The following is a 55,544-nucleotide window of genomic DNA, read 5'->3' as shown; positions in this document are numbered from 1 at the left end:
CGACCTCCGGTTCTACGAGCTGCGAGAGAGCATCCAGGGCATCAGCGAGAAGATGCTCGCCCAGACCCTGCGCGCGTTGGTCCAGGACGGCCTGGTCTGGCGGGAGGTCGAGCCGACGACCCCGCCTCAGGTCACCTACGGGCTGACCGAGTTCGGTCGGGACGTCGGCGAGCCGCTGGAGGATCTGTTCGACCGGATTACACGGCGGCTGTCGCCGCGCGACGCGGGATAGCGTGGTTGCAGCCGACTGGAGAAGCGCACCAACGTGACCGAGCACCCCACGACCCGAGGTGCGGACTGTTCCTGCTGACGCGTGGCGACCGGAGCGATCCTCAGCCGACTCGGCAGTCCGGTCGGACCGGCAGCCCTTCCACGGTCCTGGGTGCGTTCTCCGAGGGCGCGTCGGCGGGCGAACTCCTGTGGCCCCTTGACCCGTGTCGGAGGAGACCGGGTGACGCCACCCGTTCGGTCCGATGGCAAGGCGAGCCGGCTTGGGTAGGTATGGCCTGTTCGTGCCACCACGACCGAGGAAAGTTGGGCACACCATGGAGAAGGACCAGCTGGCTCACCTGGAGCAGCGCATTCACCACCTCATTACGGTGACCAAGTCCGTGACCAACGACGGTCACGAGGAGCTGCTCAAGATCATCCACCGGCCGGGCTGGACGACGCCGGCCGAGATGGCTCTCGTGACCAACGCCGTTGATCACCTGATCAAGCAGACAGAAGCCCTGAACGAGGCCCGCATGGGGCTCATCGAGGGGGCTCGCTCCATCGGCTGAAGGCCGATCCGCGAGTCGCTCACCATGGGTGCCGGCCGGACCTGCCGCTGCTGGTCGGGGCGTGGGCTCCTCGGCCCGGCCCCCGCAGCCGGCCGCGCGTCTTCTCGATGCCGCCGCCCGGGGTGTGCAGCCGGCACCGCTGCTTCGCGGTGGCGATGCGGAACTGGAACAGGGAGGCGAGCACCGGCCAGGTGGTCTCCACCTCCCGGTGCTCGCCGTCCGGCTCCGCGCCCGGCCTCGCCCTGTTCCTGTCCGTCGTCATGGCTGCGGGCCGCGGTGAGCGGGCGACGGCGGCGCCGCCCTCGCCCCCGCCCGCTCACCGTCCCACCCCCGGCAGCGCGTCGACCGGGTCGCCCACCAGCAGCTCCGTGTCCTGGAATCCCCGGACGGCTGAGCGTGTCGGCTTCCAGCGCGAGGGCCTGCTCCGCAGTTGGCAGCGGGTGGGCGAGGAGCGTCGGGACATGATCACGTATTCGATGCTGGGGATCGACCTGTTGTGATCGGCCGCCGGCTGACTTCGGCGGCGTAGTTGGTCCAGTCGCCGGCGGAGAAGCGCTGCCAGGTGACGGCGACGTCGGTGTGGATGCCCAGGGTGCGGGCGAGGATCGTGGCGGGGATCTCGGTGGCGAGCCGGAAGAGCGCGGTGCTGCGGGCCTGGTCGGAGCGGATCCCGAGCCGGTTCAGTCGCTGGGTGAGTTGGCAGGTGTTGACCGGGCGTCCGGGCTGGCCGCCGGGGAAGAGCCGAGGGGATGGCGTCAGGGCGCCGATTGTCGTGTGTCCCTTGCGGTTCGCGGCGACGGTGTGGGGGCCATTGCGGCGACGGGTTCGGGCAGCTGAATGGGGCGCACGGCCGAGGTGGAGTCGTACTTCCGCGGTATCGATGACGATGTCCTGGACGGTCAGCCGGCTGATCCTGGCCGGTCCTTGGGGGTAGAGGAGGAGAAGCCGGCCGGCGAGGCGGTCCTCGGGCTTGAGGCCGTCGTCGTGCAGGAGTTGGCGTGCGAAGTCCCAGCGTGCTGGTCGTCCGGATCGCCCGGGACACCACGCCGCACCTGGTCACGGTACTGACCTGGCGGCGCCGGTTCGCCGAAGGCGCCCTGCCGGCCCTGGACGACCGCAATCGCAGCGGGCATCCTGCCTGCCTCACCCCCGTGCAGGTCGCCGAGGCCAAAGCACCGGTCTGCCGGTTACCCGCCGAGACCGGCGCACCGTTGGCGCCGCTGGCTGCGCGAGGACGCAATCAAGCCCTGGAAATACCTTCTTCCTTCCATCGTGCAGCTGTGTCCGTGCTCGCCGCGGGTGGCGCCTGGTGGTGGCGCCGCAAGCGCACCGGCGCCCGCTGACGGTCCGCAGCCGCAGTACCCGGTCCTCGTGGTGCGAGGGCCGGGCACCGCGTCGTCAGTGGCAGGTCAGTCGACGTAGAGGGTGAGTTCGACGGTGTGCAGTTGCCCTGCGGTCTGGAACTGGAGGAAGACCCGCCAGCCGCCCGGCTCGGCGAGCAGGGCCTGGAAGGTCAGGGCGGGCCCGCCGTGGTCACCGTTCACCGGGTTCGCCGGGTGGAGGTGGGCGAGTGCCTGGTCGCCTTCGTGGAAGGCGCTGAGGTGGGCGTAGCTGTCCAGGTAGGGCTGGAGATCGGTGACCGGTCGGCCGTCCTGACTGATCGTGGCAACCGATTGGTGCGCACCGGCCATCGGCCGGGCGCGCAGGGTGACGGTGTAGCCGTCGACGGTGGTGCTGTCGCTCGGCGCGGGCAGGGGCACCGGGGCCGCCTTGCCGGGCACTGTCACGGTGCGGCTGAGGACGAGCTCCGTGGCGCGGGCGCCGGTGTTCGGGATGAAGTCGGCGTACACCCGCCAGGTGCCGGGGGTCAGGGCGGCGAGATCGGCGGTCCAGGTGCCGTCGTCGGCCATGTCCGGGTGCAGGTGCTGGAAGCCGGTGAGGTCGGTTCGGATCGCGTAGAAGTGGAGCTTCCTGGTCTGGTGGACGGCGAAGTCGGTGACGGGGGAGCCGTCGGGGCCCGTGACGGTGAACCGGAAGGCCGTCGGTCGCCCGGCCGGCACGCCGCAGGTCGCGGCGTTCAGCCGGTAGCCGTCCTGCTCGGCGGCGAGGCCACGGGCGAGACCCTGGGAGGTGCCCGCCCGGTGGGTCATCCCGGGCATCCCCGGCATGCTCGCCCCTCTGCAACACCGTGCAGGACGTCGCCGCCCTGGTGTCCGCCCTCCGGGGGATCCAGGCGGCCTCGGCGCAGCAGGCCGGGGCACCGCCGGACGGATGGGCGGGCACCGGCGAGGTTCCCCGCCCGTCCAGTGGCGGGCTCAGGTCCCGGTCGGGGGCGGGCTCAGGTCCCGGTCGGGGGCGAATTCGGCCGGCACGGCGGCGTCGTGGCCGTCGAGACGGTCCGCCAGCAGCAGGCCGGTGTGGTGACCGGTGAGAATGCCCTGCCCGCCGTGGGCGGTTCCGACGAACACGCGGGTCGTCGACGGGTACGCCCCGAGGACGAGCCGGCCGTCGTGGGTGGCCGACCGCAGCCCGGCCCAGGAGCGGACCGGCCGGGCTCGGGCGAGCAGCGGGAAGTCCCGTACCAGCCGTGACAGCAGGAAGGCGACACCGGCGGCGGTGACATGGTCGGCGAACCCGGCGTGCTCCTCCGTGGCGCCCGTGCACAGGGCCCCGGCACGCCACGGACACAGATAGGTCCGCCCGGAGATGATGTGATCGATCCGAATGTCCGGGTCCCGCAACTCGACCATCTGACCGCGCAACGGGTGGACGGCCAGGCTCGGCAGGCCCGGAAGGCTTCCCGACCACGCGCCGGCCGCCACCACCAGCCGGTCCGCGGCCGCAGCGCCGTGGGAGGTGGTGACGTGCACGGCGTCCGGGCCTTCCCGCACCGCCAGGACCCGCTCCCCGAAGGAGACGGTGGCACCCGCCCGGCGGGCTGCGGCGGCCAGGCTGTCCAGGTACAGCGCGGTGTCGACCACATAGCCGGCCTCCGTGCGGAAGGCGCCGACGAAGGGGCCGCGTCGGAAGACCGGCTCCAGCTCGCAGAGGCCGTCCCGGTCCACCCACTGTCCGAGGGCGGACGGATCCGACCGGGTGGTGTGCAGCAGCTGCTCGCGCTCCTCGTCGTCGCGGACCGGCCGGATGACGCCCCGGCCCCGCCGGATGGCCGGCGCGTCCGGGGCGAACGCCTCGACGTCCGCGTCGAGGACCTTGCGGGCGACGTTGACGAAGTCGTGCATGACCGAGTCCGCGAACAGCCGCAGGGAGGGGATCGCCACGCCCGCGGCCGCCCTGGAGCCGGCTCCGCCCTCGTGGCCGGCGTCCACCACGTGCACCCGGGCGCCGCGCAGCCCGAGCTCCAGGGCGGTTGACAAGCCGACGACACCCGCGCCGACGACCAGGACGTCGTAGGCGGCGCTCACGGCAACTCCTTGAAGTGGAGACTCGGGGTGGACGCGCCGTCGGCGAGGGGCAGGATCTCGGCATCCGCGCCCGTCCCGCGCAGCAGACGCAGGTACTTCAGCAGGTCGCAGTGGAACTCGAAGGGCGCGATCCGGTGTGTCCGCCGGCCGCCGCGGACCGCCCATCCCGCCACGATCATCTCGATGCGGCCTGCGCGCGGCATGGTGACGAGGTTCTCCAGCCGGCAGTCGAGGTCGATGTAGTCGTCGGGCATGAACCCGCGGCCGGCGGCGACGCGCAGGGCGATCGGCCTGGGCATCGGCTGGGCCCCGACGCCCATCCGGATCCCGCGGCCGTTGGGCGCGTGGCCCAGCCGCCGGGCGGTGTCCCAGGAGTGCAGGAATCCCACGAGCCTTCCCTCGTCGACCAGTTGAACGGGTCGGGCCGGCTGCCCCTCGTCGTCGAAGGTCATCGGCGGGCCGTCCGGGTGGGCGTCCGGGACGTCGTCCACGTGGAGGCAGGACGGGAACAGCCTGCGGCCGACCGCCTGTTCGAGCCCCGGTGTCGACAGGGCCGTGGTGCCGGAGAGGAGCCAGCTCAGGCCTGCCACCAGCGGGGCGGCGACCTGCGGGCGCAGCACCACGGGCAGTCCGGGGGGCGGCGGGGCCGCGGGGCAGTCCAGGGCGTCCGGGTTGCCCAAAGCATCCAGGGCGTCCGGGTCGTCCAGGGCGTCCAGGGCGTCCAGGGCGGCGGTGATCCGGCGGACGAGGGCGTCGATGCCCGGGTCCGCCGTGATCTGCTGCGCCTCGGCCGCTTCCAGAAGGGCGCCGTGCCGAGTCTCGCAGCGCACCAGCACCCGGGTCTGCTCGTGGTAGTGCGAGCGCCGCAGCCCCGAGCCGGTGGCGGTCGAGGTGATCCACTGGTACTGCTGGGCCAGCACCACTTGGACGTCGGCGCCGACCGCTCGCAGGCGGGCGGCCGTCTCGTGGACGAGCCGTTCCGAGGCCGCGGTGTCCAGCGGATCGGGCTGGACGCGCGGGGCGTCGTCGGTCGTCGGCTCGGGTGTGGGCCGTGCGGCGGCCCGGTGGGGGCTCGCGGTGTGCGCCGCCTCCCGGACGAGCAGGTCGACGTCGTCGGTGCCGGACACCGTACGGCTGGCGGCGCCGAAGCCGTCGCCGTGCCAGAGCCGGCAGGCGGCGCCGAACGCGCCGCCCGCGGCGGCGGTGGTGCGCCCGGTGGCCGGGACCAGTTGGGCCACGGCCTCGCGGGCGTCGTGGATCCACAGCTCGACCTCGTCGGCGTGCGGGACGCCGTGGACGGCGGCGCAGGCTTCGTCGACGGCCTGCCAGGAGAGCGGGTAGGAGGGCGTGGAACGCTCGTGTGGTGCCGGGGTCGTCGTCACCCTGAGCTCCTCGTCTTCCGGGACAGGCTGTAGGTGTCGAGTCCGTCGATCCGGACGGTCGGTTGCTCGAAGCCGACAATCAGCGGTCCCTGGTCGAGCTTTCCGCAGCCGCCGCCACCCACGAAGGTGCGGGAGTCGGAGCCGATCGCGGTGATGTCGCGCAGCGCGGACAGGCCGTCCCCGTCGAGTACGACGTCGCTCAGCCGCCCGACGGCCTCGCCGTCGCGCAGCAGCAGGCCCTCGAGGGCGAGGAAGCTGAACGCGCCGGTGCCCTGGTGCACGTGACGGACCCGCATGCGCTCGACATGGACGGCTTCACCGGGCAGGCGCAGCACCTCGTCGGGGGTGAAGGGGCCGTCGAGCGCGCGGGTGTGCGCCTGCCGGGGAACGGCCGGATACAGGTAGGACATCCGGCGCCCGTGGCCGTTGGGCCGTGCGCCGGCCTGGGCCGCGCTGGCGGCGCTGTGCGGTGTGCCGCCGACGGTGCCGTGGTCGATCAGGGGTACGGCGACGGCCGGGTTGCCCTCGTCGTCGACGCGGTAGCCGAAGACGGCGTTCGGGGCGCCCGGGTCGTCCAGGACGGTCACCCATTCCGGGCAGACCGCCGTGCCGCGCAGGCGTCCCAGGTAGGAGGTGCCGCTCTCGACGACGTCGGCCTCCAGGGGGTGGCCGCAGATCTCGTGGAAGAACAGGGCGCAGCCACCGGGGGCGAGCAGGACCGGTCGGCGGCGGGGGTCGAGGCCGACGGCGGGCAGGCGGGTGGCGTCGGCCAGGGCCCGGTCCAGCTCGTCGAGCAGCCGGGTGGCCAGGTCGTCGAGCCCGTCCTGCGCGGCCACGGCGGAGTCCCTGCGCACCGTGACCGGGCCGTGTGGGCCGGTGTGGGTGGCCTGGAGGTTGACGGTGCGAAAGGCCCGGTGGTCGGCGGTGAGGTCGCCGTCCGGTCCGGCGATCACCTGCTGGTCGTGGTCGCGCAGGCTGATGACCAGCCGGTGGAACCGTGCCTGGGTCGCGATCTTGCGCAGCCGGTCGGCCAGGTCGTGCAGGCGGTACTCGGCGGTGTACGCGACGGGCCAGGGCTCGGCCAGCGGTCGGACCGCGGCGGCCACCTCGCGGGGCAGCACGGGGGCGGCTCCGGTGGGGGCCGGCAGTGCCCGGTACTGCCAGTCCTCGCGGCCGGGTGCCGGGCTGCCGGTGCCGGAGAAGCCGAGCCCCCGGTAGCGTCCGCGGTTGAGTTCCCGGCCGTCACCGGTGTCCAGGAGGTGGAGGGTTTCGCGCCGTTCGGCGAAGAAGGTGCTCATGCCGGTACGCCGGGCTCGTCGAGGCCGAGCCGGGCGTGGGCGGCCAGTTCTCGGACCATCCGGCTGATCCGTTCGGCGAGGAGCGCGTCGGTGAAGGTGCCGTCCTCCCCGAGGAAGCCGGGGCCGGTGACGATGGCGGTGGGGACGGTGGTGGCGCGCAGGGCGCGGCAGAAGTGGTCCATCGCGCTGATCGCGTGTGCGCCGCCGACCGGGGTGCCGACGGCCATCAGTGCGGCCGCCTTTCCGGTCAGCCACGGCCGCTCGTCGTCGCTCAGGGCCTGGAGGTAGTCGACGGCGTTCTTGAGGGCCCCGGAGATCGTGCCGTGGTAGACGGGCGAGGAGAGGATCAGCACGTCCGCCTGCCGGGCCTTGGCGAGGAGTTCCGCCACCACCGGCGGGGGGTCGAGGAGCAGCGACTCCCGGAAGACCGGGAGGTCCTTGGCGGCCAGCGGGTACAGCTGGGGCCTCATTCCGAGGCTTCGGGAGGTGATCAGCGCCTTGCGCAGGAGGGCTTCGGCCCAGGAGCCCTTGCGGGTGCTCCCGCCCAGGCCGAGCACTGTGAGCTGTCGGGTCATCGTTCCACCGTTCCGGGCTCGTCCGTCGTCTGGTCGGTTCGGCGCCGGCGCCGTGCCGAGAATCGGATCTCGCACAGGTGCCGGCCGTGTTCGCTGCGCTGCCAGGCGCCCTCGGGGGTGGGCAGCATCTCGGTGACGCGCACCGGCCGGTCCTTGGCCTCCGCGAGCAGGAGTTCCACCAGGTGGGGGCTGGCCAGGTCGACGTGCACGGGTTTGCGCTCCCCCTGGACCGCGGCGAACAGGCGCCGGGGGACGCCGAGGGCGCGGAGGGTGTCCACCGTGTGGCGGTACCGCCCGGCCGGGCGGGCGCCGTCGGGTGGCTGGAGCGCGCCGGGCTCCAGCTGCCATGCCGCGCGCTGGACCACCACGTCGCCGATGGTGATGCGCGGGGTCAGGGCGCCGAGGGAGACGCGGGGCAGCGCGCAGCCGGGCGGGCCGAGGGGGCTCTGGGTGGCGGCTTCGGCGTCGCCGAGCAGGGGCATCAGGCTTTGCCCGGTGGATCGTTGGACCATGTCGCCGTCCGGGTGGACGTCGATGTCCTCGGCCTGGAGGCGGCCTTGGCCGGGCGCTGCCGGGCCGCTGAGTTCCAGGGTGCGGGGCAGCAGTTCGAGGTAGCAGAGCTTGCCGAACCGGGCACCGGTCGCCACGTGGACGAGTTCCTCGGGGTGGGTGTCGTGGCCCAGCCACTGCCGGGTGGTCCGGGCGAGTGCCCCGCGGTCGTCGATGAAGCAGCACAGGTTGCCCAACCCCTGGAAGCCCCAGTGGAACTCGCCGACCACGACGGGTGCGCGGCCGCTCTCGACCTCGGCGCGGTCGGTGCTGTCGAAGTGCAGGTCGGGCGCGATCAGCAGGGGGGCTCGGACGTCGTCCAGGTCGGGCAGGATGGCGCGCACGTCGGCGGGGTCGAGCACCACCTCGGTGGACGCGCCGTCCCAGGCTGCCTGGACGAGGCCCTGGAACCGTCGGCCGACGCCGGTCTGCGCGAGCGGCGCGGGGGTGCTCACCGGGATCGTTCGGAGTACCTCGGGCAGGGAGGCGGTGGCCGCCGTCGGGCCGAACTGCTGCCTCCAGGCGTGGGTGAACCGTTCGCGGGCCAGCTGCCAGGCCTCGACACCGGCGGCGGCGGCGAGGTCCAGGACCGGGTCCAGCCGGCCGAACAGGCGGGCGGCGCCGGCCTCGGTGAAGCGGACGCGGAAGCCCGGGTCGTGGTCCTCCTCGTACAGTACGACGCGGTCCGCGTACAGCTGCCCCTTCCCGCGGCGTTCCGTGTCGACGCCGTGTTCGGTCAGCAGGGCCGTGGTGCGGGCCACCGCGGCGGTCTTGCCGTCGGCGTCGGCGTCGGCGAACTCGGCCGCCGTGGTCGTGAGGAGTGCGGCCAGGGCGGTGAGGTCGGTGTCGTCGAGGTCCGTGGCGGCGGTGCGAAGCAGGCGCAGCGCGTCCGGTTCGGAGGTGGGGGCCAGCAGCCGGGTCGCCCAGAGCAGGTTCTTGCGGTGCAGGGTGCGCAGGGTGGCGGGGGCGATCGCGCCGGCCCGTCCGGCGGCGGCCTGCCGGACGGCTCGCAGGACGGGGGAGTCGGCGGGCAGTAGGCCGGCGGCCGGCCCGGTCCGCCATCCGAGGTCGCCGGGGGCCAGGCGGTCCAGGGCGCGGTCGAGCACCGCCTGGACGGCCCAGAAGGCGAGGTGGCCCCGCCGTACGGGCGCGGTGTCGGCCCAGGGGAGGGCCTGGCCGACCTCGGCGTAGGCGATCGGTCCGGCGAACGCGTTGGTCTCGCACTTGGCGGCCAGGCGTTGGAGGAAGGCGGCGGCCTTGCGTTCGTTCTGGTTCGGTGCGGGGCCGGTGGGGGGCCGTTTCAGCAGGGCGGCGACGGTGGTGCCCAGAATCTCGGGGGTGAGCAGGACCAGTGCCTCCCGGAGCCGGGGTGAGCGCAGGGCGGTGTCGATGTGTCGGCGGGCCCGGTCGAGGGTCTGCGGGTACCGCGCGTCGAGGGCGGCGAGGTGGGTGTCGCGGGCCCGGCACCTCGTCGACCACCACCGGGCGAACTCCTCCGGGCTGCGGAAACCGGGCATTCCCGCGGGCAGCAGGGGCGGTTCGGCCGGTGCCCGGCGCCGCTTGACCGCCCGGTAGGCGGTTCTGGCCGCCCGGAGCTGGTCGGCGTCCTCCAGGCGGGGGGCCTCACGGGAGGCTTGCTCGAACGCGTCCGCCACGGCGTCCAGGGCGGACCGGTCGGCACGGGCGGCGTCCACCAGGTCGAGGAGCGCCGGATCGGCCATTGCTGCCAGCAGGTCGGTGGGGAAACCGGTGGGGCGCACCACGGCGAGCGGCAGGATCTCCCAGGAGCGGGTCACGTCGTCCATCCCTCCACGTCGATCAGGCAGGCGACACGGAGCTCGGCGACCTGTGCCTCGCCGTCGGGTCGCCACCACAGCGCGTCCAGGTCGGGCAGGCACTCGGAGATCCGGACGGTGCCCGGCCCCAGGCGTGCCAGGTCGTCGACGGCCACCGGGTCGTCCAGGTCCACGAAGATCGGTTTGGTCTCGGCGGGGTGGCGGACGAAGATCCGCCGAGGGAGTCCGTGAGCGTGGCGGGTCTGCTGCCAGCCGCTCCAGTGGAGGTATCCGGGTTCGGCGCCGTCGGGGCACGGCACGTGCCAGCTCGCCCTCGTCACGACGACGTCGTCGATCAGCACCCGGGGCGAGCCGGTGGGGCCGGCGAGGTCGACGGGGACGACGCAGGGCAGGGACAGCGCTCGGTGCAGGGTGCTCGACAGGTCGCCGGGGTAGAGCCATCGGCGGACGCCGTCGACCTCGATCGCGGTGCCGTCGGCGCTCACGGTCGCGTGGGCCACCGGTGCCACCGTGTCGTGCGGTCGGCCCGAGACCCCGCTGAGTTCGAGTGCGAGGCCGGGCAGTTCGGGGGTGATGTGCATACTGCGGCGTCGGGAGACGACGCCCGCCATGGTGCCGGGGTCGACCAGGCGTGACACGGCGGCGCAGAAGTCCGCGTACAGCCGCTCGGGGTCGGTGTGCACACGGGTGGACGACCCGCCGAGCACCGAGCTGGAGTCGTCGTGCACCTCACCCAGCACCCAGGTCGCCGCGGCCGGTGACGGTCCGACCGCCAGCAGGTCGAGCCCGGGCAGGGCGGCGGACGGCGCCAGGTCCGAGGCCGAGATCCGCGACCAGAACGGTCGGCACGCCTGGGCGACCGCGGCGGACGTCAGCCGGACGGCGCCGTCGGGGCCCGCCGGGGTGCGGTCGACGAGGTCGACCAGCGCACGGCGCAGCTCCTCACGCCGGGTGCTCGCGGTGGACAGGTCGGCGGTCGCGGCGTGGGCCAGCGGCACCCGGCGACCGCCGAACGCGGCGCGCACCGTGTCCCGGGCGTCCATCCGCGCCAGCAGCGCGGCCAGGTAGAGCGGTTCCAGGACGGCGGCGACCACGGCGCTCAGCCGGGCGAGCGTGGGCGCGCCGAGGCGGACGCGCTCGCTGTAGGGGCTGGAGCGCTCCTCGTGCCAGAAGGACCGGTCGGCGTAGTGCTCCCCGCCGCGACGTGCGGTCGCCAGCCCTGCGGCGTCCAGTGCCTCGGCCGCCTCGGCGAGGACGGCCTCCCGCTCCGGCCAGGGGGCCGCGGCCACGCGTTCCAGCCGTCCGAGCAGCGCGCCGGCCGCGCCCGGCTCGGGCAGGGCCTCGACGAGGGCGCGCAGGGCGTGCCGTTCGGTCGAGGCGACCAGCGGGCCCCGGCGCACCGCGGGCCTGATCGTGGTGAGCGCGGTGCGCAGCCGCTCGGCCGACAATCCGGCCGTCCGCGCCGACTCCCGGATCGGCCGCCGACCGTCCAGGGCCTCCCACAGCGCGGCGGCCTGCGGGGTCAGCGGGACGCTCCGGCCGTCCGCGGTGCGCACCAGTGCGCCGTCCTCCACCCGCCACAGCGGATCCCGGCCCACCAGGACGTCCCCGCCCCGGGGGGCGGTGAGCCTCGCCAGCTCCCGGACCAGCCAGGCGCTGGCGTCGACGGCGGTGCGCTCGGCGGTCGGCGGGTCGAGCCGTAGGGCGACGTCGAGGTCCGGGGCGAGCCGGGCGAAGCAGGACGGCCCGAAGAACGAGACGGTCTCGCAGCGGGTCGCGAGCCGGCGCAGGTAGCGGTGGGCGGTCATCAGGTCGTGGCGGCCTCCGGCCCGTAGGGGTCCGGATCCGTGCACGGCACCGCTGGGCCGGAACAGCCGTTCGGCGAATCCGCTGCTGGACTGGCCGATCGCCTGGTGCACCCGGGTCTGCCCGAGCCGGGCGCGGACCTGCCCGAGCACCGCGTCGACGGCCTCCAGGTAGGCCAGCCGGGCGGCGTGGTCGGCGGTGTCCGCCGCGGTGACGGCGGTGGTCCAGTCCTTCGCCCACGTGCCCTGGCCCAGCGCGTCGAGGAGCGCCGTGGTCTCCTCGGGCAGCGGTGCTCCCCGGCCGACCAGCCGGGACGAGCGGACGATGCGGTTGCGGTCCGCCCGGTCCAGCCCGGGGAATCGGTCCTTGAGGGCGGGGAAGACCGTCGTGCGGAAGTCCTCCCGGCAGGCTGCCAGCCGGCGGGCGGCGCGGATGGCGGCGTGTGCCTCGCGCCCAGCCTCGGCCGGGGGCGCCGGCAGCAGGCGTGCGGCGGGGAATCCGCTGCTGCGCAGCTGGAGGTCGGGGTACAGGCGGGCGGTGAGGCGGCCGGGCGGCACCCGTACCCCGACCGCTGGGCGCTCGTTCACGCCTGCCCCCTGACGACGGCGGAGATCCGCAGCTCCGCGCAGAAGCGGTCCCGGCCGCGTTCGAGCCAGAGCCGGTCGGGCCCCGGGTGCATCGGGCTCACCAGCAGCTCCTCTCCCGGCGCGGTCCAGTGCGCCAGCAGGTCCACCAGCAGGGGGTTGCGGAAGTCGACGTAGAACGGCTTCGGCTGGCTCGCGACCCGGACGAACACCCGCTCGGGCAGGCCGTGGGCGGCCCGCCAGCGCCGCGCCTCGACGAACAGGGCGTCCAGTGACCGGCTGAACGCGGGCCGCTCCAGCCGCCACCGCTCGCGCTGGACGACGACACCGCCGACCGACAGGGCCGGCACATGCGGCTGCGAGCGCAGTGTCGGTATCAGCCCGGTGTGCGGGGACAGCGCCAGGTACAGCGGGTTGGACGGGTCGCCGGGCACCAGGGTGCGGGCCTCGCCGTCCGGCAGGACCAGCCAGGGGACGCCGTCCTCCCAGCGCACGCCGACGCGGCCGAAGGCGACCGGGTCGGGCTGTGCGGCGTCCGCGGAGACCTCGATCGACCTGGTGGGGAGTTCGGCGAGGAACGCCTTGCCCTGCGAGCGGGGCGCGACGAACTGCACGAGCCGCCGGGGCAGGTCCTTCGCCTCGGCGAACCACTCGCGCATGCCGCTGTCCGGCCAGAAGTGCTCGAACAGGCCGAAGGTCTGGAGGTTGCTGTGCAGTTCGCCGAGCACCAGCCGGGCGTCGTGGGCCGAGCCGTCGGCTCCGGCGGCGAGCATCAGGTCGGGTGACAGCAACGACAGTTCGGGGTTCGGCCACTGTCGCAGGAGGTCCAGGAGCCGCTCGGGGTCGAGGTCGCCGCCGCCGTGCGGCCAGAGGTCCGCCAGGTGTTCGCGCAGCCGCAGGGCGCCCGGCGGTTCGGCGGTGATGTCGCCGAGGCCGCCGATCCGCCGCATGACGTCCACCAGGCGCGCGGGGCCGTCCCCCGCGCTCTCCAGCAGCGCCGCCGAGGCCCCCAGGAACCGCTGGTAGCCGTAGACCGCGGCAAGCCGGCAGACCGGGCCGAGCCCCTCCCGCAGCCGGTCGAGCAGGCCACCGCCGATGGTGTACTCCCCGGCGGCGCCGCGGCCCTCCTGGTAGAGCACCTCGCGGTCGCTGTAGAACGCGCCGCGGGGCCGGTCCGGCAACCGGCCGACCAGCGCCTCCGCCCGACGGCGTACCTCCCCGGCCAGTACCGGCCGTACCTCGGTGGGCGCCTCGGCGACCTGCCGGGCGAGCGTGTGCAGGTCCGTCAGCCGGGCCGCCCAGACGGCGCCGGGGTCGCCGAGGTCCGTCACCGCGGCGATCAGCGCGGCCAGCGGATCGGTGTCGGCGGCGGGCACGGGCAGAGCGTGGGTGACGAGCCGGGCGCGGCGCAGCCTGGGCAGCGCGTCGCCGCCGGCCGCCGCGGGCAGGAGCGCCAGTTCGGCGGCCTCCGTCGGGCTGATGCGCACCCGGCGGTCGCCGACCAGCAGGTGCTCGCCGTCCAGCCCCACCGCGTCGCTGAGCCGGTAGGGCAGGTGCCGGGCGAGTTCCTCGTCGTGACGGATCGCGGTGGCGAGGAGGTCCACCACCCACCAGCTCACCAGGCCGGCCCGTTCGGCGGGCTCGCCGGTGCGGGCGGGCGGCTGGGTGAGGTCGGGCAGGCCGCCGAAGCGGACGAGGTCCATCGGGCCGTAGCCGTTGGCGGTGTCGTTCTTGGTGGCCAGCCGTTGCAGGAGCGCGACGACGCTGCGAGCGCGCTTGCGTCGACGGCGGGCGGCGCCCTCGGCGAGGGGCAGCACGGCGTTGGCGTGGATGCCGGGGTTGGAGATCGCCGTCGCGTCGCGGACCACCGGGTCGTGGCAGAGGGCGGTGAGCCGGTGGTCGGCGAGGCTGATCGCGGACTGCGCCAGGCGCAGGGCCTCCTCCCCGTCGGCCGTGTCCAGTCGCGCGACCAGCTCGGGGTCGATCAGCCGGTCGACGATCGCGGCGGGGACGCCCGCGCTTCGCAGGATCGCCACCGGGCTCAGTTCGACGGTCATCGCGGCCTCCTCACCAGCACCGACATCCGGATCTCGCTGGTGAAGGCCCCCTGCGAACAGTGCAGGGCGAGTTCGTCGGGGTCGGGGAGCATCTCGCTGACCACGGCGCCGGCGCGGCCGGCGACCAGGTGGGCCACCATGTCGCAGTAGGCGACGGACTCCAGGTCGACGAAGACGGGCTTGGGCTCGCCGTCCGCCTTGACGTAGACGAACCGTGGCAGTGCCAGCCGTTCGCGCAGCCGGTGGGCCGCCACCAGGGCGGCGGTCGGGGTGCGGGCCGTGGACAGCGCGGCCAGCTCCCCGGGCCCCACCCGCCAGACCTCCCGCAGCCACACCATCCCGTCGACGCTCACCCGGGGACGGTGGTGACGCAGTGGTGCGCCGCGCGGGCCCCACAGGGCGAGTCCGCCGAAGGCACGGGCGAGCGGGCTGACGGGGCCGGTCGGCATGAGGGCCAGCCGGGTGCCGTCCGTGGTGTGCAGGGTCATGCCGTCCCGGTCGGCCACCACGTCGTGGAGGCCGAGGACCTGATCGCGCGGCAGGCTGGAGCGCCCCATGCGCTCCAGCGCCAGCCCGGGGTACTCCAGGGTGTACGTCTTCCCGGTGAGGCGGGGTTCGACGACGGTGACCGGGGTGGCGGCGCCGGCGAGTTCGCGGGCCCACACGCCGATGACGTCGCGCAGCGCCGTGCGCTGCTCGGCGGGCAGCGCGCGGGCGAGCCACGACCAGGGCTGGATGCCGTGGTGGATCTCGCCGACCACGATCCGCTCGGTGCCGTCGGCCGTCCTGCGGACCATCAGGTCCGGCGAGCAGACGAAGGGGTCGTCGGGCAGCACGTCGGCGAAGAGGCCGGCCAGGCGGTCGGCGCCCACGTCCACCCTGCTGTGCCCCTCGGGTGCGACGGCGTCCAGCCGCTGCCACAGGGCGTCCGCCGCGGCGCTGCCGTCCCGGTAGTCGGGCTGGGGGTAGTGGTGCAGGGCCTCCAGGAGCTCGTAGAGCCGGACCCTCGCGGGCAGGGCGGCGACGTCCCAGTGGCGGCGCATCCAGTCCTGGGCGTCGCCGCGGACCTGGGCGGCGTACGCGGCGTGCACGCGCAGGACGGTCTCCAGTGGCCGTTCGACCCGGGCGAGGGCCCGGCGGTCGAGTCGCAGTCCGCGCAGGCCGCCCTCGCACTCCTCGTAGACCGCGTGGCGGTCGGCGTAGAGCGAGCCGTTCTCGCGCTGACGCGGGGTGATGCCGTAGCCCTCCAGGAGGGCGTCGACGTCGGCGCAGGCCTCCTTGCGGGCGGGCCAGGGAGAGCGGCGGACGCGGTCGACTGCAGCGGTCACCGTGTCGATGCGGGCGAGCCACCGGGGTGCGGCCTCGGGCGCGGCCTCGGCGGTGGCGTCCACGGCGGCCCGCAGGTCGGCCAGCTCGGCGAGCGAGGTGGAGGGCGGGGCGAGCCGGACGGACAGCAGACCCGCCCGGGTCAGTCGGGCCACCGGGGCGCGCAGCGGCTCGGGCAGGTCCGCGGGGCGGACCCGGCCCGATCGAAGAGCGGCCACCAGGGGCTCGGGCAGTGCGATGTTCCGGCCGGCGGCCCGCAGACCGCGGTGGTGGACGTGGACGAGCGGGTGCGGCTCGAGCAGGACACGTGGCTGCGCCGCCAGGTCCTCACCGATCCGGCGGGCGAGGTCGTCGATGACGTGGCGGGCGAGGAAGGTGTCGCGTTCGCCGTGCCGGGGGGAGGCGGCGTCGAAGGCGAGCAGGGCGGTGCCCGCTCCGTCGGTCACGGCACCGTACTGGAACGGGCCGAAGAACGAGGTGGTCTCGTTCTTGGTGGCCAGCCGCTGCAGGTAGCGCAGCGCCACCCGCCGGGTCGTGGCGGAGCCCGGCCTGCCCAGCGCGTACGCGGCCAGTGCGCCGGCAGCGCCGCGGCTGGAGAACCAGACGGCCTCGGCGGCCACGGGCGTCCGGTGCCAGTCCCGCAGGTACCGGTCGGCACCGGCGAGTTCGGTCTCGCCCGCGCGCACGGTGCACGCGCGCAGTTCGGCCAGTTCGGCGACCAGCGTGTTCCAGCGGGCGATCAGGGCGGTGGCCGTGGGGCCGGCCTTCCCGGCCTCGTCGACGGGAGCCCGGGAGGCGAGCCGACGCCGCAGGCGCCGCCGTTCGGGCCGTTCGATCGGTTCGGTCGCCAGGACGGTCAGCAGCGCCCGTTCGAGCCGTTCGAGCCGCCGTTCGGTGTCGCGCATCCGCGCCACGTCGGCGTGGGCGTCGCCGGCCCCGGGGAGCAGGGCCTCGGCGGCGGGAAATCCCGCACCGCGCAGGACGAACAGGGGAAGGACGCTCATCTCGCCCAGCTCGCACATCGCGCTCGGCGCGGTCAGCTCGCCCGGCTCGCTCATCGCGGTCATCCGGCCGTCACGCTCCTGTTCGTCGTGGCGCCTGTACGGGTCGCCTGCATCCGCAGCTCGCAGGTGTAGCGGCGCCCCTCCTCGTCGCGCAGCCAGAGCGCGTCCGGCCCCGGGGACATCTCCTCGAACTGCACCCGTTCGCCGGCCTCGGTGACATGGGCGAGCAGTTCGGCGCCGAGGGGTGAGCGGGTGTCGAGGAGGTAGGGCTTGCGGCGGCGCTCCGACCGGATGTAGACGAAGCGCGGCATGCCGCGGGCGGCGGCCAGCCGGCGTAGGGACAGGTAGCGGGCCGCCGGGTCGAGGCCGGCGACGTCGGGCATCGCGACGAACCACCGGGCCCGCTGGTAGACGGCGTTTCCGAGGGTGACGGCGGCCGTCCGCTCCACGGCGGGCGGCTCGATCCTGGCGTGCACCAGCTGCGGGGCCGACAGCGCGGCGAGCGGCGGGTAGGCGGCCAGGTCGGCGAGCGGAAGGTAGAGCAGGCGCTCGTGCCCGGCGGGGTCCACCAGGACGATCCGCCCGTCCGCCCGGTGGACGTGGTAGTCGCCGGCGCGGGCCAACCGGGCGTCGCGGGCGTCGTCCGCGCGCAGCGGCCGCAGGGCGACGCGGTCCCCGGGGAACACGTAGAAGCCCTTGTTGCGCCGGCTGACGTCGAGGCCGACCAGGCCCTGCGGGGTGCCGCTCTCGGCCACCCACCGCGCGGCGGCCGCGCCGAAGGCGTCCGGGTCGGGGTGGGCGACCGACAGCCAGCTCTCCAGCAGCAGATGGTGGTGCACCCGGGCGATGACGACATCGAAACGACCGGCGTCCAGCGCCGCGGTGTCGGCCGCCGCCAGGCAGATGTCGGGCAGCGCGTAGGCCGGGCCGGGCGCGGCCGGGGCGACGAGCTCGCGGCGGCGCACCGGATCGCCGAGGTCGGCGGGGTCGACGGCCAGCGCGGCGTTCGGGTCGAAGGCGCTGCCCGGGTCCGCCGCGGGCCGCATCGCCTCGCCGTACGCGTCGAAGGTCAGCCGGTCGTGCTCGGGCCAGCGCCCGAGCAGGTGCTCCTGGTGACGGCGGCGCACCAGCGCGCCGTAGTCGGCGCAGAAGTCCAGGGCCTCCTGGACGGCGTCGGTGAGGCGGGCGGTCGGGCCGGCGCCGAGTGCGAGGGCGAACGGCGAGGACGCCTCCTCGTAGACCACGAACCGGTCGGTGTAGAGGCCGCCGTCACGGCGCGCCGCCTGGCCGGTGACGGCGGTGAAGGTCTGCTCCAGCCGGTAGAACACCTCCGTCCGCTGCGGGAACGGGGCCGCCGCCAGGTCGTCCCGCAGGGCGGCCAGCGCGGCGAACCCGTCCTGCCACCGGGCGGCGTCCGGGTCGGCTCCCCCGAGGCCGGCGACCGCGTCCCGCAGCCGGTCGAAGGCGTCCTGCCGATCCCCGGGGTAGCTCGGCCCGAGCTCGACCGTGTTGCTCGCCAGCATGTCCCTGAGCAGCCGCATCACCTGCGCCACCCCGACGCCGAGCTCGGCGGCGAGCCGCCCGACCGGCACGGAGCCGTCGCGCAACAGCAGCCGGGCGAGCCGGTTGGGGAGGTCGGGGAGGTCGCCACCGGCTCCGGTGCCCAGCCGGGCTCGCAGTCGGTCCGGGTCGACCACGGACACCGGGAGCAGGGGCAGCACGCCGCGGTCCCGTCGGACGGCGCGGACCAGGGCGGCGACCGCCCACTGCGCGAAGAACACCAGGCGCCGTACCGGTACGTCACGGCGCAGCGTGCAGCCGGTTTCGTGCTTCTCGTCGACGGTGCCGTAGGCGAGCGGTCCGAAGAAGCTCGTCGTCTCGTTCTTCCCGCACAGCCGCTGGAGGTAGGTGTACACCTGTCGTTGCAGGCGGCGCTGCGCGGCGTTCGTACCGCGCTCGGACGCGGTGGCGTAGCGGCGCCACATGTTCTCCCACATGTCCGGGTTGGACACGAACACCGCTTCCTGGACCAGCGGTTCGCAGGCCGCGGTGTGCAGGCGGGCCTCGATCCGGGTGTAGCCGTCCCAGTACGCCGGCCGGTAGCGGTCCACCGCCTCGGACCACTCGCCGAGGGCGCGCCGGAGTCGGCCGTCGGGTGCGGCCGGCGGCCCGGCGAGGGTGTGCAGCGCGGTCTCCACCGCCCGGACGCGGGCCGGGGGTTGGCCGTCGAGTGCGTCGCGCACCGCCGTCTCGGCGGCGGCCAGCCGGATGGCGGCCTGCTCCAGCCCGGGGTCGTCGCCGAGGTCCTCGATCCAGTCGAACGGCATGCCGGTGTGGCGCAGGACGAACTCGCGTCCCAGCTCCCAGGTGCTCACGAGGCGTTCACCTTCCACGTGCCGGTCGTGGCCGGTCCGGTGCCGCGGAGGGCGGCGACGGAGGACAGCAGCGCGCGCGTCCGCTCCAGCGCGCGGCCCTCGGGCAGCACGTCGGTCAGGGGTTGCCCGCAGCGCAGTGCCGCCAGGCGTCCTCCCAGGCGGGGATCGAGGGTGCGGGTGCGGCGGGTCCGCAGGTCCACCAGCAGGGTGCGGCCGTCGAGGTCGACCACCGTGACGCCCGGGGCGAGGCACGCCGCGGCCGGTTCGCCGCCGTTCGCCGCGGCCAGGTACGCCCCGGCCAGTCGGCCCGCCACCGGGGGGTGGCGCTCGGCGAGGACGGCGGCGATCCCGGGCAGGGCCCGCTCGACGGGCAGGGCGTCGAATTCGGGGGCGCGCAGCAGGTCCAGCCCCGGCCGGGCCGGTCGAAGTCGCACCGGCCGGCCGGCCCAGCTCGCCGTGTCGCCGCGGACGGCCGAGCGGTCGAGGTGGAAGGGCCGGCATCCGACGACCCGCCAGGGCAGGTCCTCCCGGGCCAGCCAGGCGGCGGTCGTGGCCAGTTGCTCCTGGGTCGCGCCGGGAGCCCCGAGCCACAGCTCGACGAGGACGGCGCTCCCCGCGCCGGCGAGGGCGTGGACGGCCGCCCGCAGGCGCTCGGTGCCGAGGGTGACGCCGTCGGCCGTGCGGACCAGGTCGTCGCCGGCCTCCACCAGGGCGATGATCGCGACGGCGCAGCCCGCCGGCGCGGAGGCGGGCGCGGTGGCCGACAGGGCTGCGAGTTCGGCCCCGCTGAGCGTGTCCGCCCAGGGCCGGCGGGCCCGCCGGGTGAGCCAGGCCGGTCCGTCCTCGTCGACCGTGGCGAACGCTCCGGTGGCCACCAGGTGGCTGCCGGCCGGCAGGTGCGGCTCCAGTGCCCGCCAGTGTCGCCGGGCGAACGCGCCGTCCAGTGCCAGCGGCTTCCCGCTGTCCGCGGCGAGCGCGAATAGCGCGGGGAGCTGCTGGTCGCGGTCGATCAGCAGGACGGCCGGCCCCTCGTCGAGCAGTCGCCGGGCCTCCCGGAGTTCGGGCGCGAACGGGAGGCCGGACTGTGCGGCCCGGGCGATGTCCGCGCCCGACTCCGTGGTGCCGGCGGCCAGTTCGAGGTCGTCCAGGCGCAGTGAGACCGGCCAGCGGGCATGGGCGCCGGCCAGCGTGAGCACCAGGTCGAGGGCGAGGAGTCGGCTGACCGGGCCGTGGTCCTGGGTCAGGAAGCGTTCGGCGGCCTCGAACAGGGCCAGCTCGCCGAGCTGCTCACCGCCCCCGTCCGCAGCCGAGCGCAGTGCCTCCCGTACCGGTGCCCGCTCCGCGGGCGCGGTCAATCGCTCGACGGCGGCCCGTTGGAGTTCGACGGCCCGGTGGCCGGGCGCCTGGTGGCGGAGCGTGGGGTCGCTGTGGGGAAGGACGATCAGGTGGGTCATGAGGCCGTGGTCCTTCCCGGTGTCTCTGGCACGCGAGCGGGGCGGGCGAAGACGCACCGCAGTTCCGCGGTGTACCGTCCGGACGCCTCCGACAGCCACAACTCGTCCGGTCCCGGCAGCATCTCGCTGATCCGGACCACGGCGTCCGGGGCAGTGTGGGCTGCCACCTTGCGGCAGGCCCGGGCCAGTGCCCGGGTCAGCGCCGGGCTTGCGGCGTCGACGAACAGGGGTTTGCGTACGCCCGGCAGGTGGACGAAAGCCTGTTCCGGGAGACCGTGGTCGACCCACAGGCGTCGGGCCGCGAGTACGGCCGCGGCCGTGGCCGACGGGCCGAGGGCCGCCACGGCGGACAGCGGTACCGTCCAGCTCTCCCGTTGGATCACCGCCGCCCCCCAGCGCAGCCGCGGTGTGTGGGGGCCGAGGGCGATGCGCGGCGCGCGCAGCCTCGGCGGGGCGAACGCCGTCTGCACGAGGGTGTCCAACTCGCCGTTGTGCAGGGCCACCTCGCCGCCGAGGGGGGTGCTTTGAAGCCGCACGCGGGTGCCGTCGGAGACCACCACGAGGTCGCGCAGGTCGGCCAGCCAGGGGCTGCCCTGCCCCGAGGTGCCGCCCAGTTCGACCACGGGGCCCGGGAGTTCGAGAGGCGGGATGCCGGTCTGTCGCTTGGCGAGCACGCTGACCGCGGGCACCGCCCCGAAGGCTCCGGCGACCGCGGCATCCCTGGCCGTACGGACGCGTTCGGCGTCCGGGTGGAACTGGAGGGCCCAGTCCGTCAGCAGGACGGTGTCGTGGACGTCGCCGAGCAGCACCTCGTACCGCCCGGCCTGCCACGCGGCCGTGTCCGCCGCGGCGATCAGCAGGTCGACGGAGCATACCGCCCCGGACTGTTCGAGCGGGGTTCGCCGCACCAAGGCGGCGAGGTCGGCGGACGCCGCCAGGTCGACCTCGGCGGCGTCCGGGTCGGCGACCGCCGCGCGGACGGCGGCGGCCACCTCGGTGTCCTCGGGTTGTGGCCAGCCGTCGGCTCTGGCGGCCAGCCTCCACAGCGGTACCTCGCGCTCGCCGAGCCGGGCGGCCAGCGCGTGCCGCGCGAGGTCCCGGCGGCGGTGGGCCAGGGCGGCCAGGAAGTCCAGAGCGGGAAACACCCGGTGTCGGAGCTCCCGGACCACCGAGCCCCCCAGCCGCAGCTGCACCGTCCCCGCGCACTCCTCGCGCAGCGGAAGCCGGTCGGTGTAGAAGGCGCCGGTTCGACCGCTTCCCCCGGCCGCGTCGGGGGCCGTCCGGAGCACCCGGTCGAGGAACAGCCGGTGCCGGCGCGCCTTGCCGTCGGCGTCGTCGGCGCAGAACCCGTCGCGGAGTTCGACGAGGGCGGCGACCTCGGCGGCCAGCGGGCCCGTGCCCGGCAGCCCCGCGAGGCGGTGCACCAGGAAGGCCAGCGGGTCCGGGGTGGTGGCGGGCGGGTCGATCTGGTGGCCGACCAGCCCGGCCCGCACCAGCGTGCGCGCCGCCTCGGCGGCCTGGGCCGGCGTCAGGGACAGCCGGTCGGCCAGCGCGCCCAGGGTGTGCCGGGCGTCCACGAGTGCGAGCAGCCGGGCCGGGAGGGCCTGCGGGTCGCCGCTCCACCGGGCGACGCCCGGGTTGCGGAGCCGCAGGACCAGCCAGGGGCTGACCGGCTCGGCGAAGGCGATCGCCTCGGCCAGCGCGGCGACCACCCACGAGCCGGTGTGCGCGCGGCGGGCCCGCAGGGTGCCCGGCCCTCGGGAGGAGAGGGCGATCGCGTCCGGGTCGCGCTCGTCGAGGGTCGCGTAGTTGATCGGGCCGAAGAAGCTCAGCGTCTCGTTCTTGGTGCAGACGCGTTGGATGAAGGTGGCGAGCTGGTGGGTGAGCTGCGCGGTGTGGCCGCGGCGCTCCAGGTCGGCGAGGATCCTCGGGTTGGACACCGCGAGCGCCTCCCGCAGGCGGTCGTCGCGTGCCAGCTCGGCGACGGTGGCGGCGGCCGCCTCCTCCTTGGCCACCACCTCGTCCAGGGCGCGGCGGGCCGCACGCAGCCTGGTGACGGTGTCCACCCAGTGCGGGTCGGCGCGCTCGTCCGGCCCCAGCCGGACGGTGCCGGCGGCGACGACGGCGCGCAGGTGGGCGAGCCGTGACTCCTCCCAACCCGCCCGGACCGCCAGGGACAGCAGTTCGCGTTCTGCGTCGGCCACGGCGGCTGCGGCGCTCGCGGCGGCGGGCAGCCGTAGCCGCTCGACGAGTTCGTAGGGGAAGCCGGTCGAGCGCAGGACCGCGTCGGACACCATCGACCACATCAGGCGTCCCCCCGCCCGATCATGGCCAGCCGGAACTCGGAGGTGTGCCGGCCCGCCTGGCGTTCCAGCCACAGCTGGTCCGGCGCCGGCAGCATCTCCTCCACGACGAGGTCGCCGCCCGAGAAGACCCGCAGCACGGACACCGCGAGTGGCGAGGACAGGTCGAGGCACACCGGCTTCGGCTCGCCGGCGGGCTTGACGAAGACGTGCCGGGGGATGCCCGACCGGGCGCGCAGGGTAGCGACGGCGACCACCGCCTCCGGGCCGTCGGCCGCACGGTGCAGCTCCTCCAGGTCCTGTGCCGACAGCCACCAGCGGGCCCGCTGGACGACCACGTCGCCGACCGAGACGCGCGGCCGGCGCCCGCCGAGGCGTACCGGCGGCGGCTCGACCTGCGGCGGCGCGAACGCCCGCAGGTGGGGGTGGTCGTTCTCGCCGGTGTAGAGCACGAGTTGCCCGCCCGGCCCGTGCAGCTCCGGCCCCGACGGCCCGGTGACGACCCGGAGGTCGGCGACCGCGACGCACCGGTCGCGCTCGCGCGTCGCCAGCCCGCTGATCTCGACGAACCGGCCGGGGAACGCCTCGGAGACCAGGCCCTTGTGCTGGCGACGGCGCAGGACGGTCGCGATCCGCTCGGGCCCGCCCCAGGGCGTCAGGTCGCGGGCCAGGTCCGCCTGGAGGGCCTCGGCGTCGGGGGCGAAGAGCCCCTGGGAGCCCCAGGCGAAGACGTACGGGTGCATCTCGCCGAGGACGAGCAGCTCGTCGGCGCCCGCACGGGCCAGCATGAGGTCCGGTGAGACGAAGCGGGCCGAGGTCGGGCCGTCGTCGTCGGGCTCGACCGAGTCGATCAGCGTCCGGAGGTCGGCGGGGGCCAGCCGGGCCCGGTTGCCGTCCGCCGCGGCCGCCACCACCGCGGCCAGCCGCTCCTCGAAGACCCGCTCGGCGGGGACGTCCCGCGGCGCGGCGTCGTCGGCCACGGCCTCGGCGGGGACGTCCCGCCGCGAGGCGGTGGCGGCCGTGGCCGCGGCAAGGCGGTCGGCGAACTCCAGGTACGGCAGCTCGCCGCCGGCTGCGGCGAGCACCCGCGAGGCCTCGGCCCGGACGCTCCGGAAGCGCAGCGCCCCGTACGCGGCGCACAGGTCGAGGTACGGTGCGAGGTCCCTGCTCCACCGATCGGCGACGTCGGCGCCGATCGTCAGGGGCGCGTCGCCTTCGCACTCCTCGTACGCAACGAGGCGGTCCGCGTACATCTGCCCGCCGCTGCGGCGGGCGTCCACGCCGGTGAGCCGCCCGAAGCGGCTCTCCAGCTCCCCGAAGGCGCGCTCGCGCTCCGGAGCGCCGCAGGTGTTCGCGTACCGGCGCAGGTCCTCCCTCAGGGCGTCGAGTTCGACCAGCCACGGTGAGCCCGGGTCCGCGGCCGCGACCAGTACGCGCAGGTCGTCCAGCGGCTGCGGGCGCGCCGACGCGGGTTCGAGATCCGCCAGCAGCAGGCCGGCGCCGGCCAGCCGCTCGACGCGGTCCCGGACGTCCTGGTGTGGCACGCCCCGCTCGGCGGCGAGCCGCCGGGCGAGCGCGTCGGCGGTGTCGGCGCCGTCGGCGGCGGTCAGGATTGCCCGGTCCAGGGCGCCGAGCCGACGGACCCGGCCCTGCGGGTCGCGGACGCCGTCGTCCAGGACCGCGACCAGGGGTGTCCGGCGCACCGGGATCCGGCCGGCGAGGCGCGGGTCGGCGGCGATGACCCGTGCCAGCTCGGCCGTCGCCCAGAACGCCAGGAACGCGTCGTTGCGGCGCACGCCGCTGTCCGTCTCCGGCCCGCCGGCGTAACCCTGGTGCTCGGGGGTGAACCGGCCGTGCGTCAACGGGCCGAAGAAGCTGGTGGTCTCGTTCTTGGCGGCCAGTCGCTGTACGTAGAGGTAGGCGGTGCGCAGGAACTTCCGGTCGCGGGCGCGGGCGGGGCCCTGGCCGTCCACGGCCTGCGCGGCGGCGAGGCGGGCGGTGGCCAGGCGGGCGGCGGTCAAGCGGGCGGCGTGCTCGGCGAAGGAGGGGGACAACTGGACCAGCGCCTCCCTGACCCGGTCGTGGCCGAGCCTCAGCAGCAGTCGTTCCTCCTCGGCCCGGGCACTGTGTTCCAGCGTGGCGGCGACCCTAGTCCGGGCCAGCTCCACGTCACGTGCGGCGGCGACGAAGCGATCCAGGGCGGGGCCCAGGTGTTCGCCCCGACCGGGCAGGGCCGCGCAGCGCTGTGCAGCGTCGGCGTCCCGGCGCCGGCCCAGGGCGCTCCGGCAACGGGAGAGCGGGCGCAGCAGCGTGCCGTCGTCCCCCGCGCGGCGCAGGCGCTCCACCTCGGCCGGGATCTCCCGGCGCAGCAGGGCGTGCCGTTCGGACTCCATCCGGCGGACGGACTCGACCAGGTGCTCGACGGCCGGCACCGTCGGATCGTCGTCGGGGACGGCGAGCAGGTCGAAGGGGAAGCCCGCCCGGCGCAGGAGGAAGTGCGGCAGGAGCGTCCACGTGGACGCGGCGGTCCGCGCCCCCATCAGCTGAGGTTCACGTGGTCGAAGGGCCGGTTGAGTTTGGTGCGGGGACGCGGGAGCAGGCCGGCGCAGCGGATCCGGTCGCCCGAGGTGATCGCTGCGGCGAGCTCCGTGCCCCGCTCGGGGTACGTCACCGAGGAGGCCGCCATCGCGGCGAGTCGCGGTTCGGGTGCCAGGTCCTCGGCCAGGTCGCGCCCGGCGCAGGCCAGCGCGTGGCCGTAGGGGTCGGCGAGGTCCCGGGCGGCCTCGGCGGCGGTGTGGTACCAGTGCGCGGCCCGGGCGGGGTCGTTGGGCAGGAACAGCCCGCCCAGCTCGGTGGCGATCGCGGCGCGGTGGAAGGTGTCCGACAGGCTGTCCCCGGCCGCGTACGCGGCTTCCAGGGCGGTGGCGCCCTCCTCGGGCCGGCCCGCGGCGAGGGCCAGTCCGCCGAGCCGGTAGGCGTGGTGCTTGGTGAACATGGGCCCCCAGGCGACGCCGACCACGGTGTACTTCTGCCAGGTGGTGATGGCGCTGTCCACCTTCCCGGCGCGCTCCTGGAGAACGCTGATGTTGGAGATCAAGTTGATCTTCAGGTGGACCGAGCTGGAGTCGGACCCGTCGGCGACACAGGCCAGCGCCGCCTTCTCGTCCGTCAGCGCCTCGCCGAGCCGCCCTTGCGAGAAGGCGCACAGCGCCCGGACGTTGTGCAGCCAGCCGCGCTCCCGACGGGCCTGGTCGCTGCCGGTCGGGTACTGCTCCAACAGTGCCATGCCCTCGGTGGCCTGTCGGGCCCCGGCCGCCGGGTCGCGCAGCATCTTGACCTTGGTCAGTGCCGCATACAGGGCGGCCTGCGCCCGCAGCTCCACCGAGTACTGCGCGCCGTCGACGATGTGGGAGAACTCATGGAGGGCACGCCGGTTGTCGCCCCGGAAGCTGTGGACCATCCCCAGCACCTTGCGGAAGAAGGCACGGACGTCGGCCGGGCCCCTCAGCAGGCCGAGTTCGAACTCGACGGCGTCGGCGAGCGGGGACCTCATCTGACCGCGCCGCAGGACGGCGTCGATCACCGCTCCGTCCAGGTGCGTACCCGGTCCGCACAGGTCGAGGCCGACCAGCGCACAGCGGACCATCACCTCGTAGTCGCCGCGGAAGAAGCCGCGCCTGACGGACTCGACCGCGAAGGCGATCCGGTCGACCGCATTGCCGCCTTCGTCCAACACCGCTGCGAACAGACGCGATTCGGGCGTGGTGACGGGTTCGACGCGTTGGTGCCCGGCCGTCGGACCGGTGTCGGCCGCGACCAGGTGACCGAGCCTCGCGGCGAGTTGGCCCGGCTCCGGCGACGGCAGCCCGGCCTCGGCCAGGGCCTCGCCGAGCGGGCCGCGTCGCTCGACACCGGACAATGTGAGCCGGTCGCGCGCACCGCGCCAGGTCAGGTGCTCGACCAGCCGTGCCAGGGCGCGCAGCGACGGCGTGTCCCATGATCCGATGCGTCCGAGTCGCAGTCGCACGTCCTCCTCGACCAGGGTGTCGGCGACGGCGCGGCAGGCGGCCTCGATGACGCGGAAGACCTGTTCGGACTCCCGGTGCAGCCGCCGCTCGGACGGGCTCAGCGCGATGTCGGCGATCGCCCGCGGATCACCCTCGTCCCAGGCCGGGACCAGCACGCGGGCCTCCACGGGCGACCTCGCGCAGAGCCGGCTCCGGATCCCGGTGCCGAGGTCGTCGAGCGCCGTCACGACCGCCCGCAACCCGTCGAACGCCACCGGCGCCGGGCAGGAAACACTCATGTCCAGGACATTCAGCATTCAGCAACAGCCCTATCGCAGAAGTTTGCATTTCGCGATTCGCCGGAGCTCCTACGGGGGTGGAATCATGATGACGCCCGCGCGGCCGGCCGGGGACGCGAGGTCCACGCAGGCGGATATCTCCGGGACAAGTGGTAGGTGCCGTTTCACGGCCGGGCCGGAGGAAGGAATGAAAAAGGCGGGGGAACTGAATTCGACCCGATTGTTCGAGAAGGTCCGCCCGCCCGCGCCCGGTCGGCGTCGTCGACGCCCGCCGAGCGCGGTCCATGCGGCGAATCATCTCGCCCACTCGCTGGAACGGAAGCGCTCTTCTGATCTTCCGTCAGCTGACTCGACGTCAGGCCAGCGCGAGCGGAGCGATCTTGTTCTCGATCTCGTCGAGGCTGAACTCGATGTCGTCGAGGTCGTCCAAGGCGTCGAAGTCGTCCACAACCTCGACCCCGTCGGCTACGTTCTCCATGATGGCACCCCCAATTCTGTGAATTGATTCATGCTCATGATGCCCAGTAGCGGCAGGGTCAGACTAACCTTGCAATAATCGACTTGCAAGAGCTTGTTCGAGTGTCATGTGGGGTTGATCGGGAGTGTTGCCAATCATGCGAATTATGTCCGCTATTGGTGGAAATAAGTCGTACCGAAGCTTCTGGGGTGCTCGCACCGCCTCCTACATCGGTGATTTCATCACACTGACCGCCCTCGTCCTCTACCTCCAGGATTCCGGGGCCGGCCCCGGTCGGCTGGCCCTCGCCCTGGCCGCCCGCGCGCTTCCGCAGGTGGTCGGCCCGCTCGCCGGCTCCGTCGCCGACCTTGTGGACGCGCGGAAGCTGATGATCGCGTGCGACCTCGGGCGGCTGCTGTTGATCGGCTTCCTGGCGATAGCACTCCCGCCCTTCCCCGTCCTGATCACCGTCCTGGCCGCCACGTCCCTGCTCTCCACGTTCTTCCTGCCGGTCGGGAAGAGCACCATCCCCAAGATCGTGCCGAGCGACCAACTCGGCCCCGCCAACGCACTGCTGGGGATGTCGCACAACGTCAGCCTCGCAGTGGGCCCGGCCGTCGGCGCGCTGCTGTTCGCCCACGCCGGCACGCAGGCGGCCCTCGCCGTGGACGCCCTGACCTTCGCCGTCTCCACCCTGCTGCTGCTGCGCCTGCCGCCGCTGCCCGGTGCGGCCACACCCACCCCCGCCGCCGCACCCACCCCCGCCGCCGCCTCTGCCACCTCACCCCACGGCCGACCGACGGGGACCGCCTTCTCCTCATCCCGAGCGGGCGCCCGCCGGGTGATCGCCGACATGGCGGAAGGCCTGGCCTACGTGGCCCGGCACCGCACCGCCCGCACGCTCGCGGTCGCGCTGTTCCTCGGCGTCTCACTGGCGGGGCTGGACAACGTGGCCCTGGTCTTCCTGCTTCGGGACGAACTCGGCGCGGGAGCCGAGGCCGTCGGTCTGGCCTCCAGTCTCTACGGAGCGGCCATGATCCTCGCGCCGCTGCTGCTGTTGCGCGCCACCGGTCGGGCACCCCTGGGCGGGTACTTCGTCGCAGGCCTGGCAGCCGGCGGCCTCGGCCTGCTGCTGACCGGCGTCTCGCCCGTCGCGGCCGCGGTCGTCGGCTGCTACGCGATCGCCGGCGTCGGCAACGGACTGGAGAACGTCGCCTGCGACACGCTCCTCGGCCAGACCGTACCCGAGCAGCTGCTCGGCAGGGTCTTCGGTGCGATCTACGGACCGATCTTCCTTGCCGAGACCCTGGCGGCGGGCCTGGGTAGCGCGCTGTTGGCCGTCCTGTCGCCCCGCACCGTCTTCGTCGCGGCCGGCTGCGGACTGCTGGCACTCTGCGTCGGCGTCAGGATCGCCCTCTCCCCGGGCAGGCCTCGGCAGAACCGGTCGGCGGCGGACGGTCCGGCAGGCCTGGTTCTGCCGGACGCCGACGGCCGACCGCACGAGCCCGCTCCGGGCTCAGGGGGCGGGTGAGGGCGCGACGGTGTCCACCGACCCCGGCCTTCGCCCGGTCGTACGGCTTTGATGTCGTCGAGTGGCGGGGGTACCAACTTCTCTGGGACCTGCGCGAGTTGAGGATAATTACGACGAACGCGAAGCGCGCTGCGGCGGGTTCGGAAACCCTGGCGGAGGTTGTCCGTCGTGTCGCCGGGCTGCGTGAAGGGGAGGATGGGATGCGCTGGCACATCCTGTGACGCCCTGCGATTCCGCAGTGCCGCCCCGCGAGGTGATCGCGGGGCGGCAGCGCCGGCGGTGGGTGCGGTGCCTGGACGACGCCAGAGAGGGGAGTTGCGGTGAGCCGGCTGATGTCCTCGGCTGTTTTGAGCGTGTGGTAGATCAGCGGTCGCAGGTCCGCGGGCATCTCGCTGCTCGGCTTGAGCATGAGGACGGCGCCCAGGATCGAGTCCCGCCACAGGACCGGTGCGGCCACGGAGTCCCGGCGATGGGCTTCGTCGACCACCGGCTGGTCGTCGCACCGGCGGACGGCAGGACGGAGTCCTTCCCGCTGCTCGGCCAGTCCGTGGCCTCGTTCTACCGGCAGTGGGGACGCTGGCAGCGTTGGGCGTCCGGGTGGAGATCCGGGTCCCCCCGCCCTACCGGGGCTCGACCTGGAAGTCCTGCCGCACGGCGGCGACCTCGCCATCGAGGCCGACGGCCGGGCGGCATCGTCGAGGTGACCATGCTGCCCGCCGCCGCACGCGTCGTGCCGAGCGCCAACGGTCACTCGGCGTCGATGAGTTGGGTGCTCGTGCGACGCAGGTGGGCGTCGATCAGGGCGGTGGTGGCGTCCGGCTGTTCGATCTGCGGAAGGTGGCCGGCTTTGGGGATGACCTTGAGTGTGCCGTTGGCGAAGGCGTCGGCGTAGGCCCGGCCGTACGCGGGTGTGACGATGCGGTCGCTCTCCCCCCAGATCAGGAGGGTCGGCACGTGGACGCGTCCGAGCCGGTGCAGCAGCTTGGGGTCGTGCATGTAGGGGTCGCCCGCGAGGGTGCGCATGGTGGCCATGTTGCCTTGCCGGCAGGCGAGTTCGTCGGAGGGGAGGTCGGCGGGGTCGACGTGGTAGCGGTCCGGGTCGTGCCAGGAGTGGTCCGCCGCGCCGCGTGCGTCGAGGGCGAAGAAGTCGGTGATCGGTTCCGTTTCGACGTTCACACCGACGGCGTCGATCAGGACGAGGCCGGTGATGATTCCCGCGGTGTCGCGTACGGCCATCTCGGCGGCGATCCAGCCGCCGAGCGAGGAGCCGATGACGAGGACGTCGTCCAGCCGGCGGTCCCGCAGGTGGTTCAGGTAGGCGAGGGCGAGGTCGTCGATGCCGGTGAGCCATTCGGGGCGGTGGGCGCCGTCCCAGCCAGGGTGCACGGGCGTGATGGCGTGTGCGGTGCGGGAGATGTGCAGGGCGAGGCCGGCGACGGTGGCCGGGCCCCCGCCGCCGTGCAGGATCAGGACCGGCCGGCCGGCTCCGGCTTCGGACAGGGTGAGGGACAGGTCGGGGTACACGGCTGCCGTGCGGTCTGTGGTCATGCCTCCAGAGTAACTAAACATGCTTATATAAGCTAGCTTGGTTGTGCCGCTGGGCGCTGATGGTGGTGCTGGTGCCGCTCGGAGTGATGAACGTGGCGGCGATGGCGGGGATGGCGGTGGTGATCTTCCTGGAGAAGCTGTGGCGCCGCGGGCCGCTGCTGGCGCGGGTGGCCGGGGTGGCGTTCCTCGTGCTCGCCGTGCTGGCGCCGTTCCAGAGCTGGCTGCTGCCCGGGCTCACCCCGAGCAGCATGATGTAGCTCAGCGCCGGGTGCGACGGGCGCTGCAGAAGCCGGCGCCGGAGACGCAGAACGCACCAGGTAGTCCGCCAGGACGCGGATCCAGGTCACCGCAGTCGCATCGCCGGAGAAGATCACCGAGAGCCGGTTGACCAGCGAGAGCAACGTGTCGATCACCAGTGCGATCGGCGCGCATCCGGCCAGTGAAGCCCGCGAGAAGACAGCGGCCGGCAGGCGCGGCGTCGGCTCGGATCGCGGAGGAGGCCCGAACGACCTCCTCCGCGGTGTCTCGGGCCTGCTCACCGTCGCTTGGGTGCTCCCGGCGCGCCCGCGCCATCTGCGCGGGTCCGCCGACGCCGACCGCGGCCGCACGCCGCCGAGATCATCCCGCAGCTCTTGCTGCAGCGGTTGGGTGGATGGGGCCGCCCGGGCTGGTCACCTTGCAGTCACCGGCTAGGGTGCAGTCGGTCGCCGGGTATCGTCACCGTGATCGCCGAACGGCTCCCGTATGGATGGCCGGTCGTTCAGGTGAACGTTCCGCGCGGCGGCCGGGAGTGTCGGACGCCCGGGGAAAGCCTCCTGCGTGGCGGGCCGCTCACCCGGAGCGGCCGCACCTGATCACGGAGACTTTCCCGATGCGTCTTCTTCCCCGCTCGGCCGCGCTCGTCGGCGCCGTCCTGTCCGCCGCCGCCCTGGTCGGCCCGGCTCCCGCCACCGCTGCGCAGCCCCCGGCAAGCCGGTACCTGAACCTGCACCAGTGTGTCTTCGACGCCTTCCTGCCGGCGAGCTTCGACCTCATGACCACTGTGGTCCCGAGCAGGGACGGGCGCTTCACCGCCGGCACGAACATCTCCGGTGCCGCGGATGCGAGCCCCTCCTGCGGTCGCGGTGACGGGACCTACGAGAACAACGTCTACTCGGCCGCCGAGGGCTACGACCTGACCGCCGGGCGCTACCTGAACCTGCACCAGTGCGTGTACTTCGGCGATTACGACCAGACCCACCTCACCACGGTGGTGTCGACCACGGACTTCAAGTTCACTGCCGGCACCAATGTCTCCAACACCCGTGACACCGCGCCGAGATGCAGCAACGGGGGCGGCGTGTACGACCTCCTCCCGCTGCTGTCGAGCGCCACGCCCCTCGACCTGGCCGCCGGACGGTACCTGAACCTGCACCAGTGCATGTACTACTTCAACGGCCGCCGCGACCATTTCACGACGGTCGCCGCGAGCGGGGACGGGCGCTTCAAGGCCGGAACGAACATCTCCAACACCCCCGACACCACACCCTCCTGCGGCCCCGGGGACGGGCAGTACCAGCTCATCCCGCTGCTCTCGGGCGTCAAGGCCATCCCCGTGAGCTGAGGCCTGGAATGCCGAAGTGCGAGCGTGTCCGAAGGATCGTGGTGCAGCTGTGGACCACGCGCGCCACGAACGCCGCGTCGGCTTGGCCGGCCGGGACGCCCGGGGCGTCGGTAGTGAACGTTCGGGCGCAGTCGCGGACCCTCTCCATCCAGGTGCGTGCGCCGGGGGACCTGCCCCTGCAGGACCGGCCGTCGGTGACGCGTACCGGCTCATCGGGAGGCTGTGCCATCTCGTCCGGCCCACCTGCCGCGCCGCCGTACGCCGTGCCTGCCCGGATCCGGCCGGCCAAGCAATGCGCTGGTGGACGCCGCCGGCGGCCTGCCGGTCGGCTCCCGACTCTCTATCATCCACCTGTGTTGTTCTTAGAATGGCCAGGTGAACGACATCGATGCGATCGCGGTACTGCAGGATCCGGTGCGGCGCCGCCTGTACGAGTATGTGGTGGCCCAGGGGCGTGAGGTCGGCCGCAACGAGGCCGCCGAGGCGGCCGGGGTGGCGCGCACGCTCGCCGCGCACCATCTGGACAAGCTGGCCGAGGCCGGGCTGCTGGAGAGCGGGAGCCGCCGACTGACGGGCCGTTCGGGGCCGGGGGCGGGCCGCCCCGCCAAGGTGTACACGCGGGCGCGGGCCGAGCGGTCGGTGTCGCTGCCCGCCCGGGACTACCGCACCGCTGCCGAGTTGCTCGCCGAGGCTGCCGAGCAGGCCGGGCTGGACGCCGGGCTCTGCGCGGTCGCGCGCCGCCGGGGCGAGGCCCTGCGCGGTTCCGCAGCGCCCTGCGGCGATCTTGCGGAAGCCATGGAGGTGCTGGCCGCCCGCGGCTACGAACCACATCTGGAGGGTGCCCAGGGAGCCGAGGGGCCGGCCGGGTCGGCCGCGCACGTCGTCCGCATGCGCAACTGTCCGTTCCATGCCGTCGCCGAACGCTTCCCGCCGCTCGTGTGCGGCATGAACCTCGCACTGCTGGAGGGGCTGCTCGGCGCGGACGGTCCGGTGCGCGCCCGCATGGACGCCCGGCCGGGGGAGTGTTGCGTGGTGGTCGAGGCTTCTAAAAACAATGACCGTTGACTTAGAAAGCGGGGTCGTGCTGGGATGAGGCCATGACCGCCGCCACGCATGCCGCCCACCTCGCCCAACTCAACGTCGCGAAGCTTCGCCACCCGCTCGACGACCCGCGCATTGCACCGTTCGTCGACATGCTCGACCCGGTCAACGCCGCCGCCGACGACGCGCCCGGCTTCGTGTGGCGACTCGCGGAGGAGGGGGCGGCCGACGCCACCGGCCTGCGCCCGGCGGGAGAGGACGTCATCGTCAACATGTCGGTGTGGGAATCCCCGGAAGCCCTCTGGGACTTCACCTACCGCAGCGGGCACCTGGAGGTGATGCGGCAGCGTCGCGATTGGTTCGAACGGCACGTCGAGGCGCACCTGGTGCTCTGGTGGGTCCCCGCCGGCCACCTCCCGACCGTCGGCGAGGCCCTTGAGCGGCTGGCGGACCTCCGGGCGCACGGGCCCTCCCCGCGCGCGTTCACCTTCGCTTCCTCCCACACCGCGGCCGAGGCCGCCCAGCACCTCCGCGCCACGCCGCCGGCGCGGCCCGGGCGGGCCACGCTGAGCCCGCGGTCGGTAACGGCAGGGGAGGCCGTGGGCTAGGCCAGGGACCGGGACGCACGGCGCCGCCGCCCATCGGGCCGGGCGCCGTCGCCGCGATGCACCCTGGTTTACCGGGGGAGAGCCAGGGCGGAGGCCGCATCACGCCTCCGGCGGTCGTACCCACGGCGCCAGAGCCTCCCCGGCTGACGGATTCTCGCACCGGTACCGGAAGACGGTGCCCTGGACGATGTCGAGCTGCCCGGCCTGCCGCAGCCACGTCGTCCCGGCCCGGAGGGGTTGGAACACCCAGCCGTGATCGGGGCGGTCGGGGCTGGCCGGGCGCCACATCGGTCGCTTCGTATCAGGCCGTCGCAGGCGTACCTGGGCCGGGTGCGGGGGCGGTTCGTGCCCGTGTGACGGCGTCGTGGAGGGACGTCGGATCGTCGGCGTGCAGCCTGATCACCCGTACGAGGCGGGGGGTGCCGAGGAGCCTTGGCGCATTGAGCGGTTCGGCCAGTTCGAGAGTGAGGGAGGTCTGGGAGGCGATGGCCAGGTTCAGCTCGTCGTTCTTCTTCTCGTGGGTGAACAGCGTCTCGCGCCGGATGGCAGCAATCTGGGCGACGGGAACACGGATGTCGACATGGGCTGCCTGCCGGACGCGCAGGACACCCTCGGCCAGGACGTGCGGCCGGGTGACGGCGGCCGCGTGCATGCCGAGGATGAACAGGACGGTGTAGACGTCGACGACCAGAAAGACGGCGTGGATGACGGGCCAGTCGGTGAGCAGGTACGACAGGGCGACCGTCTCGGCCACGCACACGAACGTCAGGGCGTACATCATTGCGGCCTGGTCGCGGGCGTGGGGGAAGACTGCGTCGGCCTCGCCGACGCCGTGCGGACGGCGCACGGCCCACCGGACCAGGCTCGCCATGATCCGTCCCTCGTGTGCCACGTACCGCGCCGCGCGCTCGGGTACGAGCTGCGCGAGCGCCTGGCGCCGGGACAGTCCGAGCCGCCGTAGCCGCAGCCAGACGTGCGCCTCGGCGCCGAGGAGTACGAGCAGGAGCAGCTTGCCGCCGAGCAGAACGATGCCGGGCACCGCAGCCCCGCTGGTCAGGCAGACGGCCAGCACGAGCTGGGCGGGCACCGCGATGGCGCGCAGCTTCCGCAGGGCCGGCCCCCGCGTGGGTGCTTCGGGCCGGGGCAGGGGTGCCCGGAGCTCCGACGGCGTCATGCCTGGTCCTCCTGTCGTTGCTTCACGAGTTCGATTGCGCGGCGCACTGCCGCCGATTGGGCCGGTGCCAGGTCTGCGAAGATGACGTCTGCCAGAACGCTGCCGGCCGGGTCGGCGAAATTCACGACCAGGGCGTCGGGCAGCAGGGCCGCGAGCGCGGTGGCGGCCCGGATCACCCGGGGGTCGTCCGGCTCCTCACCGGCAAGGGCGTCCAGCAGGCCGTACACCTCGCCCGCGTGCTCCTCCATCCCCTGCAGCGTCTCCATCAGCCGGACCCGCTCCGCCTCGGGGGCCACGGTGTCAAGGAGGGCCAGGACCTCCCGGTCCTTCACGGCCATCGGAGAGTCCGGCATCTCGCCGATGCCTGCCAGCAGCCTGGTGAGCTGCGGCGACAGTGGTCCTTCGGCGGTCAGCCGTCCACCGCGCGCCTCGGCCAGCAGCGCGGCGAGCCGCCGGCGTCTCTCCCGGATGACCGCTTCCTGCCGTCCGAGGTCTTCGTCCAGTTCCTGTAGGACTTCCACCAGCTCGCGGCCCTCGTCGTCCGCGAGGACGTCGCGCACCTCGTCGAGGCCGAGGCCGAGCTCGGTCAGGCGCCGGATCCGGGCGAGCAGGACGGCGTCCCGGATTCCGTACTCGCGGTAGCCGTTGCTCCGCCGTACGGGTTCGGGCAGCAGCCCGAGATGGTGGTAGTGCCGCACGGCCCGAGGGGTGACCCCGATGAGGGCGGCGATCTCGCCGATTCGCATGAGTACATGAGAAACCCTGACGTCGCGGCAAGGTCAAGGCGGCTCGATCGGCGGGCGGTGTGCGCCCGGCAGGGCAGTAACGAGAGGGCCAGGGGAGCCCCCGGTGGGCTTCTTGACCTTGCCGCAGCATCAGGGTTTCCACTGAGTGGTATCCGGCCCGGAGTGATCACCGAGCTCGTGGCGCCATCCCGGAACACACGACGCGGTGGGCGGGCGGCGATCGTGGCGGGCCCGGACTAGAAAAACGGACCGGCGGTCCGTATGCTTCAACTAATCGGACCGCTGGTCCGTTTTTGTGGAAGCGGAATGGAGCCTTGCTCATGACGGAGACCGTGACAGCCGCGGAGCTGTACCGCCACAGCCTGCAACTCCTGCTGGAGAAGAACATCACCGCCTGGGTGGACCTGTGGGACGAGGACGGCGTGCTGGAGTTCCCCTTCGCTCCGCAGGGCTGGCCCGAGCGACTGGAGGGCCGGTCGGCCATCGCCGACTACATGCGCCACTACCCCGACCACGTCGACGTCCACGACTTCCCTGACCTGACGATCCACCAGACCACCATGCCCGGGACGATCGTGGTGGAGATGCGCGGGGTCGGCCGCCTGGTCGAGACCGACAGCCCGTTCGACATGACCTACATCGCCGTGGTCACCGTCAAGGACGGGGGCATCACCTCCTACCGCGACTACTGGAACCCGCTCGCCGTCCAGCAGCCCGGCGCCGACTTCGCAGGGGCGACCCGATGAGCACCCCGAGCGCCACCCTGGTCATCGGGGCCACCGGTACCACCGGCCGCCGGGTCACCGCCGGGCTGACCGCCGAGCGGCACCACGTGAAGGCCGCCGGCCGGAGTGCCACCCCGGTGGACGGCGCCCACGCCGTCCGCTTCGACTGGAACGATCCCGCGACCTGGGACGAGGCCCTGGACGGCGTCGACCGCCTCTACCTGATCCCACCCATCGGCTCCTCCGAACCGGCCGCGGTCATGCTGCCCTTCCTGCACCGGGCCCGCGCAGCCGGCGTCTGCCGGGCGGTGCTGCTCAGCTCCTCGGCGATCCCCGCAGGGGGCCCGGCGGTGGGACAGGTCCACCAGGCACTGCCCGGCCTGTTCGGCCAGTGGGCGGTACTGCGGCCCTCCTGGTTCATGCAGAACTTCACCGGCTCAACTCCCCATGCCCGCAGCATCCGTGAGGACGGAACCATCCGGACGGCCACGGGAATGGGCCGCGTCGGATTCGTCGACGCGCAGGACATCGCCGCCGTCGCCGTCCGCGCCCTGATCGACGAGCAGGCCCCCAACACCGACCTGATCCTCACCGGACCGCAGGCCCTGAGCTACGACGAGGTCGCCGTGGTCATCACCGAGGTCACCGGCCGGACCGTGGTGCACCAGCAGCTGACGTCCGATCAGCTTCGCGACCGCTGGGCGGCCGAGATACCGCTGGAGTTCGCCACCATGCTGGCGGGCCTGGACCGTGCTATCGCCGGCGGCGCCGAGGACCGCACCACGGACACCGTCCAGCGCCTCACCGGCCGCCCGCCCGGCACGCTCCGTGCCTTCGTCGAACGGGAGGTGTCATGAAACAGTGCGACTGACCCGACCGGATGACACACGAGGAGGACACGTGACCCAGCGCCCGGAGCGCGCCGACGCCCTGCGCAACCGCGAGGCCGTCCTGGCCGCGGCCGACGCTCTCTTCGCCGCCGGCGCCAGCCCGCAGAGCGTGTCGATGGACGACATCGCCGCAGCCGCAGGTGTCGGCAAGGGCACCCTGTTCCGCCGCTTCGGCGACCGCACCGGCCTGATCGGAGCCGTGATCGCCTCCCGCGTCGAACCCTTGCGCCAGGCCGTGCGGGAGGCACAGGACGCGGCCGGGCGTACGCCGCGACAACGGATTCTGGACCTTCTCGATGCCTCACTGCGCTTCAAGATCGAGAACCGGAACCTGATGGCGGCAGCGGAGGACGCCGGGCTCAGCAGCCCCTACCAGGCCGAACACTACGGCTGGTGGCACGAGATGCTCCGGGCGGAACTGGAGCAGGTCCCCAGCGTCCAGGCCGCCGACTTCACCGCGCACGCCCTGCTGGCCGCCATCCGCGCCGACCTGGTGATCCACCTGATCGACGACCGGAAGATGACACCCGCAGCCCTACGGTCCTCCCTCGCGGCCCACGTCGAAGGCGTCCTCGGCGCGGGCTCCGACCCGTCCGGCCCTCGTAACGAGGGATCCCGGACGGCCTGACCGCAGTCCGAAAATCGCGGACAGAGTGCCGCCTGCGAGGTCCTCCGGTGACTCGTCCATGCCGCTGGTGAGGCCCGCGCAGGCTGAGCACCGCGAGGCCGTGCAGGGCGGCCCACACGGACCTGGCCGTCGGCTCCGGTGACGGCTCCGCCGGGACCAGTGCGGCGCCTGGGCGTCGGCAACGACGTGCAGGAGCACTTCGAAGGAGTCGTGGCCGACCGGGCCGTCGCCGGGCCGACTACGGAACATCGTGACGAACAGGCCGGGGTGGTCGTGTGCGAAGGGCACGTATGCACCGCCCAGCCCCAGCAGCCGTCCGCGGACGTCCGCCGCCCCGGCAAGGCTGACCGGCCATGGGTCCGCCGGGCGCCGCGCCTTGCCATGGCCCTGGACCTCCTCATCGACACCCGCGGCGAGCTCGACCTCGACGAGTGCGGCAGACAGAACCGCGGGCCGTCCGGGTGCGTGGTGCGGAGAGGCGCGATCGCGACCCGCGACGGCCTGCCAGGATCAAAGGGTCAATGGATGCTCACAGCGGCGGAGTTGAACGTCTCGCGGTAGGTGCGCGGCGGTACCCCGACGTGTGCCTTGAACAGGGTCCGGAAGTTGGCCGGCGTGCCCAGGCCGCAGCGCCGTGCGACGGATTCGACCGTCAGGTCGCTCGATTCCAGGAGTTCCCGTGCGAGGCCGAGTCTCGCGTCGAGCAGCCAACGCATGGGCGGCCGGCCGGTGTCGGAGTGGAAGCGGCGGATGAGCGTGCGGCGGGACATGCCGGCCTGGCGCGCCAACTGGTCGACGGTGAGCGGCTGGTGCAGGTGGTCAAGGGCCCACGCGTACACCGGCGCCGGTTCGTCGGAGGTGTCCGCGGCCACCGGCAGGTCGGCGAACTGGGCCTGACCGCCGGTGCGGTGTGGGGCGGTGACCAGCAGGCGGGCCCGCTGGTTCGCCAGGCGGGCGCCGTGATCACGGCGGATGAGGTGGAAGGACAGGTCGAGGCCCGCGGTTCTGGGCCGACGGGTCGTGCTTCAGCAAGCTCATCCCCACGCTCCACGCCGAGGGGCACGCGGTCCTGAGCTCGCAGCACGGCCTCGATTCACTCGAAGGCGACGTCGCGTGCGTCACCCGCGCCATCGACCACGTGCCCGGCCCGGTCGTGCTCGTCGGTCACTCCTACGGCGGGACCCTGATCACCAAGGCCGGCGTCCACGACCGTGTGGGCGCTCTGGTCTACATCGCCGCGCTCGGCCCGGACGAGGACGAGACCTCCCAGGACGAGCAGGACAAGTTCGCCCGTACGCCCGTCTTCGAGCACATCGCCATCGCCGACGGCCGCATCTGGCTCCGGGAGTCGGGCATCGGCGACTTCTGCGGCGATCTGCCGGCAGCCGAGCAGAAGCTCGTCCTTTCGACGGGCGCCGTGCCGGTCGCCGATCTGTTCGACCAGCAGGTTCCCGGCACGGCCTGGCGCACGAAGCCGAGTTGGTACATCGTCGCGAACAACGACCGCACCGTGAACCCGGACCTGGAGCGGGCCGCCGCCACGCGCATGGGTGCGAAGACCTACGCCGTCGACAGCAGCCACGTGCCCATGCTCTCGCACCCCGACTTCGTCCTCGACGTCATCCGCGACGCCGCGAAGACCCTCGAGGCATAGAGCCGAACCCCGAAGGGCGGCCCATGAACACCACCGTCGCGGACCTGATGCGCCGCAACCTCCTCGACGTCTTCAACGAACAGGACGCCGGGCGCCGCAACGCGGCCATCGCGGTGACCTACGCCCAGGACGTCGTGTGGCACGAACCCGACCGCGTACACCGGAGCCGCGAGGCGCTCGCCCGGCGCGCCGCGGAGCTGCTCGCGCAGTCCCCGGACTGGGTCGTGCGCCCCGACGGCCCCGTCTCCGTCAACGACGACCTCGGCCACCTCGCCTTCCAGTACGGCCCCGCCGGTCAGCCGCCCATCGTGGCCGGAATGGACATCGCCCGGTGCAAGGACGGCGTCATCATCGAGCTCTACACCTTCGTCAGCGGGAGCAGCCAGCCGTCCTAGCCTGGCCGGGCAAGACAGCGAACCGCTGCCGATGTACTAGGGCCTGAGGACGATCTTGCCGTGGGTGTGGCGGCGTTCGAGCTCGGTGTAGGCCTCGCGGACCTGCGCCAGCGGGTAGACGTTCGCGATCGGCACCTCGAGGTGTCCGTCGGCGATCAGGCCGGCAAGCTCGGCGAGCACCTTGGCGCCCGGCCCGGCCGCGACCCCGCCGTCGGTCTTCACCCCGTGCTTCTCGGCGGCCGCGAAATCGGCGATCGTGTCGATCCGGTCGGTCGCGACGCCGAGGGCGAGAGCGAGCTCGACGTACCCGCTGCCGAATGTGTCGATGAAGGCGTCCACGCCGCTGGGCGCGGCGGCCCTGATACGGTCCGCGACGCCCTCGCCGTACGCGACCGGGATCACGTCGCGGCTCTTCAGCCACTCGTGGTTGCTCTCGCTCGCCAGGCCGATGACCGTGGCCCCGGTACGGCGCGTGAGCTGGACGGCGAGCGAGCCGACTCCCCCTGCGGCTCCGGAGACGACGACGGTCTCGCCCTGCTCGGGCCGGACGGCGTGGACCGCCCCCCATGCGGTGACGCCGACGACGTAGAGGCTGCCGGCCACCTCCCATGAGACCTTCTCCGGCTTGCGCGTGAGGTCGCCGGCCTCGACGAGGACCAGCTCGGCCTGGGAGGCCCGCTTCTGGCTGAATCCGATCACCTCGTCGCCGGGTGAGAATCCGGCAACCCCGGCGCCGACCTCCTCGATGACCCCGGCGAGGTCGCTGCCCTGCCCGGACGGGAACGTCGACGGGAACAGGGCCGTCAACGCCCCCGTGCGGATGACCGCCTCGCTGGGGTTGATACCGGCCGCTTTCACGCGTACGAGGACCTGCCCGTCCCCGGGTGCCGGGCGTTCCACCTCGTCGACCCGCAACACGTCGATCCCGCCGAACTCGTCGTACCTGACCGCCTTGGGCATGCTCTCTCTCCTTCGACTCGCTGAGGCTGACAGGGGTGTGGCGCTACGCCCGCCGGAGTTCGAGCACGGGAATGACGCGGATTCCGGCGGTCTGGCGTGCGTACTCGGCGAAGCCGGGGTAACGCCGCGCCTGCTCGGCGTAGATGCGGTCGCGCTCGGCGCCGACCAGTTCGCGGACGGTCACCTGGTAGGTCGCGGTGCCGCGTTCGATGGTGCCCTCACCGGCGGCGGTCAGGTTGCGGTACCAATCCGGGTTGGTGGGTGCTCCGCTCTTGCTTGCGAAGACGTAGACGACGTCCGGCGCGGTGTCGTGCGGGAGGTACATCATCGGGGTGACGTGCTCATGCCCGCTCTTGCGGCCGCGGTGATGGACGAGGACCAGCGGAGCGCCCTCGAAGCCCCCGCCGACTCTGCCTTCGTTCGCTCGGAACTCTGCGATGATCTTCGCGTTCTGGTCGAGTGCTTCACTCATGTCGAACTCCTGTCGTTCACGATCCGGGTCATGCGCTGGGGGCGAGCCGGAGGGACAGAGCGGCCAGGACGTGGCCGACCCGGGCCTCCTCCGGGGACAGCGTCCGGGCGGGGGACCGGGGTTGCTGCCGTCGCCGAGCTGCAGCTCACGCCCAGGCCGGCCGCTGCCGTACCCGGGTGAGCCGCCGCGTCTGAACTCAGGGGCGGGCGGAGCCGACAGCGGCGCGAGCCTGGTCGAGGTCGACGACCTCGCCGTCGGACCCGAACTGGTGCAGGTCGCCTCCCGGCGCCTCGATGCGGCCGGCGGCGGCCAGGCCGCCGGCCTTCACGGCGTCGAACCCGGCCGCGCGGATCAGCCGTTCGGCCGTCGCCGCGGCGCTCTCGTCGTCGGTGGCGTAGAAGAGCGCCGCACGCCGCGGCGCGCGGTTCGCGTTCGCGGCGAGCACCTCCGCGGCGAGGGTCCCGAACGCCTTCACGTAGTGGGCGCCGGCGGGCAGCAGGGCGGCGGCCACCGACCCGGCCGACTGCCTTTCGGGCAGCGACCGCACGATCTGGCCCTTCTCGTCGAACGCGATCGGGTTCGACGGGTCGACGACGACCTTTCCTTCGAGCAGCGGTTGAACCTGCGGGATCAGCTCCCTCATGGCATCGAGCCAGACCGCGAACACGACCGTGTCCGCGCCCGTGATCGCGTCCTGCACGGAGGCGGAGTGTGCGAGCGGCCCGAGCTCGTCCGCGAGCTCCTCCGCGTGCGAGGCGCCCTTCCCCGCGAGGACGACGCTCTCGCCCCCGGCCACCAGATGCCGGGCCACGGCACTCCCGATGTTGCCCACGCCTACGATTGCGGTGGTCATCTCCGGCCTTCCCTTCCGTTGACGTTGAGTCAGTTCTAGCCCAGATGTCTCGGATGTCCCGGATGCCGTCGGGCAGCAGCCCGAATGTCCGATATGCCCTCACCCAGTCGACCGAGCCCCAGTGCGCGACGATCAGCCGGTCCTCGACCCGGAAGGGGACGAGTGCGGTGAAGTCCGCCGCCCGGCCGCTCCCGGCGATGGTGCCGTCCCACGCGTTCCGGGAGGCGAGCCGGCTGTTCTCGGCGACCATGTGCGTCTGCAGGGCCAGCCCGTCGGGCATCGCCCCGCGGAAACCGTCGGGACTCGTCGCGCCGGAGCTGTGTTATGCAGGTGCCAAATAGTTTCACGAGGGAGCTGCCATGTCCTCCCACGCCCCGATCTCACCCCAGGAGGCCACCGACCGGCTGGCCGTCCGTGAGCTCGTCGACGCCTACGTCCGCTGCGCGGACCGCAGGGACGCCAAAGGGCAGATGGCCTTGTTGACCGAGGACACCCGCTTCCTCGTCTACATGGACGCGGGCGAGCCGACCCAGGAGCTGCGCGGACGTGAGGCCCTCGCCCCGGTCTTCGACAACCTGAACACGTACCGGGCCACCACCCACTTCAACGGCCAGAGCACCGTCACCCTGGCCGGCGACCGCGCGACCGGCGAAAGCTACTGCCTGGCCCACCACGTCTCGTTCGGTGAGAACGCCGAGCGCACCGTCATGATCGCGTCGATCCGCTGTCTCGACGAGTTCGTCAGGCAGGACGGCGCTTGGTACTTCGCGGAACGCCGCCTCCTGGTCGACTGGACCGAGACCCGTCCCTCTTCTCCCTGAGCCCGCAGTCGGATTCCTGAACCCGCGGGGCTGAGCCGTCCTGGTGGTGGGGGCGGGTTGTGCCGGGGCGGCGACGAGCAGCATCACTGCGGCGCCGCGTCAGGCCGGCGCGCGGTCGGCAAGGTGCTGGCTCACGCTTTGATCTGGGCGAGTGCGCTCCAGCCGTGTTCCAGGAGATCGAAGGCCCGGGTGATGGCCTGGCGGGGGTTGTCGTGGGTGTAGGCCGCGCGGGGGGCTTCGAGGGCGAAATGGGCCATGGCGGTGCACGCGGGGTCGCCCGCGGCCAGGCCGCTCTCCTCGGCAATGGCCCGGGCGAGCGCGGCGGTGTGACGCAGCCACATGTTCTGGGCGTAGTCGCGCAGTGCGGGGGTGCCGGCCACCAGGTTGGTGAAGGCGGTGAAGCGGGCGTCGCTGTCAGCGGCGGCCAGCCGGGTGGCCAGGGCGTGTTCCCGTAGTGCGGCGGGGATGGACCGGCCCTTGGGCCGGTCGCGGACGGCAGAGAGCAGCCGGGTCTCCTGGTCGGCGTCCTCGTCGAAGACGAGGGCTTCCTTGACCGGGAAGTGCTTGAACAGCGTGGTGGTGGACACGTCGGCGGCGTCCGCGATCTCGCGAATGCCGACCTCGTCGTATCCGCGCTCGAGGAACAGGCGCAGCGCGGCGTCGGCGATGGCCTGTCGGGTGGCGGCCTTCTTGCGCTCGCGGCGCCCCATCGGCGCAGGAGAGGGGCCTGTCGCGGTGTCGGTCGCAGTGCTGGGCATACCGACACCCTATCTCTTCGGTTGACTGGCATCAAAAGTTGAGCTGTTGCACTTATTGGGTTGGTGTGTTTTTCTGGTGCGGTGGCTGCGAGGCACTGCCCAGCCCCCACTCTTCTCGGCGGGACCCGCCATCCATCGGCCACAGGCGGTCGGGGCACCGCTGCACGGAACGAACGGAGCACCACCGTGAACACCACTCCCGTACCCCGCATCGCCATCATCGGTGCCGGCCCCGGCGGCCTGACGTGCGCTCGCATCCTCCAGCGGCACGGCATCACCGCCGCGGTCTACGACCGCGACGCCGGCCCCGATGCCCGCAACCAGGGCGGCACCCTCGACCTGCACGCCGACAACGGCCAGATCGCGCTGCGTGAAGCCGGTCTTCTGGAGGAGTTCTTCCAACTGGCCCGCCCCGAGGGCCAGGAGATGCGGCAGATGGACCCGGCGGGCACGGTCCTCTTCCATCATGTCCCCGAGGAGGGTGAGCGGTTCAAGCCGGAAATCGACCGCGGCCAGTTGCGCGACCTGCTGCTCAACTCGCTTCTGCCCGGCACCGTACGCTGGGGCCACACCTTGCAGGCCATCAGCGGCCCAGATGAAGGCCCCCGGCAGCTGCACTTCGCCGACGGCTCCACCGTCGAAGCGGACCTCGTCGTCGGCGCCGACGGCGCCTGGTCCAAGGTTCGCCGCGTCATTTCCCCGGCCGTTCCCCACTACAGCGGCGTGAGCTTCCTGGAAGCCTGGTTCCACCACGTCGAGGCCCGGCACTCCGACATCGCTGAACTGGTCGGCCAGGGCGGCGCCGCAGCAGCCGATGGCGACCGCGGCCTGTTCGCCCAGCGCAACAGCGGTGACCACATCCGCGTCTACATGATCCAGCGGGCCCCGGTCGACTGGATCGCCGCCGCCGGCCTCACCCCCCGGGACACCGACGGCATCCGTGCCCTCCTCCTGGAGCGCTACCGCAACTGGTCACCTCGCCTGCGCCGGCTGTTCACCGACAACGACGGCCTCTACGTCGACCGCCCGATCTTCACCCTGCCCGTCCCGCACACCTGGGCACACAGCCCCACGGTGACTCTGCTCGGTGACGCCGCCCACCTCATGCCCCCGCTCGGTGTCGGTGTCAACCTGGCCATTCTGGATGCCTGCGAACTCGCCCTCGCCCTTGCACGTCACGACACCGTCGACGACGCCGTCCACGCCTATGAGAAGACCATGCTGGCCCGCTCCACGGAGATGGGCCGGCTCCTCGACGGTGCCGTCGAACACCTACTGTCCACCCAGCTGCCCGACTTCGCCGCCGACAGCAACCACTGACACCGCCAGGCCGGTTCGAGCGCGGCGGCCATGGCGTCGGCGACCCGCCCGGACAGGGGGGAAGTCCGGGCAGAGGTCGCAGCCGTGACAGCCGAGGCCGTCGTTTGGACGGACTTCGCCGAGAAGGCGGCCTGCAGCTTCTCGGCGAAGGCTGCCGGGACGGGTCCGGCGGTCCAGGGTCCTCTCTCTCGTAGAGCCGGCCGATCGCGACCTGGGGGCAGGGTCGATTGCGTCGGGGTTCGGTTGCGGCGTCTCGGACGTCAGGACGCCGGGCGGCCGGGCTCCGCGCCGCCGGCCATGGCGGCGGAGTCGCAGATGTCGGCGTCGACGTCGCAGGACGGCGCTCCCGGTTCGACGTTCAGCGCACTGCGCGCGATCCGTCCGAGGAGGGCCCGGAACACCTCGCGCTCGTTCTCGTCGATCGCGGAGAGAAGGACGTCCTCGGCCTCGCGCACCTGCCACTGGAGGTGTCGCAGGGTGTCGACGCCGTGGCCGGTCGCGACGATTCTGCGCCGTCGCCGGTCGGAGGGGTCGAGCCTGCGCTCGACCAGGCCCGCCGCGACCAGGTCGTCGAGCAGATAGGTCATCACCGTGCGGTCGATCCGCAGATAGCCGGCCAGGGCGAGCTGGTTGGGCCCGTCGCCCTCGACCACGGCGGCAAGCGTCTGAAAGCCGCGCGCGCCCTGCGGCACGGCCTCCAGTACCGAGGAGACGGCGGTCCGGTAGGCGTGCGCCACCACCATGAGCGAGAACCCGAAGTCCTCGGTGAGGTCGGCACACCCGGCCACCGGCGCGGTCGTTGTCTCGCTGCCCATGACAGGAATGATACCCACCGACGCTTTGTTGACCAGATCGTCTGTTCGACAGACGATCTGCCGGGCAGCGTACTCAGCAGGTGGCATGCGCCACGCTTGAGGAAAGGCAAGGCCCGTCATGATCAAGATCGGCATCATCCTCGGCAGTACCCGCCCCAACCGAAACGGCGAACAGGTCGCTCGGTGGGTGCTCGACGTCGCCTCGCACCGTGGCGATGCCCAGTTCGAGCTCCTCGACCTGCGTGACCACCCGCTGCCGCACCTGGACGAACCCATGCCGCCGTCGCTCGGCCAGTACCAGAACGAGCACACCCGGCAGTGGGCGGAGAAGATCGCATCGTTCGACGGGTTCGTCATCGTGACGCCGGAGTACAACCACGGCATCCCCGGCGTGCTGAAGAACGCCCTGGACTTCCTCTACGCCGAGTGGAACAACAAGGCGGTCGGCTTCGTGTCCTACGGCGGACTCGGCGGCGTCCGTGCCGTGGAGCAGCTGCGCCTGGTGGCGGGTGAGCTCCAGCTGGCCGACGTGCGCCAGCAGGTCGCGCTCTCGCTGATCACCGAGTTCGAGAACTACCAGGTCTTCAAGCCCGGCGCCTACAACGTGCCCGCCCTGAACACGATGATCGACCAGGTCATTGCCTGGAGCACCGCGCTCGCCCCGCTGCGGGCGGCCCCGGCTCTTGCTTCATGAGCTTCCGCCCGGCCCGGTACCCCCAGCGACCGTGCGCCGACGCCGAGCGCCGACGCCGAGCGGCGGCTCGGCAGTGGACGACGCGGCAGCCGCGGACCGGCCCGGCCAACGCAAGGCACGGGCCGGACCACCCCCACCGCCGCCGTTCCGGCGCAGGTGGGGGAGGTCCGGCCGAAGGGACTCCCAGGATGGTCCGGTTGGGCAGTCACCGGTGCCGGAACGGGGTGCGGCGCGCAGCCGCCCGTGTGCCGTCAGGAGTGCGCGCCGAGCTCGTGCGCGGCCTGGGCGATGACGGCGGCCACGACGGCCGGGCGGGAGACGTAGACGGCGTGGCTGCCGGGGGTCTCGGTGACGGTAGCGCCGGCGCGCTCGGACATGGCGCGCTGAGCGGCCGGCGGGATCATGCGGTCGTCGGTGGCGACCAGGTACCACGACGGCCTGGTCTGCCAGGCCGGTTCGGAGACCGTCCCTTCGAGGGCGTCGACGCCCCAGGGGACCTGGGAGTCGGCCATGAACGCGGCCGTCGATGCGGGGACGTCGGCTGCGAAGGAGGCCGCGAACCTGTCCCGGTCCAGGAACAGGTAGCCGTTCGCGGGCGGCAGGATCGGCGGGACCGGGGCACCGGGAGCTGGGTCGGCGATCAGGGAACCGACCGACTCGCTCTTGTCCGGCGCGAACGCGGCGATGTAGGCGAGCGCGGCCACGCGCGGGTGGTTGCCGGCCTCGGTGACGACGACTCCGCCGTAGGAGTGGCCGACCAGCACGGCGGGGCCGTCGAGGCCGTCGAGGACCTGGTGGGTGGCGGCGACGTCGCCGGCCAGCGAGTGGGTCGGGTTCTGGACGACGGCGACCCGGTAGCCGTCGGCGGTGAGGTGGTCGTACACCCCCTTCCAGCCCGATCCGTCCACGAAGCCGCCGTGCACGAGCACGATGTTCTTGATGCCTGCCATCATCGTCTCCGGTCTCGAGGGACGGGCCCGTTGCCCGCCCGGCGCCCTCCATCCAAGCCGTCCGAAAGGACGAGGAACACGCAGAGCAGCACGCAGAGTTGTGAGGCGCCGGGCACGCCCCCGCCGTCCGCGGCGCCGTCCGAGCGTCAGGAAACGGCGGCCGCCAGGGCCTGGCAGCGGCTGCCCGCCTCGATGTCACCGATCGAGTCGAACACTCGCGCGGCCCGCGTGTACGTACGGCGGCTCTCGCCGGTGCGGCGTTCCTCGGCCAGCAGACCGGCCAGTGCTTCCAGCGCTTCGGCGTGCCGGTAGTCGGACACCTGGAGCGTGTCCAGGAGGGCCATGGCCGTGCCGAGCGTGTCGATCGCCTCGGCGCGGCGGCCGAGGTGTCCCAGGCACTGCCCGATGCGAATCAGGGCGAAGGGCCGGCTGTGCGCCACGATGCTCGCTGTCATCCCCGAGTCATCGTCGTCCATCAGCTCCAGCAGGGTGAGGAACTGCTCCAGGGCCTCGGCATGGCGCCCGCCGTCACGTAGGCAGTTGGCGACGTGGGCGAGGCTCTGGACGTAGCTGTCGACGTCGCCGGTCCCCTTGAACACCTCCGCCGCCCGGAACGACATCGCGATCGCTTCGTCGAACTGCCCGAGCACGTACAGCGCTCCCGCGGTGTACTCGTGGGACCAGGCGATCTGCGCCGTAGCGCCGGCCCGCGTGGCCAACCCAAGGGCCTCGGCCGCACACCGCACCATGGCCTTCGGGTCGCGCGGCGGCACCGAGTGGACCCAGGCCAGGTAGTTCAGCTGGGTCGCCTGCTGAGCCAGGTCGCCGAGGGCGGCCGCGGCCTCCGCGCCGAGCGTGAAGACCTCGTGCCAGTGCGCGCCGTGCACCCAGCGTTCGGAGAACCAGTGCATCGACTCGGCGCAGTCGAGGACCAGCGAGGGCCGGTCGCCGGCCGAAGTCCGCATCGCTCCGACCCAGTTGTCCACGTGGCTGCGCAGCCACCAGTCGGCCTCCTCGCCGGAGGACTGGGCGGCCAGGTCGGGGTCGGGCCGGCCGGGGCGGCCGTAGCCGGGTTCGAACCACCGCCCGGACATCGTCGCCATCCGCAGCAGCCACGACGTCACCCGTTCTGTCAGGGCCTGTCGCCCGGCGGCGGGCTCCTCCGCCTGGAGCCGGTCACGGGCGAACAGGCGGACGAGGTCGTGGAAGCGGTACCGGCCCCCAGTGCTGTCCTGCAGCAGGCCCAGATCGACGAGCTCGTCGAGAGCGTCCCAGGCGTGCTCGATCGGCATTGCGCCGACGACGGCGGTCAGAGCGGCGTCGAAGTCCCGGCCGGGTACCGCGGCGAGGTTGCGGAACACCCGGCGCGTCGTGTCCGCGAGCTGCTCGTACGACATTCCGAAGGCGTTGGCGATCTTGAGGTCACCTGCCCTGAACTGCTCCAGACGACGCTCCTCGTCCGCCAGCCGGGCGGCGAGCTGGGCTGCGTCCCAGTCAGGGCGGCTGAGCAGTCGGTTCCCGATGATCCGCAGCGCCAGGGGCAGCCCCCCGCACAACTCGGAGAGCCGGGTGAGTGTCGACTCCTCGTCGCGGGCGGAATGCCCGCCCAGAATGCCGGTCAGCAGTTCCGTGGACTCCGCTAGCGGAAGGGGGCCCAGGACGAGCCTGCGGACCCCCTCCAAGCCGGCCAGCAACCGCCGTGTGGTGATCAGCACCCTGCTCGCGCCCCCGCCCGGCAGCAGTGGACGTACCTGCTCCTCCGAGGCGGCATTGTCGAGGACGACCAGGACGCGCCTGTCCCTCAGCAGCGACCGGTACAAGGAGGAGCGATCCCGGGGATCGTCCGGGACGTGCCGGCCGGCGACCCCGAGCGCGCGCAGCAGCAGCCGTAACGCGTCGTCGGCGGCCAGGGGCTGCTGGGACATGCCGAAGAGATCGAGGAACAGCACTCCGTCGGGAAAGCTCGGCCGCACGGAATGCGCGGCGCGGACGGCGAACGTGGTCTTCCCCAGGCCGGCGGAGCCGGTGATGAGCCCCACCACTCCGACACCCGGCGAACTCTCGGCGTACACCAGCTCGCTCAACCAGATCAGTTCCTCGGCGCGGCCGGTGAAGTCCTCGACCGACCTGGGCAGCTCGCACAGGCCGCTCCGCCGTGTCCAGTGGTCCCGCAGTCGCCCGTCGCGCGCCAGGGCCATCAGCCTCGCGCGACCGCTGTCGTCCAGCTCCAGCGCGTCCGCCAGGGCGGTCACGGTCCGGGAGTGTGGCCCCTTGCTCCGTCCACGCTCCATGTCCGACAGGGTCCGGGCGCTGACCCCCGAGACCTCGGCCAGCTTCTCCAACGTCAGCCTCGCCGCCCGGCGGTGACCGCGCAGCACCTCCCCGAAACCCGGCCGGTCCGTCTCACCCATGGACCCGCTCCCGATCAGCGGCGACGGCAGGGACCGTCCAGGACGGGTGGGTGTTGACCTGGGCCACGGTGGCCCCGGCCAGTCTCTTGTAGCGGGTCGCGATCCTCTCGGCCTCCCCGACGGGCAGCGCCCCGCCGTGCTCCTCGGCTCGGGCGATGGTCTCCTCCGGTCCCAGGTTCCGGTTGGCCAGCACGATCGCGTTGACGGCCGGCCGGCGCATCCGGTCGTAGCGGCGGAGCGCGGCCTCGGCGTCGTCGTCCCGGGCCAGGCACCAGGCCAGTACGCGGCTGTCGACGATCGACTGCGATCCTCCGTTCATGCCCATGGGGAACATCGGGTGTGCGGCGTCGCCGAGGAGGGTGACCCGTCCGAAGCTCCAGCGGGGCAGGGGATCGCGGTCGATCATCGGGTACTCCAAGATCGCCGAGGAGCGTTCGGCGAGCGCCGCGAGGTCGATCCACGGCAGGTGCCACGACGACAGCACGGCGCGGGCCTCCGCCGCGCCGACGCGGCGGCCGGGGCCACCCGGAGGCGGGGCGGACGGCCCGTGCCGCACCTCCAGCACCCAGTTCACCAGGGCGTCGGCGACCGGGGTCGCGGGGTCCTCGATCGGGTAGGCGACGAACTTCGCGCCGGGAGTGCCCCCGGCCACCACGATCGAACGGCCGTCGAGGATGTGCGGGTGCTGGGAGACCCCGCGCCACATGTGGACGCCGTTCCCGTTCGGGAGGCTCTCGTCCGGGTACAACCGGCTGCGGACCACGGAGTCGATGCCGTCCGCGCCGACCAGCACGTCGGCGTCGTCGACCACGGGCAGACCGCTCGAGCGGTCCAGGAAGTGGGCGCGGACGCCGTGGGCGCTCTGCTCGAACCCCTGGAACAGCAGGCCGGTACGGACCGAATCCGGCCCCAGCCGCTCGCGTACCGCCGCGAACAGCAGCAACTGCAGACGGCCGCGGTGCACGGAGTACTGCGGCCAGCGGTACCCGGCCGGGCGTCCCAGCAGCTCCTCCCAGACCGTCTCGCCCGTCCGGTCGCGGTAGCTCAGCAGCCGCGGGGGCAGTGCGAGGGAGGCCAGCTCGCCGTCGAGGCCGAGTTCCGCGAGCTCCCGGACGGCGTGCGGCAACAGGTTGATCCCGACTCCGACCGCCTCGACCTTCCGCGCCGCTTCGTACACCCGCGGCGCGAAGCCGGCGGCGTGCAGACTCAGGGCGCAGGTCAGCCCGGCGATGCCGCCGCCGACGACGGTCACTCTCATCTGTCTGTCCTCGCCCTTCGCCGGGGCCACAGGTCTGGCCGACACCCTGCCACCAGCCTCGGGGCCCCGGCCGCGCGCGTCCAATACACAACGGTGATGGCAGCCGTCACGATCACTGATCGCACCCGGGATCGTCGTACCGGCGCCGGATCGGTCGGCGGCGTCACAACCAGATCTCTCAGCTGTGGAGTTGATAGTTTGTCGGTCATGGAGCTCCGCACGCTTGAGTACTTCGTCGCGGTGGCGGAGGAGCGGTCGTTCACGAAGGCGGCGGCCCGCTGTCATGTCGTGCAGCCCGCGATCAGCCAGCAGATCCAGGCCCTGGAGAAGGAGCTGGGAGAACCGCTGTTCGAACGGCTGCCCCGGCAGGTGCTCCTCACCTCCGGCGGCGCCGCCCTGCTGCCGCACGCCCGCGCCTGTCTGGCGGCGGCCGCGTCGGCCGTCCTGGAGTTCGCCGACCGTTCCGGTCTGCTCAGCGGATCGTTCGCGCTGGGGACCGTCGGCGGCCTGGAAGGCACCAGCATCCCCCGGCTGCTGGGGGAGTACCACCGCCGCTACCCCCGGGTCGCGGTGAGTCTCCTCGGGGCGTCGAGCCCCTCGCTGCTGGCGAAGGTCCGCGACGGGGAGATCGACGCGGCCGTGGTCGCGGGACCGCCGGACGGCGAACCCGCCGCCGTCGCCTCGCGCGTGCTCCTGGAGGACCGGATCGTCGCGGTCCTCCCCGCAGGAAGCCGGCCCGCGAACCGTCCGATGACCCTCGACGAGGCGGTCCGGAGCCCGGTCATCAGTTACGGCCCCGACAGCGGAGTGCATGGGTTCATCCGTGCGGCCTTCGCCGCGGAGGACCTGCGGCTGGACATCGCCTACGCGACGAACGACGTCGCCCTCCAACTCGCGCTGGTCGCCGAGCGGATCGGCATCGCCCTCACCTCCCACGCGAGTCCGGTCCTCGCCACCGACCGGCGTTTCGTCGTCGTGCCGCTGGAGCCCGCCATCCGGTTGCGGAAGGTGTTCGTATGGCGGGCGGGCACCCGGCCGAGCGCGCCGTTGCGGGCCTTTCTCGACCTGTGGACGGAGCTGTCCGACCGACCGGCGCGCGACTGGGCGGTATCCGGGTCCGCCACCGGTTGATGACGCCCGCAGGGGCGGGACGATTGCCGGACGGGACAGGCCGACGCGGCAGGACCGCTCCCGGCCGAGGAGTGGATCCAGTGGACGGAACGGCTGGCAGCGCTGCGGGAGGCCGCGCAGGACAGTGCCACGGAACTGGCGGAGGTGGAGGCATCCCGAAGGTGAAGGAAGGGAGTCCGGCCAGTTCCGGACAGGCGATGGCCGCCGCTGACCCTGGCCGGAGCCCTCGAGTCGGGCTCCGCCGGCAGCACCCTCTGCGCCCCGCGCCCCGCGGACGAGATCGACCGCCAATCTGCCCAAGATCACCTGGGGCCTCACACTCGCGGCTGGCCGGGAGCGGTCCGGTCGGGTGGCAGGCCGAGCGCCTCGTGCAGGGCCGGCAGGTGCTCGCGGGCGGCGCGGGTGTGCCGGGTGGCCTGGGTGAGCTGCCCGCCGTCGGTCGATCCCAGCCGCTCCGGTCGCTCCTTGTCGGCCGGCGGTGGGGGAGTGGCGGCCGCCGGGCTGGTGCTTGAGTTGGTTCCGGCAGGTCAGTTGCCGGCCGCCGCCTCCAGGGTGGCGCGCCACAGCGGGCTGTCGACGTAGTGGTTGTCGTACTGCTCGGAGGAGTCCTTGATCTCCTGCGGGCTCGCCTCGCCGCGCATCACCCGGCCGAGCAGGCGCAGGTAGTCGAAGCGGGGCATGCCGGGGGTGAAGGTGAACAGCACGTCGGCCTCGGAGCCGGGCGCCGCGGCGAAGGCGTGCGGGGTGTGCGGGGGGACGAGCAGGAAGTCGCCCTCGTGCAGGGTCTTCACCTCGTCGTCCACCAGCACCTGGAGGGCGCCGCCGATGACGAAGAACAGCTCCGAGGCGCGGGTGTGGAAGTGGGCGGGGGCGCCGACCGCGCCCTTGGCGAAGGTGGAGCGGTAGCTGGTGATGGGGCTGCCGTCGGTGCCGCAGTCGGCGAGCAGGGTCATGACGCTGCTCGGGTCGCTGGTGGTCTCGGCCTCGGCGGCGCGGGTCAGGACGGGCTTCAGCGGGCTGGCGGTCATGGCGGCACTCCCCCGTGTCGGGTGGTCCCGGCTGTCTGCCGTGACCTCGTGATGATCACTCTAGTTCGGCAGTAGACCACCAGAATGGTGCATTCCCAGACCGAAACGGTGGGTCAATTGACGTCCGGGGCCGGCCGTGACCGCCCGCGCCGAGCAGGCCTCGCCCGCCCGGTTCGAGCCCGGCAGCACGGCAGTGCGCCGCGACATCCACGCGGGCCGGGTCTGGACCGCGATTGCCGCAGCGCGTCCTCCGCCGACACCGGCGACACCCTTCAGCTCGCCCACTGGCCCGGCATCACCTCGCTCGCCCCGACCACCTGGATCGACCTCCTGCGTACCGGCGACACCGCGCTGCGCGAGAGTGGCCTCCAGAACCTTGGCGCCGGCACCTGGACATGCGCGCCGGGGTGTGCGGATCGCGATCTGGATCACCGGCCCGGCAAAGGATCTCACCCACTTCGACGCGCGGATCGACCGGATGACGCAGGAGGCCGGCCCGCTGCCGAGGCGCTCACAGCGGCCGGCACCTTCGTCACGTCGGCCCGTACCGGGACGCCGACCGGCAATTCCTCGTCGCCCTGCCTCCCGACAGCCGGGCCCGCATCGCGCGCAGGGCCGTCGGTCAGTATGTCGACGGCAGGCCGGGGGTGCGGACGAGTGAGAGCTGCGACAACCCATGAGCGGTGCGTGGCGGGAGCCCCCGGCAGCGGCCTGGCGTCCCTCGATCCGATGAACACCCACGGCGGGACCGCACGGTGGTCCGTCCAAGAGGCGAGTTGGTGGCGGACTCCGGCCTACCTGGCCGCGCCCGAGAACAGCGGCACCGGCGCCGGTACGAAGATCATCGCCGGGGACACCGACGGTGCCTGGGCCTCGACGGTGTCGTGGAACGGCTTCTACTGGCGTGCGAAGTGGTGGAACAAGGTGGCCGACGAGCCGGGCAAGGGCGACGCCTGGCAGCAGCTCGGCCCCACACCGTGACCGTCCCTGACCGGAGGTGATCGGCGCTGGGCCCTGGCGGAGCGGTGCACCGCTCCGCCAGGGCCTTCGGCGTGCGGCCGGGAGGCGGATCGCGGCGGCGAGGGTGCCGTCGTAGGGGTGAAGGAGGAGGCGGGCGAGGGCGGGGCGTCCGGGCGGACCTTCGCGCCGGCGGTGCGCACATTCTCTTCCAGACCGCCACCGGACGGGCCCGCCACGAGGATCACCACCGGGTTCTTCTGGGCAGCGGCTCCGCTGGTCCAGGTCGGCAGGATCTGGCGTGTGAGCACGTCGTGCACTTCCTGCTCGGGCAGGAGGGTCGGGCCGCCGGGGCCGCCGGGCGCGGGATCGCCGGCACGGTGCCCGGCGCAGCCGGTTAAGCCGCGGGGGCCGACACTCACGGGGTCCTGCCTTCGCAGGCGGGCCGGGCGGTCTGCGGGACGGCGACCGGGGTGGGGTAGCCCTGCTCGGCGCGCCAGGTGGTGACGGCCAGGATGGAACCGTCGAAGTGGGCATCGGCGATGCGGTGGAGGGCTGCCAGGTCGTGGCCGGATGCCCAGACGCCGCGTACCCGGGCGCCGCAGCCACAGGAACACTCCCGCAGGTCGTGAGCGGGTGCGCACGCGTACGGATGTACGCCGCGCGACGGTACGGCACGCAGGCCCCATTCCAAGGCCGGTTCGTGGCGGATTGGGAGGGGCTGTTGGGAGGCAGGATCTCCTCGTGCGCGCTGAACTTCACTTCACCAACGCCGACTTCTACATGCCGTTCCCGCCGTCGGATCCCAACCCCGCCGTCGCCGAGGCCAGGGCCGCGACCTGGAGGTGGATCGACGAGCTGGGCATCTGCCCGATAGAGGCCAACCGGCGTTACCTGCGGCGTACACAGCCCGAACTCGTCGCGGCCATCCGTGATCTTGCGTGGGTATCCCCGGCTTCAGCCGGGGAGGGGAACGCATCCTTGTCTCGGAGGCGCGAAGCGCCGGAGGTCTCTGCGCCGAGGTGACGGTCAGACAGGCCGTTTCTGGCCTTCGATGTACTGCCGGATGATGCTGAGCGGTGCGCCGCCGCACG

At 73.1% G+C, this 55,544-nt stretch carries 48 protein-coding genes and 3 pseudogenes (1 of these 51 running past the window's edge); 20 read left to right on the top strand and 31 right to left on the bottom strand.

What is annotated here, in order from left to right:
* On the top strand, positions 1-232 hold the 3' portion of the coding sequence (locus ACZ5WK_RS35160; protein ID WP_465553758.1) for a winged helix-turn-helix transcriptional regulator. The gene continues 140 nt to the left of window position 1, outside the view; 232 of the gene's 372 nt are visible here — the last part of the coding sequence; its start codon lies off the left edge, out of view; the stop codon is at positions 230-232.
* 313 nt (positions 233-545) lie between these two features.
* Positions 546-782 (top strand): hypothetical protein, encoded by a 237-nt coding sequence (locus tag ACZ5WK_RS35155; protein ID WP_465553756.1) that lies wholly within the window; start codon positions 546-548, stop codon positions 780-782.
* Between the two features lie 19 nt (positions 783-801).
* On the opposite strand, the gene ACZ5WK_RS35150 is transcribed toward ACZ5WK_RS35155, so the two are convergent.
* Positions 802-1,044 (bottom strand): hypothetical protein, encoded by a 243-nt coding sequence (locus ACZ5WK_RS35150; RefSeq protein ID WP_465553754.1) that lies wholly within the window; start codon positions 1,042-1,044, stop codon positions 802-804.
* Positions 1,045-1,150: 106 nt separating this feature from the next.
* Between ACZ5WK_RS35150 and ACZ5WK_RS35145 the strand changes: the two genes are divergently transcribed.
* Entirely contained in the window at positions 1,151-1,282 is a 132-nt protein-coding gene (locus ACZ5WK_RS35145; RefSeq protein WP_465553752.1) for a hypothetical protein, read from the top strand.
* 498 nt (positions 1,283-1,780) lie between these two features.
* Complete coding sequence (locus tag ACZ5WK_RS35140; RefSeq protein ID WP_465553750.1) at positions 1,781-2,125, top strand: helix-turn-helix domain-containing protein; 345 nt, start codon at positions 1,781-1,783, stop codon at positions 2,123-2,125.
* A 66-nt stretch (positions 2,126-2,191) separates the two neighbouring features.
* On the opposite strand, the gene ACZ5WK_RS35135 is transcribed toward ACZ5WK_RS35140, so the two are convergent.
* From ACZ5WK_RS35135 to ACZ5WK_RS35065, 15 genes and pseudogenes are all read right to left on the bottom strand, one after another.
* Positions 2,192-2,941, bottom strand: a complete 750-nt coding sequence (locus tag ACZ5WK_RS35135; protein WP_465553748.1) for a hypothetical protein — start codon at positions 2,939-2,941, stop codon at positions 2,192-2,194.
* A 156-nt stretch (positions 2,942-3,097) separates the two neighbouring features.
* Complete coding sequence (locus ACZ5WK_RS35130) at positions 3,098-4,207, bottom strand: NAD(P)/FAD-dependent oxidoreductase (RefSeq protein ID WP_465553746.1); 1,110 nt, start codon at positions 4,205-4,207, stop codon at positions 3,098-3,100.
* Positions 4,204-5,589: a metallopeptidase TldD-related protein gene (locus ACZ5WK_RS35125; protein ID WP_465553744.1), complete on the bottom strand. Its 1,386-nt coding sequence runs from the start codon at positions 5,587-5,589 to the stop codon at positions 4,204-4,206. Before ACZ5WK_RS35125 ends, ACZ5WK_RS35130 begins: the two co-directional genes overlap by 4 nt.
* Positions 5,586-6,887 carry a TldD/PmbA family protein gene (locus ACZ5WK_RS35120; protein WP_465553742.1) on the bottom strand — a complete coding sequence of 434 codons (1,302 nt, stop codon included), beginning with the start codon at positions 6,885-6,887 and terminating at the stop codon, positions 5,586-5,588. The genes ACZ5WK_RS35125 and ACZ5WK_RS35120 overlap by 4 nt, the downstream gene beginning before the upstream one ends.
* Positions 6,884-7,462, bottom strand: coding sequence for an NADPH-dependent FMN reductase (locus tag ACZ5WK_RS35115; protein WP_465553740.1), 579 nt, complete (start codon positions 7,460-7,462; stop codon positions 6,884-6,886). Before ACZ5WK_RS35115 ends, ACZ5WK_RS35120 begins: the two co-directional genes overlap by 4 nt.
* Positions 7,459-9,816, bottom strand: a complete 2,358-nt coding sequence (locus ACZ5WK_RS35110) for a hypothetical protein (RefSeq protein ID WP_465553738.1) — start codon at positions 9,814-9,816, stop codon at positions 7,459-7,461. The genes ACZ5WK_RS35115 and ACZ5WK_RS35110 overlap by 4 nt, the downstream gene beginning before the upstream one ends.
* Positions 9,804-12,200 carry a hypothetical protein gene (locus tag ACZ5WK_RS35105; protein ID WP_465553736.1) on the bottom strand — a complete coding sequence of 799 codons (2,397 nt, stop codon included), beginning with the start codon at positions 12,198-12,200 and terminating at the stop codon, positions 9,804-9,806. Before ACZ5WK_RS35105 ends, ACZ5WK_RS35110 begins: the two co-directional genes overlap by 13 nt.
* Positions 12,197-14,254 carry a hypothetical protein gene (locus tag ACZ5WK_RS35100; protein ID WP_465553734.1) on the bottom strand — a complete coding sequence of 686 codons (2,058 nt, stop codon included), beginning with the start codon at positions 14,252-14,254 and terminating at the stop codon, positions 12,197-12,199. Before ACZ5WK_RS35100 ends, ACZ5WK_RS35105 begins: the two co-directional genes overlap by 4 nt.
* Positions 14,251-16,647 carry a hypothetical protein gene (locus tag ACZ5WK_RS35095; RefSeq protein ID WP_465553732.1) on the bottom strand — a complete coding sequence of 799 codons (2,397 nt, stop codon included), beginning with the start codon at positions 16,645-16,647 and terminating at the stop codon, positions 14,251-14,253. Before ACZ5WK_RS35095 ends, ACZ5WK_RS35100 begins: the two co-directional genes overlap by 4 nt.
* Positions 16,644-18,959, bottom strand: a complete 2,316-nt coding sequence (locus ACZ5WK_RS35090; protein ID WP_465553730.1) for a hypothetical protein — start codon at positions 18,957-18,959, stop codon at positions 16,644-16,646. The genes ACZ5WK_RS35095 and ACZ5WK_RS35090 overlap by 4 nt, the downstream gene beginning before the upstream one ends.
* Positions 18,956-20,413, bottom strand: a complete 1,458-nt coding sequence (locus ACZ5WK_RS35085) for a hypothetical protein (RefSeq protein WP_465553728.1) — start codon at positions 20,411-20,413, stop codon at positions 18,956-18,958. Before ACZ5WK_RS35085 ends, ACZ5WK_RS35090 begins: the two co-directional genes overlap by 4 nt.
* Complete coding sequence (locus ACZ5WK_RS35080; protein ID WP_465553726.1) at positions 20,410-22,710, bottom strand: lantibiotic dehydratase; 2,301 nt, start codon at positions 22,708-22,710, stop codon at positions 20,410-20,412. Before ACZ5WK_RS35080 ends, ACZ5WK_RS35085 begins: the two co-directional genes overlap by 4 nt.
* Before the next feature lie 8 nt (positions 22,711-22,718).
* Entirely contained in the window at positions 22,719-25,256 is a 2,538-nt protein-coding gene (locus ACZ5WK_RS35075; RefSeq protein WP_465553724.1) for a lantibiotic dehydratase, read from the bottom strand.
* Complete coding sequence (locus ACZ5WK_RS35070; protein WP_465553722.1) at positions 25,256-27,022, bottom strand: hypothetical protein; 1,767 nt, start codon at positions 27,020-27,022, stop codon at positions 25,256-25,258. Before ACZ5WK_RS35070 ends, ACZ5WK_RS35075 begins: the two co-directional genes overlap by 1 nt.
* A 355-nt stretch (positions 27,023-27,377) precedes the next feature.
* A pseudogene (locus tag ACZ5WK_RS35065) lies at positions 27,378-27,464 on the bottom strand (ammosamide/lymphostin RiPP family protein); the annotation flags it as partial.
* 181 nt (positions 27,465-27,645) lie between these two features.
* Here ACZ5WK_RS35065 and ACZ5WK_RS35060 point away from each other — a divergent pair.
* Complete coding sequence (locus ACZ5WK_RS35060) at positions 27,646-29,010, top strand: MFS transporter (protein ID WP_465553720.1); 1,365 nt, start codon at positions 27,646-27,648, stop codon at positions 29,008-29,010.
* 747 nt (positions 29,011-29,757) lie between these two features.
* Here the strand turns inward: ACZ5WK_RS35060 and ACZ5WK_RS35055 are convergent.
* Positions 29,758-30,558 carry an alpha/beta fold hydrolase gene (locus ACZ5WK_RS35055; RefSeq protein WP_465553718.1) on the bottom strand — a complete coding sequence of 267 codons (801 nt, stop codon included), beginning with the start codon at positions 30,556-30,558 and terminating at the stop codon, positions 29,758-29,760.
* Between the two features lie 44 nt (positions 30,559-30,602).
* Between ACZ5WK_RS35055 and ACZ5WK_RS35050 the strand changes: the two are divergent.
* From ACZ5WK_RS35050 to ACZ5WK_RS35035, 4 genes and pseudogenes are all read left to right on the top strand, one after another.
* Positions 30,603-30,815, top strand: a pseudogene (locus tag ACZ5WK_RS35050) (copper chaperone); the annotation flags it as partial.
* Between the two features lie 614 nt (positions 30,816-31,429).
* Positions 31,430-32,161 carry a hypothetical protein gene (locus ACZ5WK_RS35045; protein WP_465553716.1) on the top strand — a complete coding sequence of 244 codons (732 nt, stop codon included), beginning with the start codon at positions 31,430-31,432 and terminating at the stop codon, positions 32,159-32,161.
* A 375-nt stretch (positions 32,162-32,536) separates the two neighbouring features.
* Complete coding sequence (locus ACZ5WK_RS35040; RefSeq protein ID WP_465553714.1) at positions 32,537-33,226, top strand: helix-turn-helix transcriptional regulator; 690 nt, start codon at positions 32,537-32,539, stop codon at positions 33,224-33,226.
* Positions 33,227-33,258: 32 nt separating this feature from the next.
* Complete coding sequence (locus ACZ5WK_RS35035) at positions 33,259-33,810, top strand: DUF3291 domain-containing protein (RefSeq protein WP_465553712.1); 552 nt, start codon at positions 33,259-33,261, stop codon at positions 33,808-33,810.
* Between the two features lie 301 nt (positions 33,811-34,111).
* Here ACZ5WK_RS35035 and ACZ5WK_RS35030 read toward each other — a convergent pair whose 3' ends face one another.
* Together ACZ5WK_RS35030 and ACZ5WK_RS35025 are read right to left on the bottom strand one after the other, a co-directional pair.
* Entirely contained in the window at positions 34,112-34,984 is an 873-nt protein-coding gene (locus tag ACZ5WK_RS35030) for a hypothetical protein (RefSeq protein ID WP_465553710.1), read from the bottom strand.
* Positions 34,981-35,730, bottom strand: a complete 750-nt coding sequence (locus tag ACZ5WK_RS35025) for a MerR family transcriptional regulator (RefSeq protein ID WP_465553708.1) — start codon at positions 35,728-35,730, stop codon at positions 34,981-34,983. Before ACZ5WK_RS35025 ends, ACZ5WK_RS35030 begins: the two co-directional genes overlap by 4 nt.
* A 320-nt stretch (positions 35,731-36,050) precedes the next feature.
* Between ACZ5WK_RS35025 and ACZ5WK_RS35020 the strand changes: the two genes are divergently transcribed.
* Genes ACZ5WK_RS35020 through ACZ5WK_RS35010 form a run of 3 tightly spaced genes read left to right on the top strand, consistent with a single transcriptional unit; the run spans position 36,051 to position 37,973 of the window.
* Positions 36,051-36,476 carry a nuclear transport factor 2 family protein gene (locus tag ACZ5WK_RS35020; protein WP_465553706.1) on the top strand — a complete coding sequence of 142 codons (426 nt, stop codon included), beginning with the start codon at positions 36,051-36,053 and terminating at the stop codon, positions 36,474-36,476.
* Positions 36,473-37,312 carry an NmrA family NAD(P)-binding protein gene (locus tag ACZ5WK_RS35015; protein WP_465553704.1) on the top strand — a complete coding sequence of 280 codons (840 nt, stop codon included), beginning with the start codon at positions 36,473-36,475 and terminating at the stop codon, positions 37,310-37,312. Before ACZ5WK_RS35020 ends, ACZ5WK_RS35015 begins: the two co-directional genes overlap by 4 nt.
* Before the next feature lie 43 nt (positions 37,313-37,355).
* Positions 37,356-37,973 carry a TetR/AcrR family transcriptional regulator gene (locus ACZ5WK_RS35010; protein WP_465553702.1) on the top strand — a complete coding sequence of 206 codons (618 nt, stop codon included), beginning with the start codon at positions 37,356-37,358 and terminating at the stop codon, positions 37,971-37,973.
* Here ACZ5WK_RS35010 and ACZ5WK_RS35005 read toward each other — a convergent pair.
* Together ACZ5WK_RS35005 and ACZ5WK_RS35000 are read right to left on the bottom strand one after the other, a co-directional pair.
* Complete coding sequence (locus ACZ5WK_RS35005; RefSeq protein ID WP_465553778.1) at positions 37,881-38,276, bottom strand: TetR-like C-terminal domain-containing protein; 396 nt, start codon at positions 38,274-38,276, stop codon at positions 37,881-37,883. The genes ACZ5WK_RS35010 and ACZ5WK_RS35005 overlap by 93 nt on opposite strands.
* Positions 38,277-38,491: 215 nt before the next feature.
* Positions 38,492-38,845 (bottom strand): helix-turn-helix domain-containing protein, encoded by a 354-nt coding sequence (locus ACZ5WK_RS35000; RefSeq protein WP_465553700.1) that lies wholly within the window; start codon positions 38,843-38,845, stop codon positions 38,492-38,494.
* A gap of 143 nt (positions 38,846-38,988) precedes the next feature.
* On the opposite strand from ACZ5WK_RS35000, the pseudogene ACZ5WK_RS34995 reads away from it, so the two are divergent.
* Both ACZ5WK_RS34995 and ACZ5WK_RS34990 read left to right on the top strand, forming a co-directional pair.
* Positions 38,989-39,627: pseudogene (locus tag ACZ5WK_RS34995) on the top strand (alpha/beta hydrolase); the annotation flags it as partial.
* A 23-nt stretch (positions 39,628-39,650) separates the two neighbouring features.
* Positions 39,651-40,022: a nuclear transport factor 2 family protein gene (locus ACZ5WK_RS34990; protein ID WP_465553697.1), complete on the top strand. Its 372-nt coding sequence runs from the start codon at positions 39,651-39,653 to the stop codon at positions 40,020-40,022.
* A gap of 36 nt (positions 40,023-40,058) precedes the next feature.
* On the opposite strand, the gene ACZ5WK_RS34985 is transcribed toward ACZ5WK_RS34990, so the two are convergent.
* The 3 genes from ACZ5WK_RS34985 to ACZ5WK_RS34975 form a co-directional block, all read right to left on the bottom strand.
* A complete protein-coding gene (locus tag ACZ5WK_RS34985; protein ID WP_465553695.1) occupies positions 40,059-40,982 on the bottom strand; it encodes an NADP-dependent oxidoreductase in 924 nt (307 codons plus the stop codon).
* Positions 40,983-41,025: 43 nt separating this feature from the next.
* Positions 41,026-41,454, bottom strand: coding sequence for a nitroreductase family deazaflavin-dependent oxidoreductase (locus ACZ5WK_RS34980; protein WP_465553693.1), 429 nt, complete (start codon positions 41,452-41,454; stop codon positions 41,026-41,028).
* 196 nt (positions 41,455-41,650) lie between these two features.
* Entirely contained in the window at positions 41,651-42,307 is a 657-nt protein-coding gene (locus tag ACZ5WK_RS34975; RefSeq protein ID WP_465553691.1) for an NADPH-dependent F420 reductase, read from the bottom strand.
* 359 nt (positions 42,308-42,666) lie between these two features.
* Between ACZ5WK_RS34975 and ACZ5WK_RS34970 the strand changes: the two genes are divergently transcribed.
* Positions 42,667-43,128: a nuclear transport factor 2 family protein gene (locus ACZ5WK_RS34970; protein ID WP_465553689.1), complete on the top strand. Its 462-nt coding sequence runs from the start codon at positions 42,667-42,669 to the stop codon at positions 43,126-43,128.
* A gap of 131 nt (positions 43,129-43,259) precedes the next feature.
* On the opposite strand, the gene ACZ5WK_RS34965 is transcribed toward ACZ5WK_RS34970, so the two are convergent.
* Positions 43,260-43,886 carry a TetR/AcrR family transcriptional regulator gene (locus ACZ5WK_RS34965; protein ID WP_465553687.1) on the bottom strand — a complete coding sequence of 209 codons (627 nt, stop codon included), beginning with the start codon at positions 43,884-43,886 and terminating at the stop codon, positions 43,260-43,262.
* Between the two features lie 186 nt (positions 43,887-44,072).
* Here ACZ5WK_RS34965 and ACZ5WK_RS34960 point away from each other — a divergent pair, with 186 nt between their 5' ends.
* Complete coding sequence (locus tag ACZ5WK_RS34960; protein ID WP_465553685.1) at positions 44,073-45,206, top strand: FAD-dependent oxidoreductase; 1,134 nt, start codon at positions 44,073-44,075, stop codon at positions 45,204-45,206.
* A 260-nt stretch (positions 45,207-45,466) separates the two neighbouring features.
* On the opposite strand, the gene ACZ5WK_RS34955 is transcribed toward ACZ5WK_RS34960, so the two are convergent.
* Positions 45,467-46,021 (bottom strand): MarR family winged helix-turn-helix transcriptional regulator, encoded by a 555-nt coding sequence (locus tag ACZ5WK_RS34955; RefSeq protein WP_465553683.1) that lies wholly within the window; start codon positions 46,019-46,021, stop codon positions 45,467-45,469.
* Between the two features lie 118 nt (positions 46,022-46,139).
* On the opposite strand from ACZ5WK_RS34955, the gene ACZ5WK_RS34950 reads away from it, so the two are divergent.
* Positions 46,140-46,715 (top strand): NADPH-dependent FMN reductase, encoded by a 576-nt coding sequence (locus ACZ5WK_RS34950; RefSeq protein ID WP_465553681.1) that lies wholly within the window; start codon positions 46,140-46,142, stop codon positions 46,713-46,715.
* A 251-nt stretch (positions 46,716-46,966) separates the two neighbouring features.
* Here the strand turns inward: ACZ5WK_RS34950 and ACZ5WK_RS34945 are convergent, their stop codons facing one another.
* The 3 genes from ACZ5WK_RS34945 to ACZ5WK_RS34935 form a co-directional block, all read right to left on the bottom strand.
* Positions 46,967-47,665 (bottom strand): alpha/beta hydrolase, encoded by a 699-nt coding sequence (locus tag ACZ5WK_RS34945; RefSeq protein WP_465553776.1) that lies wholly within the window; start codon positions 47,663-47,665, stop codon positions 46,967-46,969.
* Positions 47,666-47,811: 146 nt separating this feature from the next.
* Positions 47,812-50,076, bottom strand: coding sequence for a helix-turn-helix domain-containing protein (locus ACZ5WK_RS34940; RefSeq protein ID WP_465553679.1), 2,265 nt, complete (start codon positions 50,074-50,076; stop codon positions 47,812-47,814).
* On the bottom strand, positions 50,069-51,334 hold the full coding sequence (locus ACZ5WK_RS34935; RefSeq protein WP_465553677.1) for an FAD-dependent monooxygenase: 1,266 nt from the start codon (positions 51,332-51,334) through the stop codon (positions 50,069-50,071). Before ACZ5WK_RS34935 ends, ACZ5WK_RS34940 begins: the two co-directional genes overlap by 8 nt.
* Before the next feature lie 207 nt (positions 51,335-51,541).
* Here ACZ5WK_RS34935 and ACZ5WK_RS34930 point away from each other — a divergent pair, with 207 nt between their 5' ends.
* A complete protein-coding gene (locus tag ACZ5WK_RS34930; RefSeq protein WP_465553675.1) occupies positions 51,542-52,465 on the top strand; it encodes a LysR family transcriptional regulator in 924 nt (307 codons plus the stop codon).
* A 527-nt stretch (positions 52,466-52,992) separates the two neighbouring features.
* Here the strand turns inward: ACZ5WK_RS34930 and ACZ5WK_RS34925 are convergent.
* Positions 52,993-53,493 carry a cupin domain-containing protein gene (locus ACZ5WK_RS34925; protein WP_465550830.1) on the bottom strand — a complete coding sequence of 167 codons (501 nt, stop codon included), beginning with the start codon at positions 53,491-53,493 and terminating at the stop codon, positions 52,993-52,995.
* A 687-nt stretch (positions 53,494-54,180) separates the two neighbouring features.
* Between ACZ5WK_RS34925 and ACZ5WK_RS34920 the strand changes: the two genes are divergently transcribed.
* The gene (locus ACZ5WK_RS34920; RefSeq protein WP_465553673.1) at positions 54,181-54,474 is read left to right on the top strand and encodes a hypothetical protein; all 294 of its coding nucleotides are present in this window, start codon (positions 54,181-54,183) and stop codon (positions 54,472-54,474) included.
* A 394-nt stretch (positions 54,475-54,868) separates the two neighbouring features.
* On the opposite strand, the gene ACZ5WK_RS34915 is transcribed toward ACZ5WK_RS34920, so the two are convergent.
* Positions 54,869-55,144, bottom strand: coding sequence for a hypothetical protein (locus ACZ5WK_RS34915; protein ID WP_465553671.1), 276 nt, complete (start codon positions 55,142-55,144; stop codon positions 54,869-54,871).
* A gap of 50 nt (positions 55,145-55,194) precedes the next feature.
* Between ACZ5WK_RS34915 and ACZ5WK_RS34910 the strand changes: the two genes are divergently transcribed.
* Complete coding sequence (locus ACZ5WK_RS34910) at positions 55,195-55,476, top strand: hypothetical protein (RefSeq protein WP_465553670.1); 282 nt, start codon at positions 55,195-55,197, stop codon at positions 55,474-55,476.
* Positions 55,477-55,544 lie beyond the last annotated feature (68 nt).

The sequence above is a fragment of the Kitasatospora sp. NPDC032757 genome, from assembly GCF_055579305.1.
Note: the sequence above shows the minus strand (reverse complement) of the source record. Positions and strands in the feature narration are given on the sequence as shown.

Excerpts from the sequence above, each read along its gene's own strand:
- ACZ5WK_RS35055 (WP_465553718.1), bottom strand. The coding sequence starts at position 30,558 with ATGACCACAGACCGCACGGCAGCCGTGTACCCCGACCTGTCCCTCACC.
- ACZ5WK_RS35115 (WP_465553740.1), bottom strand. The coding sequence starts at position 7,462 with ATGACCCGACAGCTCACAGTGCTCGGCCTGGGCGGGAGCACCCGCAAG.
- ACZ5WK_RS34930 (WP_465553675.1), top strand. The coding sequence starts at position 51,542 with ATGGAGCTCCGCACGCTTGAGTACTTCGTCGCGGTGGCGGAGGAGCGG.
- ACZ5WK_RS35045 (WP_465553716.1), top strand. The coding sequence starts at position 31,430 with ATGCGTCTTCTTCCCCGCTCGGCCGCGCTCGTCGGCGCCGTCCTGTCC.
- ACZ5WK_RS35095 (WP_465553732.1), bottom strand. The coding sequence starts at position 16,647 with ATGACCGCGATGAGCGAGCCGGGCGAGCTGACCGCGCCGAGCGCGATG.
- ACZ5WK_RS34975 (WP_465553691.1), bottom strand. The coding sequence starts at position 42,307 with ATGACCACCGCAATCGTAGGCGTGGGCAACATCGGGAGTGCCGTGGCC.
- ACZ5WK_RS34935 (WP_465553677.1), bottom strand. The coding sequence starts at position 51,334 with ATGAGAGTGACCGTCGTCGGCGGCGGCATCGCCGGGCTGACCTGCGCC.
- ACZ5WK_RS34985 (WP_465553695.1), bottom strand. The coding sequence starts at position 40,982 with ATGCCCAAGGCGGTCAGGTACGACGAGTTCGGCGGGATCGACGTGTTG.
- ACZ5WK_RS35155 (WP_465553756.1), top strand. The coding sequence starts at position 546 with ATGGAGAAGGACCAGCTGGCTCACCTGGAGCAGCGCATTCACCACCTC.
- ACZ5WK_RS34950 (WP_465553681.1), top strand. The coding sequence starts at position 46,140 with ATGATCAAGATCGGCATCATCCTCGGCAGTACCCGCCCCAACCGAAAC.
- ACZ5WK_RS35020 (WP_465553706.1), top strand. The coding sequence starts at position 36,051 with ATGACGGAGACCGTGACAGCCGCGGAGCTGTACCGCCACAGCCTGCAA.
- ACZ5WK_RS34955 (WP_465553683.1), bottom strand. The coding sequence starts at position 46,021 with ATGGGCAGCGAGACAACGACCGCGCCGGTGGCCGGGTGTGCCGACCTC.
- ACZ5WK_RS35100 (WP_465553734.1), bottom strand. The coding sequence starts at position 14,254 with ATGACCGTCGAACTGAGCCCGGTGGCGATCCTGCGAAGCGCGGGCGTC.
- ACZ5WK_RS35030 (WP_465553710.1), bottom strand. The coding sequence starts at position 34,984 with ATGACGCCGTCGGAGCTCCGGGCACCCCTGCCCCGGCCCGAAGCACCC.
- ACZ5WK_RS35080 (WP_465553726.1), bottom strand. The coding sequence starts at position 22,710 with ATGGTGTCCGACGCGGTCCTGCGCTCGACCGGCTTCCCCTACGAACTC.
- ACZ5WK_RS35015 (WP_465553704.1), top strand. The coding sequence starts at position 36,473 with ATGAGCACCCCGAGCGCCACCCTGGTCATCGGGGCCACCGGTACCACC.
- ACZ5WK_RS35035 (WP_465553712.1), top strand. The coding sequence starts at position 33,259 with ATGACCGCCGCCACGCATGCCGCCCACCTCGCCCAACTCAACGTCGCG.
- ACZ5WK_RS35060 (WP_465553720.1), top strand. The coding sequence starts at position 27,646 with ATGTCCGCTATTGGTGGAAATAAGTCGTACCGAAGCTTCTGGGGTGCT.
- ACZ5WK_RS34970 (WP_465553689.1), top strand. The coding sequence starts at position 42,667 with ATGTCCTCCCACGCCCCGATCTCACCCCAGGAGGCCACCGACCGGCTG.
- ACZ5WK_RS35135 (WP_465553748.1), bottom strand. The coding sequence starts at position 2,941 with ATGCCCGGGATGACCCACCGGGCGGGCACCTCCCAGGGTCTCGCCCGT.
- ACZ5WK_RS35075 (WP_465553724.1), bottom strand. The coding sequence starts at position 25,256 with ATGGGGGCGCGGACCGCCGCGTCCACGTGGACGCTCCTGCCGCACTTC.
- ACZ5WK_RS34965 (WP_465553687.1), bottom strand. The coding sequence starts at position 43,886 with ATGCCCAGCACTGCGACCGACACCGCGACAGGCCCCTCTCCTGCGCCG.
- ACZ5WK_RS34940 (WP_465553679.1), bottom strand. The coding sequence starts at position 50,076 with ATGGGTGAGACGGACCGGCCGGGTTTCGGGGAGGTGCTGCGCGGTCAC.
- ACZ5WK_RS35025 (WP_465553708.1), bottom strand. The coding sequence starts at position 35,730 with ATGCGAATCGGCGAGATCGCCGCCCTCATCGGGGTCACCCCTCGGGCC.
- ACZ5WK_RS35120 (WP_465553742.1), bottom strand. The coding sequence starts at position 6,887 with ATGAGCACCTTCTTCGCCGAACGGCGCGAAACCCTCCACCTCCTGGAC.
- ACZ5WK_RS34925 (WP_465550830.1), bottom strand. The coding sequence starts at position 53,493 with ATGACCGCCAGCCCGCTGAAGCCCGTCCTGACCCGCGCCGCCGAGGCC.
- ACZ5WK_RS34980 (WP_465553693.1), bottom strand. The coding sequence starts at position 41,454 with ATGAGTGAAGCACTCGACCAGAACGCGAAGATCATCGCAGAGTTCCGA.
- ACZ5WK_RS34990 (WP_465553697.1), top strand. The coding sequence starts at position 39,651 with ATGAACACCACCGTCGCGGACCTGATGCGCCGCAACCTCCTCGACGTC.
- ACZ5WK_RS35110 (WP_465553738.1), bottom strand. The coding sequence starts at position 9,816 with ATGGACGACGTGACCCGCTCCTGGGAGATCCTGCCGCTCGCCGTGGTG.
- ACZ5WK_RS35085 (WP_465553728.1), bottom strand. The coding sequence starts at position 20,413 with ATGACCCACCTGATCGTCCTTCCCCACAGCGACCCCACGCTCCGCCAC.
- ACZ5WK_RS34945 (WP_465553776.1), bottom strand. The coding sequence starts at position 47,665 with ATGGCAGGCATCAAGAACATCGTGCTCGTGCACGGCGGCTTCGTGGAC.
- ACZ5WK_RS35070 (WP_465553722.1), bottom strand. The coding sequence starts at position 27,022 with ATGAGTGTTTCCTGCCCGGCGCCGGTGGCGTTCGACGGGTTGCGGGCG.
- ACZ5WK_RS35150 (WP_465553754.1), bottom strand. The coding sequence starts at position 1,044 with ATGACGACGGACAGGAACAGGGCGAGGCCGGGCGCGGAGCCGGACGGC.